We start from the raw sequence: 45334 nt of genomic DNA, 5'->3' as shown, positions 1-45334 counted from the left end.
GCCTCGCCTTCTACGCGCTGACCGATCACGACGCGCTGCCCGGGCCGGAGTGTTTTCCGGCAAACTCCGCCCGGCCCGCCATAACAGCAAAAACCGATACTGCCATACCGCCCGGCCCCGCCTTGCCGCCAGCCCCGCGCGCGATAGCCGGCGTGGAAGTTTCCACTTCCGCCGGCCATATAATCGGGTTGTTTATTGACCGCGCCGTGCGCGAAACCGAACCCGCCGCCGCCCTGAAAGCCATAAAAACGCAGGGGGGAATCACCGTGATCCCTCACCCGCTGCGGCCCGGCTCGGGCCTGAGCGAGCGGCATATCCGCGAGTTCGCCCCGCTCATAGACGCGCTGGAAATTTTCAATCCTTCAAACACGGAATACGGCAACGCCCGCGCGTTCGCGCTGGCGCGGGAACTGGGCAAAACGATGGTGTCCGGCAGCGACGCGCACCGCGCGGCCGACATCGGGCGCGGAGCCTTTTCCGTAACCGCCGCAATCGCAGACCCCCAGCAGCTCAAGACGCTTCTTCTGGCCAACCGCCTCGACCCGGTATTCGAAACCCGCCAGCTGCCGCCAACGGCGGCCCAGCCGGCAAGAATGTGCGCGCTGTGGGCGGAACGGTGCGTGCGCGCGCTGGGCCTGCACCATGTGCGCGCGCTCAAGCGCGTGTTCCATGCTGGCGCCCTGCTGGCGCGAAAACTGACACGGAACTGATTTGGGGCCGGGTGCAAAAGAGCCGGGGCCCGTATCGTTTCCCCGGCGCGCCGTCCTGGACGGCGCGTCCGCGCTTTGCCGGGCATGACCCGCAAGGCGTCTTTCAGCCGTGCCCCCGCTTCCGCGCCGCCATCGGCACGAACCCGCCCCGCAGAACATGACGCCAGAACAACGGGCTTGCCGTTGCCGGCGCGCTATGTCTTTTCGCAACGCACAAAAGCCCGGGATAATATCCCGGGCTTTCAAACAGTCAAAAAGATCTTTTGGCGAAACCCGGCCCGGTTTCTTTTTGCCGCTCCGCATTTGAAAACGTAACGCCGCCGCGTGTTTTTTTCTAACGCACCGGCCCGCATCTGCTGATGCACCCGATCGAATCGAGCGTGCCCGACGCGACACACCTGCTCACGCATTCCTCTTTGGTTTCCGCAACCGGCTCGGCTTGCGGCACGCTTTCCTCGATGCTGATCCCTTCATCAGGCGTGTCATTGCGGACAGCGGGAACCGGCTCCGCGGCAGGTGCCGCATGAATTTCCTGCGCCGGGAGCGGCTGAACGGCGGGCTTTGCGGCAGGCTCCGCCGGACGCGCAATTGCTCCGGCGGCTGCAGGCGGTTCGCCGGACTTGCCGGAAACAGATGCGGCCCCGGCGCCGGACTCCTCCGCATACTCCTCATGCGCGCCGGTTTTTTTAACCGCCGGCCCGAACGCCATGCCGAACGAAAACCTGTGCGCGTTGCCCAGCTCTCCGAACGGCGAGAATGAATAATCTATGACATACCGCTCCACCTTGAAACCCAGCCCGCCGGTGAGCCCGGAGCCGGCGTCCTCGTCGCGCGCGCCGCAATAGCCCAGGCGCAATGCCAGCACATCGCTTTTTCTGACTGACACGCGGTATTCCGCGCCGAATTTCAGAACCAGCCCGGAATCGCGGGCTTTTTCAAGGTCGGCGGAGAACAGCGTATTGGCCCGGTAAGTGTACGCCGCGCCGGCGCGCACGGCAAACGGCAACGGGAACGATTCCTCATAAAGTTTTATGCCCGGCCCGATATTGCGGATCGTCAGACCCAGCCGCAGGTCATCGCTGAACGCGTACAGCGCGCCCGCGTCGAGCGCGCCGCTCATGGCGGAATGCCCGTACAGGCTTTCCCGGATCAGTTTCACGCCCGCGCCAAGCGACAGCCGGCCGTCATGGCGATATGCGTAATTAACGCTGAACGCCATGTCCGACTGCTCGAATTCGCCGCCGGTGTAACTGCCCGCCATGTCCGTTTCAGCTATTGCACCGCTGTGAAAATACACCAGCCCCGCGCCGAACGCGCCGGCGGGGGTGTTGCGCACATAGGAAAGGTTTTCCTGCCGGAACCCGCTGATCCATTCATTATGGGTGAAATACGCCTCATCCTGCCGGCCCAGCTGAACCATGCCGGCTGGATTATAGTTGACGGCATCCGCGTCGTCTGACACGGCGGTATACGCGCCGCCCAGCGCGCTTGACCGCGCGCCGGAGTCGGCCTTGAGGAATTTAGCCGAGCTGGTTCCCTCGCCCGAGCTGAAAGCCGGGGCGCAGAGCAAAGCGCAGACTGCCGTAATCGCGAATATCGCGTTTTTCATAAAATCACCACAGTACGCCCAGCCTGCCGGTGGTCTTGAGTCCGTCGGCCTTCAGCAGATAGATATATACGCCGCTGGCAACCCTGTCGCCGGACGAGTTCAAACCGTTCCACTGCGCCTGCTTGCCGCCCGCAGCCGAAGTCACCACTTCGCCCGACGCTTCGCTCAGGGTGCGCACCAGCGCTCCGTTCTGATCGTATATCCGCACCAGCGCGTTGGCGGCCGACGCGGGAATGCCGCCGATAGTGATATAGGCCGTATGTTTTAAATAGCAGGGGTTGGGATACGCCACTATCCCCGTCGCGGCAACCGCGCCCGGCTTTACCGCCAGCAGCCCGTAAGTCGAGAAGTGGCTGACCGGCGCGCTGACCCGCTTTTCGACCCGGTCCAGATACTGGCCCGGCACAAACTCCCATTTCGCGAGCGCGCGGTCAAGATAAAACAGACGCAGATTCCCGGCAGGCACATCGGTATTGTCCACCACGTCGTCGCCGTCGGAATCGGCGTAAGCCACTGAAACCGTGACAGGCACACTGAACCGCGTTATCGCTTCGCCGGTAACGGTAGCCGTCGCGCTGAACTCCTTGTAAACGGAGGAGCTGATCTCCAGCATCGAGCCGAAATTAACCGCCAGCAGAACCGCCCGGTCAAGCACGGAATCGCCGCTGACGTCGTCAATCCGCACGCTTATACGCCTGTCAGCCGCGCCAACCGGTATGACGACGGCGCAGTTGTCCGGGCCCAGCACCGTGCCGGCCGCAGAGCTTGAAATCGAAGTATCAACCGCGAAACTCGAGCCGGAGCTTATCACGGTTCCGGTATTCCCCGCCGAATCGGTGGCGGAGAAAGCGAACTCCGCCGTGCCGGCCGGGGTTTGGGCGTACACAGCAACCGTGCCGGCCCAGACCGGGCCGGACACATTTGTCAAAGTAACCGTGGAACCGGTTCCGCCGGCGGGCGTAAAAATCAGCGCCGGAGCGGCAACGAGCGGGCTAAGCTCGTCGGCAAGCGTAAGCGTGACGCCGTACCTGCCCGAAGCGAGCGGCAAAGCGGAACTGAGCGCAATGCTCGCCTGCGGCGCGCCGGTGTCTATATTGAACGTAAGCACGGAAACGGACGACACGTTGCCCGCTCCGTCCTGCGCGCTGACATAAAAATGCCAGACGCCATCCGCCAGCGGAGCGGGCGCGCTGTAGGCGGCAGTGGTCACCCGCAAAGCGGACGTCCATACCGCCGCGTCCGAAACGGCCAGCGTGCTTATGACATAACTGTAAAAAGCCAGTCCGCTGCCGCCTTCATCCGTGGCGGTCCAGTTAAACACCGGCGCGGCGGTCGAATACCACGCCGCGGGATCGGGATGGGTCGGGCTGGCAAGCCCCGCAAGCACCGGCGCGATATGCTCGACCGGCCGCACGGCCACCACGTTTGAAGCCGCGCTTTCCATCTGGTTGGGCTCCGCATCCACCGTGCGGACCGTATAATAATAAGTCGCGTTTCTGTCAAGGTTCCAGTGCGTGAAAGTCGTGGTGTCGGTTTGCACTACGAACGCGTCCGCCCAGTCATACGGCGCGACGGAATCAACATATACCCGGTACGCCGCGAAATCGGAGGGGAACGGGTCGGGCTCGCTCCAGGTCAGCATCACCGCCTGTTCCAGCGGCAAAGCCGTCAGATCAAGCGGCGCGGCCGGCGCGGAATCAATGTTGGTTCTGAAAGTTTCGATCGCGCTGTAATTCTCCTGCTGGTCCAGCGCGGCCAGATGAAAATACCAGATGCTGTCGGGCAGCGCCTGCGGCTCGGTATGGCTGACGGCTATGGTGAACGTGCCGCGCGCTATCATGTCATCCAGTTCGGCAGTTTCGCTGTTGTCCAGAATGTAATAGTACCCTTTCAGGCCGGAGCCGCCCGTATCAACCGCCTGCCAGGCGTAATGCGGCGCGCCGGACGAATACCACACCGCCTCGTCCGGATGGGTGGGCGAGATCAGGGCTGTTATTTCCGGCGCAAGCGCGTCAATGGGATAAAGGCTGAGATTCTCCGACAGTCCGCTCAAATTTCCCCGGCTGTCCCGCGACTGTATGCGGTAACGGTACACGTTATAATTGCGCAGGCCCGCATGAATGAAAGACGCGTCCACCGTTTCCGTCGCCACGAACTGATGGGTCCAGTCGGCCGAGGTGCTGTCGCAATACACGATATACGAATTGAAATCAGCGGGGATACGGCTTATTGACCAGGAAAGCTCGATCTCGTTTTGCCCGGCGGTGGCGGACAGCGCTTCCGGCGTGGGCGGCAGAGTGTCAATCTTTACCGGATAGACCGCCGGAACCGACAGATTCCCGGCATTGTCAACCGCCATCGCGTGGAAATACCACTGCCCGTCGTCCAGCCCGTAAATCAGTTGATAATAAGTGGCGCCGAGCAGCGCCCCGCCCACCAGTATCTGAGCCTGCGTAAGCGTGTCGCTCGCGCTCCACATCACATAATACCCTTTCACTCCCGCGCTGCCGTTATCGTAAGCGGAAAATTCCATGAGCGGCGCGGTATCGGTATACCAGACCGAAGAGTTGGGATGAGTAGGCGACACAAGAGAAGCCATGACGGGCGACATCGTGTCAGTCTGCACCAGAAACTGTGTATTGCCGGGCTCGCTTTCCAGCGGAGTTGTGCCGTTATCCACCGCGGTAACGCGGTATTTATAGCTGAGGTGCGAAGTAACCGTGTCCACAAAAACCGTATCCGCCGTAGTGCCGGCGACATAGGCGTTGCCGAAGTCATACGGCGCGCTGGAATCGCAGTAAATCTTGTAATAATCGAAATCTGCGGGGAACGGGCTGGGCGCGGTCCAGTTCAGGATCGCCAGTGCCGGCGCGGTCGTCATCACCAGACCGGTCGGCGGAGCTGGCGGCAGATTCAGTATTATCTTGCGCGTCAGCAGGTCGCCCGCGTTATTCTGATAGTCAACCGGCAGAATATGGAAATACCAGATCCCGTCAGCCACGCCCGCCATGTAACTGGTGGTGTTAAGATAGGTGAACCCGCCGGTCAGCAGCAGCTGCTCCGTGGTCATGGCTTCCAGCTGGTCGAGCATGTAATAATACCCGGCCACGCCCGCGCCGCCGGTATCGGACGCCGTCCATGTGAAAGTGGGTATGTTATTCTGGTACGAAACCGCCGGATACGGATGCGAGGGCGAAACCAAAGTCAGCATGACCGGCGCAACGCTGTCGAGCGGCAGGCCGGACACTATGTCCGAATAAACGCTTTCCAGCGCGTTCGGGCCCTTGTCCACGGCGCTCAGCCTGTAATAATAAGTGTTGGTCGCGAACAGGTTGTTATGCCCGAACGCGGTGGACGTCGTCTGCACCACGATATAGGAATCATCGAAATCGTAAGGAGTGGTGGAATCGCAGTACAGGCGGTAATAATCTATGTCGCCGGGATCAGGGTCCGGCGCGGTCCACGAAATGTTGATGCGGCTGTTCCATTTCTCCAGCGTCACGCCGGTCGGCGGCGCGGGAAAATAGTCCACCCGGAACAGGTAGGCTTCGGCATCCGAAATATTGCCCTGGTTATCAACCGCCATGGCGTAGAAATACCACAGCCCGTCCGGCACGCCGGTCATGATAACCCCGGCGGACGAGGTGTAAACTCCGCCGGACATCACCTCCGCCGCCGTCAGCCCGGCGGTGCTCGAACGCATGTAATAATAGCCGTTGATGCCGCTGCCGCCCGCGTCGGTCGCGCTCCAGTTGAAAATAGGATTGCCGTCCTCGTACCAGATATCCGGATCGGGATGCGAAGCCGACACGATCGCGCCCATGGCAGGCGGCGTTATGTCGAGCGGCGCGTTGTTGGCGGTGTCGGCATAATTGCCGACGTGCCCCTGTCTGTCAACCGCGTACACGCGGTAATGGTAGGGTTTGTAGTTTACCAGCCCGGTGTGCAGGAAGAAAGTGCTGACCGTGCTGGTCGCCAGGAACGCGTCGGCAAAATCGAACGGCGAAACGGAATCGCAGTACAGCCGGTAATGGTCAACATCATATGTATATACGGGCGTGCTCCAGCTCAGCGAAATCGAGTTCTGCGAGGAAACCGCTATCAGGTTCGACGGAGCCGGCGGCGAAGAAACGTCAATCTTGAACGGATAAACCGCCAGCGCGGAATAATCGCCTATCAGGTCCTCGCTGACGATGCTGAATGTCCATTCTCCGTCCGGCAGAGCCGCAGGCGCGGTATAGGCCGTGGCGGTCAAACGCAAGCCGCCCGCCACAACCGCCTCTATTGAAAGCGGATAGGTGGTAAGCGTCACGTAATATGCGCCGACCCCGATCCCGCCGTTGCCCTCCACCGTCCACTGAAACGACGGCACGGACACGCCATACCACGCCGACGTGCTAGGGTGCGTGGGCGACACGATCGAGCTTATGTCAATCGAGCTGACCGGCCGCGCGCCGATCGAACCGGAATATTCGCTTTCCAGCACGTTCGGCGCGCCGTCAACCGTGGCGACGCGGTAATAATAAGTGTTGGCGGCGGCGAGATTTAAATGGGTATAGCTCGTGCCGGAAGTTCGGGCCAGCACGAACCCGTCCCCGAAATCATAGGGGGGCGTGGAATCGCAATAAATCCGGTAATAGTCAAAATCGGTCGGCATGGGAACGGGATCATCCCACATCAGCGTGATTTTCCTGTAGCGCGGAACCAGATTCAGGTTGCGGGGCGCGCCCGGCGTGGAATCAATGCGGGTCGCGTGCCTGAACACGGAAGACAGATTGCCCTCGTTATCCTGCGCGATCAGGAAGAAATACCAGATCCCGTCCGGCAGGGCGGTAAACGAAACCTCGGTTTCCGAAGTATAGGTGCCGGTCGAATAAACTTCCTCCGCCGTCATCGTGTCGGTGGCCGCCAGCACATAATAATAACCGCGCAGCCCGGAATCGCCGAGATCGGACGCCGCCCACGCATATACAGGATCCGGATCCGGATACCAGGTATCCTCGACCGGCAGATTGGTTGCCGTCAGCGTGCTGATCTCCGGCGCCGTTTCATCTATCGGGTAAAGGCTCGCCGTTTCCGAAAGCTGGCTCAGATTGCCCCTGACGTCCTTTATCAGAACGCGGTACCGGTACACGTTGTAGTTTTTCAGATCCGTATGGACGAAAGCCGCATCCGCCGTTTCGGCGGCCGCGAACTGGTGTGTCCAGTCGGCCGACGTGCTGTCGCAGTAAACGATGAAAGAATTGAAATCGGCCGGCATGCGCGCGACTGTCCATGAAAGCGAAATCCGGTTCTGGTTCGCCGTCGCGCTCAGCGTCGCCGGCGCCGGAGGGACCGTATCAATCCGCACGGGAAACACCAGCGGCTCCGACAGATTGCCGATATTGTCAACCGCCATCGCGTGAAAATACCACTGCCCGTCCTCCAGCTCGCCGACCTGCTGGTAATAGGTTGCCTCCGCCAGTGTCGCGCCGGCAAGCAGCTGGCCCTGCGTAAGCGTATCGCTCGCGCTCCACATCACATAATACCCTTTCACGCCGGCAGCCCCCACATCATAGGCGGCAAACTCCAGATGCGGATGATTGTCGGAATACCAGGTCGCCGTGTCGGGATGGGTGGGCGAATCAAGCGAGGTCATCACGGGCGACATCGTGTCGGTCTGCACCAGAAACTGTGTATTGCCGGGCTCGCTTTCCAGCGCAGTGGTGCCGTTATCAACGCTTGTAACACGGTAAATATAGCTGCCGTAACTCGTTATCGTGTCAATAAAAACCGTATGGGTCGTGCTTACGGCGAGATAGCCGTCCGAAAAATCGTAAGGCGCGACGGAATCGCAGTAAACGTTATAATGATCCAGATCTGCCGGCAGCGGGCTGGGAGCCGTCCAGCTCAGCATCACATGCGCCGCCGCCGTATCCATAACCAGATCGGTCGGCGGCGCGGGCGGCATGTTAATGATAATCCCGCGCGTCAGCGGATCGCCCACGTTATTCTGATAGTCAACCGGCAGAATATGGAAGTACCAGATCCCGTCGGCCACACCCGCCATGTAACTGGTGGTGTTAAGGTAGGTGAAATCGCCGGTCAGCAGCAGCTGCTCCGTGGTCACGGCCTCCAGCTGGTCGAGCATGTAATAATAGCCGGCCACGTCGGATCCGCCGGTATCGGACGCCGTCCATGTGAAGGTGGGTATGTTATTCTGGTACGAAGTTTCCGGATACGGATGCGAAGGCGAGGCCAGCGTCAGCATGACCGGCGCAACGCTGTCGAGCGGCAGGCCGGACACTATGCCGGAATAAACGCTTTCCAGCGCGTTGGGCCCCCTGTCCACGGTGGTCAGCCTGTAATAATAGGTATTGGTCGCGAGCAGGTTGTTATGCCCGAACGCGGCGGCTGTCGTCTGCGCCGCGATATAGGAATCCTCAAAATCGTACGGAACGGTTGAATCGCAGTACACGCGGTAATAGTCAATATCGCCGGGGTCCGGATCCGGCGCGGTCCAGGAAAGGTTTATGCGGCCGTTCCATTTCTCCAGCGTAACGTCCGCGGGCGGCGCGGGGAAATAGTCCACCCGGAACTGGTATTGCGAAACACCCGAAATGTTACCCTGATTATCAACAACCAGCGCGTGAAAATACCACAGTCCGTCCGGCACATTGGGCAGTATGACACCCGCGGACGAGGTGTAAACTCCGCCGGTCATCACCTCCTCCGCCGTGAGCTCCGCCGTGCTTGAACGCATGTAATAATAGCCGTTGATACCGCTGCCGCCCTCATCGGTCGCGCTCCAGTTGAAAATCGGATAGCCGTTTTCATACCAGACGTCAGGGTCTGGATGTGAAGCCGACACGATCGCGCCCATGGCAGGCGGCGTTATGTCGAGCGGCGCGTTGTTGGCGGTGTCGGCATAGTTGCCGGTATGCCCCTGTCTGTCAACCGCGTACACGCGGTAATGATAGGGCCGGTAATTGACCAAACCGGTATGAAGAAAAAACGTGTTGACCGTGCTGGTCGCCAGGAACGCGTCGGCGAAATCGAACGGCGAAACGGAATCGCAGTACAGCTGGTAGTGATCCACATCATAGGTATATACGGGCGTGCTCCAGCTCAGCGAAATCGAGTTCTGCGAGGAAACCGCTATCAGATTCGACGGGGCCGGCGGCGAAGAAACGTCAATCTTGAACGGATAAACCGCCAGCGCGGAATAATCGCCCAGCAGATCCTTGCTGACAAGGCTGAAAGTCCATTCTCCGTCCGGCAAAGCCGCAGGCGCTGTGTAACTCGCGGCGGTGAGTTCCAGCCCGCCAGCCACTACGGACGCGGCGGAAAGCGCATAAGTTGTAATCGCCAGATAATACGCCTCGACCCCGATCCCGCCGTTGCCCTCCACCGTCCACTGAAACGACGGCACGGACACGCCATACCACGCCGACGTGCTGGGGTGCGTGGGCGACACGATCGAGCTTATGTCAATCGAGCTGACCGGCCGCGCGCCGATCGAACCGGAATATTCGCTTTCCAGCACGTTCGGCGCCGTGTCCACCATCGTCACCCGGTAATAATAGGTGCTGGCGGCGACGAGATTTAAATGCGCGTAAGCCGTATCGGAGGTTCTGGCGAGGATGAACCCGTCCTCGAAATCATAAGGGGTCGTGGAATCGCAATAAATCCGGTAATAGCTGAAATCGGGCGGCATAACCGCCGGCTCGTCCCACATCAGCGTGATTTTCCTGTAGCGCGGAACCAGATTCAGGTTGCGGGGCGCGCCCGGCGCGTAATCAATGCGGGACTCGCGCCGTGACACCAGCGACAAATTGCCCTGATTATCCTCCGCCACCAGATAAAAATACCAGATCCCGTCGAGCAGAGCCGTAAAAGACGCAGTCGTGTCGGCGGTATAAGTGCCGGTCGAATAAACTTCCTCCGCCGTCATCGCCGTTTGAGCCGAAAGGGTATAGTAATAGCCCCGCAGGCCCGAACCGCCACTGTCGGAAGCGGACCATGTATATACAGGGTCGGGGTCGGGATACCAGGTATCCTCAACCGGCAGGTTGGTGGATGCAAGAGTGCTGATCACGGAAGCGGTGCCGTCTATGGCATAATCATTGAGCACGCCCGAATACTCGCTGGTATGGCTCAGCCTGTCGGTAGCGGTCAGGCGGTAGGCGTAAGGCTGGTAATTCACAAGTCCGCCATGCAGATAGAATGTTGTGGTCACTGTGGCCACAAAAAACTGGTCCGAAAAATCGTACGGCGCGGAAGAGTCGCAGTAGAGCGTATAGCTGGCGATATCATGGGCCATATAAGGCTCGTCCCAGGAAATCATGAGAGAATTCTGACCGGGAACAGAATACAGGCCAGCCGGCGCGACCGGGGTGGACGCATCCACCCTGAAAAAGTACCGCGCGACCGCGCTCGTGGTATTGCCATTGTCCTCCGCCACTATCTGAAACTGCCATTCACCGTCAGCTATGGGCGCGGTTGACGTATAGGCGTAATCGGTTTGTATATAGCCGTTCGCGATCACTTCGTTTTTGTCGGCGGTAAAAGTGGCAAGCAGAATGTAAAAGTTTTTTATGCCCGCCTGTTCCACATCAATGGTAGTCCAGGCAAAGGAAGGCAGATTGCTTGAATACCAGGTACTGCTCGACGGGTGCGTGGCGGAGAAAATACCGCCTATTTCCGTAACTCCCAGCGGACGCGCCCAGGCCGAAGCGGACGGCGTGCTTCGCAACACCAGCGGAGCGGAATCTACAGACCGCACCCGGTAATAATAGGTGGTGAAAACGTCAAGATCCTCATGCTCGTATCTTGTTGCCGTCGTTTCGGCAAGCAGAAACGAATCCGACCAGTCGCCTTTGGTGATGGAATCGCAGTACAGTTCGTAATGGTCGAAGTCTTTCGCCTGAAGAACGGACGGACTCCAGCTGACCGATATTTTCCCGCTGGCCGGCGTTACGATGGGCGTGCTGGGCGGTTCGGGATACCAGTCAATCCGGATTTTCCGCCGCACCGCGTCAGACAGGTTCTGTTCCGTGTCCTGCGCGACCACATAAAAATACCAGTCACCGTCTTCCTGCGGTGTGGTATAGGAATAGGAGGTGACCGTGGATTCCAGCACAATCCCGGAACTCACCACATCTGACGACACCAGCGTGGCCGCAGTAGTGCTTACCAGCGTGACATAGATTTTATACAGGCCCGAGCCGCCCGTGTCGGACGCGGCCCATTGAAAAGACGGCGTATTGTTCACATAGATGATGCTTTCGCTCGGATGCGTTGGCGACACCAGTTCCTGCACCAGCGGCGTTTCCTTGTCAATCGCCTGGCCGATAACAATTCCGGATGTGCTGAATTTGACAAAAGGATCCCGGTCATACGCCAGCACGCGAAACCCGTTGATTTCATATTGCAGCGCCGAATAAGTGCAGGTGGTTCCCGTAGTGGTGCAGACGATATGCTGCACTATCGTGCCGCTGCTGTCCTCCTGAAAATAGGGGGTGAATGAGGACCGGTAGACCACATAATGGTCTATGTCGCGGGCATCCTCGGTCCATGTCAGTTTGACCGCGCGGTTGAGAGATTCTGCCGCAAGCACCGGCGCTTCCGGCACATTGTCGGGCGGACAATAACCGGCATACGCGATGCCGGGTTCTGTGGACCAATTGCCCGCATCATCCTGCACCCACAAGGCCAGATAGTAAGTCACATCCGGCATCAGCCCTTCGTACTGGAACGCATACATCCCGCCCGGCTCGATGCCGTGCAGCGCGCCAGTGGAAACGGCTTCGCTTCTGACCCACTCGGACGGCGTTTTGAAATAAGTGGAAACGCCCAGCGCATACGCGCCAACCGAAATATTGCCATAATCGCCGTCGCCGCCGCCCGCGGTCCAGTCTACATACGAGAGGCCGTCGAAATACTGGCTGTCCACCGGGCTTGCGAAGATATCGGCCGGAGAGCCCGGCGGCGCGTCCCACGGCCGGACAGACGCGCCGTTTGAAAACACATAGTTGCCCGCCGGATTATAGACTTTCACCTTGAAATAATAGCGCGTCGCGTCCGTCAGGCCGCTGATATATTCGGTTTCGGCGGAGGAATCCGCAATTTTTGTCGAGGTCCATACCGAGGAGTTTTCCCAGCTCGCCGCGGAACCGCCCGGCGTCCCGATTGTGGAATACCGGATTTCGTAATACGCCGCGTTGGCCGGCCGGGTCCAGCTCAGCCTGACCACAAACGGAGTGCCGGCAACTTCCTCGGCGGACACATCGGCTACGGCGCCCGGCGGAGTGTTGTAGGAAAGAGTGAAAACGGCGGTTTCAGCCGCGGTAACCGAGTCTATATCAATGGAGCTGGGCAGCCCGGAATAAAGATCGCTGCCGGGCGTGGTGCCCGGCCCGAAATGCGAGCCGGTTCCGTAAAAATCTCCGGAATCCGCCGGCAGGCCCGCCTCGATCGAGCCCAGCCCGTCCGCCTGAACCAGTTTAAGCAGTTTGTTCTCGGTGCCGGTGTTGTCGGAAACGAAGCCGGAACCGGCGGTATCTAGCGCGGAATTCACATGCCAGACCGCGAGCCCGCTGCCCGGCAGGTCAAGATCGTTGCCCAGCCCGTTGCGCCGGTTCTCCACAAGGAAATACTCGCCGAACACGCTCTGCGCGCCGCCGGCTTTCATCAGCTGGACCGCCGAGGACGAAGTTTCCGCCGGCTCCATGCTAACCGCCGAAACGCCGGCGTTGTAACCGGCCGGAGAAATCCAGCCGAGGAGCAGCTTGCTCAAAGCGTTATGGTCCACCCGGGGCGTGTCCGGCAGCAGCGAGTCCATGATATCCATGCCGCCGAGCCCGCCGTCCGGCCCGATGCCGGGCGCGTAATCGTAATAATCCGGCAGGCCGAGCGAATTGCCGGTCAGCCGGATGGCGGTCATCAGATCGAAATCGGTGTCTTCGGCCGCATATTTCTCCCACTGCCAGGAATAATTTCTCACCCGCACGCCGTCGAAGGTTAGCGCGGAATCAACGCAGATGTCGGAATAGCTCCACCAGAAATCGCCCCAGCCGCCGTTATCGCCGGCCCAGATTACTATCAGCTGGTCAATGTAACCGTCGCCGTCGGAATCATACTGCGAAAAATCGGTGAAGCTGTTCATGTCGGTGAGCGCGCGCCCGATGATTTCTTCACGCGAAGCCTTCGTGGTGTCAATTTCGCTGCGCGCGGACAGCACGTTCCACCAGCCCAGAACAAGCGCATCCGACATGTCCAGCTTGCCGTAGGACGAGTTGTAATAATAATTGCGCAGCGAGCCGTACGCCCCGCCGGACGTGCCGGAAATCCTGCCGGCTATTACCGCGGAGGACACGGTATGCTCCGTGCCCTCGAAATCCAGCAGAAGCACCACCGGCCTGACCTGCCCCGACGAGGGCATCCCCTTAAGCGAGGCCGGCAGATTCGTGTTTAAAAGCAAAGTTTTGCCGCCCGGCACCAGCTTGGGAATCAGCGAGGAAGCCACCCTGTTATTACCCAGCGATTCGGCAAACACCAGCCGCCTTTCATAGGACCCGTCCGCCTTGTACTTCTCCAGCTCCCCGGCGGCCGGCGGCGCCATGGCAAACGCGCGGCCGCAGAACAGCAGAACCGCTGTCTGGGCCAGCACGACCGATAAAGCGCGTCTGAACGCGCATCTGTTTTGTTGCGGCGATGGCATCAAATTTATCCTATATTATAACACATCCGGGCCGCCGGGCCCGGACCGCCGGCAACTGCACGTTCCGGCGTCTTTATATAGTATCACGGCAAAAACCGGAAAAAACAACCGCCAAACAGTCACACGCCGGTGTAACAACAGTCACGCCGGCGCGGCCGCGAAGGCACTCCCGGCGCCGCGCGCAGCACCGGCCAGTCTATTTTTTTCTTTTAAAAAGAACCGCGAAAAGAACAGCGCCCGCCAGCACAAGCGCCACGGCCGCCATGGCGCCGCGGCGGAGCGGAGGAGTGTGCGGCAGGTAAACGGGAACGGGCGGCGGCGCGGCCGCCGCCGGCGGAGAGGCTGTGCCGCGCCCGGAAGAAACAGCATGCGCGGCGGAACTCTGTTCCAGTTCCAGCCGCAGCCGCTGCGCGCGCAAAAACGCCTCCGGGGACGGTTTTGCCGAATCCGAACAGGAATCGGCGTTTTCTTCCCCGCACGGCATGGTTGCGGCGGGCGGCGGCGCAAGCAAATCCTGGGCGGACGGCTTCGCGAACGACCGCGACGGCGCGTTCGCCCGCTCCGTCTGCTGCGCGGCCGCCGCCGGCAACCAGATGAAAAACATGCCTGCCATTATTATTTTCCGCATAAAGTGATATTATATTATAGTATCTTAGCAGAGCACTCAACAACTTCAGGCCGGCGCGGCCGGAAACAGCCGCGCCGGACGAAGCCAGCAAGGAGCAGAAAATGAAAAAATTATTCGCGCTTTCAGCCTGCGTGTTAATGGCCGGCGCCTGCACCCAAAAGCAGGAGCCTGTCGCCGCGCCCGCGCCGGAGAAAGTACAGGAATCCACAATGCCTACAAACCCCGAAAAAGCCGTAACGGAACTGGGCCTCAAGCCCGGAGAATACGCCGTGTTCCAGACCGAGAAAGGCCGCATCGTCGCGCAGCTGTTCCGCGACAAGGCCCCGCTGACAGTGGAAAACTTCACCGCGCTCGCCAACGGCGAGAAAGAATGGACCGATCCCGCCACCGGCCAGAAGAAGAAATCCCGTTTTTATGACGGACTGACCTTCATGCGCGTGATCCCCAACTTCATGATCCAGGGCGGCGATCCGCTCAACAACTGCACCGGCGGGCCCGGCTACAAGTTCAAAGACGAGTTCAATAACGGGCTTTCGTTCGACAAGCCCGGCATCCTCGCCATGGCCAACTCCGGGCCCGACACCAACGGCAGCCAGTTTTTCATAACCGACCGGCCCGGCGTTGACGGCTTCCCGGCACACCTCAACAACCGGCACACCATCTTCGGAGAAGTTGTTGACGGGATGGACGTGGTGTCCGCCATCGCCCGCGTGCCCGCGCAGGGCGGCATCGCGGTCAATCCGGTCAAAATCGAAAAAGTTGAAATCGTAAAAATTCCGCAGCCCTGAACGCCGCTGCAAACCGACGGCCCCGGAACCGCAAGGTCCGGGGCCGTTGTGCATGCCTTTCATGAAAACCGCTTGTGTCCGGCCTTTCTTCTTTTTCACGCGCAGCCGCGGGCACCCGCCGCGGGAGGAGCGCCCGTTCAGCCCCGGCGGAAACGGCGGGCCAGCTCCGCTACGGGCTGCACTGTGATGGTGGGCCGCCCATGCGGACAGTTGAGCCCGTTTTCACAACGTTTCAGATCACGCAGCAGCCGCAGCGCTTCGCTTTCGCCCAGCCGGTCATGCGCCTTGACGGCGCGTTTGCAGGCCGTCATGGCGACCAGTTCGCGCCGCACCTTTTCCGCGCATTTTACCGGATCGCCGAGCATTTCTGCGGCCGATTCAATGAATGCGGTTATGCCGGCGTCATCCAGCTCGAAAATACCCGGCGCGGAATGCGCCAGCACGGTTTTCGGGCCTGACCGCTCCAGCTCAAAACCCGCCGTGGCAAGCCAGTCTTTCCACCGCATGAGGTTTTCCACCGCGCTGGCCGGCATTTCTATGTTAACCGCCAGCATCAGCCGCTGCACGGCAAGCCGGCCCCGCTCGAACTGGGCGAGATACTGTTCAAACAGCACGCGTTCCTGCGCGGCATGCTGATCCATGATCATCAGTCCGGCCGCGCATTCAAACAGCAGATAACTCCGGTCCAGCTGGCCAAGAAACCGGTACGGCGGAGCCCACCAGGCGGGGTCGGCGGCGGTTCTGTCCCATTGCGCGTCCGCGCCGGATGCGGCTTTAATAATGTCGTTGGCGGATCCCGATTTTCTGTACGGCTCAAAAAAAGCCGGTTCAAACCCGTTGTCCGAAACTGTTTCGCGGGGCGCGCCCGGCAGTTCCCGCTCCGGCGGTTTCGGCGCGCTCCCGGACTCCGGCCCGGCCTGGCCGCTTCTGTCCGGCCGGCCAGACCTGTCCGGCGGTTTTACAAAATAACCCTCCGGCTCCTCCGGCTCGCGCACCGCCGCCTGCTGAGTTCCTTCCGCCAGCGCGGCGAGCAGCGCTTTGCCCGCGGTCTGGTAGACCGCGGAGAACACCGCGCTTTCATCCCGAAACCGCACCTCTTTTTTCTGCGGATGCACGTTTACGTCAAACGAAGCCGGATCCAGCTCCAGAAAAATCACGCAGGCCGGATGTTTCGCGTTGTCGCGCCGGCCCTCATACGCCTTGTAAAGCGCCTGCGACAGCGTCTTGGCCGACACCGGCCGCCGGTTGACAAAAAAGAACTGCAGATCACGGCGCGCAACCATGCCGCCGGGCGCGCTAAGAAAAACCGTTATCCCGTCCTGCGGAGAACCGGCGTGCAGGAATCCGTCCGCGGCGGAGCCCATGATTTCACGCGCGCGCGCCAGTATCCCCTGCGCCGCGACCGGGCCGGCCGCCAGCGCGTAGACCCGTTTTTTTTCCGCGTAGACATGAAAACTTACGCCGGGATTGGCCAGCGCGCATTCTTCCGCCACCCTCAGCAGGTGCGCCCGCTCGGTGGCGGGGCTTTTGAGAAATTTCAGCCGGGCCGGCGTGTTGAAAAACAGATCCCGCACCGAAACGGCAGTGCCCGGCACCGGCGGCGCGGGCGACTCGGACACGGTCCGTCCGCCCTCCAGTTCCAGCCTGACACCCGCCGCGCCCGGCTCATGCGTGCAGGACGACAGTTCCAGCCGCGACACCGCCGCTATCGAAAACAGCGCCTCGCCCCGGAACCCGAACGTGGCCAGCGAATCCAGATCGGAGAAAGCGGTTATTTTGCTGGTCGTGTGCCGCCGGCAGGCTGCGCGCAGATTCCGGGGCGACATGCCGCAGCCGTCGTCGGTTACGCGCAGCAGCCCGGACCCCGCGCCCTCAAATTCCACACGCACAGTGCGCGCGCCCGCGTCCACCGCGTTTTCCAGCAGCTCCTTAAGCACCGACGCGGGCCGTTCAATCACCTCGCCCGCGGCTATCTTGCTGATATCCTGCGGACTGAGCTGTTTTATCTCCGCCATAAACACGCTCCGTATTGCGCGATCAGTTTTCCAGCTGTTTCTTCCACTGGTGTATCAGCCCCAGCGCCTCAAACGGGCTGAGTTTTTCCGGCACCACCAGCCGCAATTCGTCAAGAACCGGATGGCTGGCGAAAAGCGGCAGCCTGGGCGCCGCTTTCTGCTTTTCCGTAACCAGCTCGCTCCTGGTTTCCAGGGTTTCCAGTATCCGCCCGGCGCGCAGTATGCATGACGCGGGCAGGCCCGCCAGCCCGGCGACGTGAATGCCGTAGGATTTGTCGGCCGGGCCTTTTTCGATTTTATGCAGAAAAATCACCTCGTCGCGCCCGGCGGCGTTCTGCCATTCCCGCACGGCGACGTTATGGTTCGCGACGCCGGGATATTTCTCCTCCAGGTCGGTCAGCTCGAAATAATGCGTGGCGAACAGCACTTTCGGCCCGCCTTCCGGGTTGCGCAGATGCTCGAGCACCGCCCAGGCGATCGAAATGCCGTCGAAAGTGGAGGTGCCGCGCCCGATTTCGTCCAGCAGGATAAGGCTGCGGCGCGAAAACGACGCCAGAATACTGGCGGTTTCCTTCATTTCCACCATGAAAGTGCTTTCGCCGCGCGCGAGCGCGTCATGCGCGCCGATTCGCGTCATGATGCGGTCCACCAGCCCGATGCGCGCGCGTTTCGCCGGCACGAACCCGCCCGCCTGCGCCATGATGACCAGCACCGCGCCCTGCCGCAGGTAAACGCTTTTGCCGCTCATGTTGGGGCCGGTGATGACCATGATCTGGGGATCCCGGTCATTTATATAAAGATTGTTCGGCACGAACGTGCCCGGCGGCAGATTGCGTTCCACCACCGGATGCCGCCCCGCCTCGATTTCGAGATCGCACGACAGATCAACTTCCGGGCACACATAGCCGTTCTCCGCCGCGACAACCGCAAACGCATAATACACGTCCAGTTCCGCCGCGATGCGCGCGAAAACCCTGAGCTCGCGATCCGTACCGGCCAGCTCCTCCCGCAGGCGGACGAACAGTTCGCTCTCCAGCCGCAGAATCCGGTCCTCGGCGCCCAGAATGCGCGCCTCCATGTCCTTTAGCTCTTCGTTAATGTAACGCTCGCAGTTGGCCAGAGTCTGCTTGCGGATATAGTCCTGCGGAGCCTTGTCCTGATTGGCCCGGGTGATTTCGATATAATAGCCGAAAACCGAATTATACCCCACTTTCAGCGAAGGAATTTTGGCGCGTTCCCGCTCGCGCGCCTCAAAATCACGGAGCCGGGCGCCGCCGTCGCGGCGCAGCGCGCGCAGTTCGTCAAGTTCCGGGTGGTACCCGTCGGCCATAACGCCGCCGTCGGATATTTTAGCTGGCGGCGCCTCGACTATCGCACGTTCCAGAAGCAGCGCGGTTTTGGCAAGCGCGGGATACACATCCTCAAACCGGCGCAGCGTTTCCAGGCCCACGCACGAAGACCGCTCGAACCACTTCTTGAATTCTTCCAGCCCCGCAAGCGAACGGCGCAACCCCGCCACGTCGCGCGGCGTGGCAGAAGCGGCCGCCAGCCGCCCCAGCACCCGCTCGATATCGGAAATATTTTCCAGCACCGCCGCCAGTTCAGCGCGCTCCTCCGGTCCCGCCACAAACCCGGCGACGGTTTTCTGGCGTTTCTTTATCGCCGTTATGTCCGCCAGAGGATGCAGAAGCCACTCCCGCAAGGTGCGCGACCCCATCGGCGTAACGCACCGGTCCAGCGCGCCCCACAGGCTCTGCGCGCGCCCGCAGTCGGACGCGACAAGTTCAAGCGTGCGTATCGCATTTTCATCCAGTTCCAGAGTGTCCGCGGTTTCTTTAAAAACCGGCGCAAGCCGGCCTTTGAGATGCGGCTCGTTCTCCTCCACGTAAGCCGCCGCGCCCAGCGCGGCTTTCAGGGCAAGCTGGCGGTTCGCCCATATGTCGCGGGCCGGCCAGCCTTCGCCCGGCGCGAGCTGCGCGGCCGGCCGGTCGTAAACGGTGAGCGCCGCCGTGTGCGGCAGCACGCCCGCCGCGCCCAGTCTGGCGGCGGTTTTGCCGGAAGCGATGATCTCCGCCGGAGCCAGCCGCGCCAGAAACGAAGCCAGCCCGCGGTAGGCGGGATCGTTCATTTTCTGCGTGCCCCAGAACTCGCCGGTCGAAACCTCCACGCAGGCCGCGCCCCAGCCGTTAAGCTCGGTTTCCAGACAGATCATGTAGTTGGCGGTTTTGGCGTCGAGCAGTTCGTCCTCCAGCACGGTGCCGGGCGTTATCAGGCGCACCACTTCGCGGCGCACCAGTTTCCTGCCCTGTCCGGCGTCTTCGGTCTGCTCGCAGACCGCCACTTTGTGCCCGGCCTTGATCAGCTTCGCTATATAGCCGGTCGAACTGTGAAAAGGGATCCCGCACATCGGCTCGCCCTGGCGCGCGGTAAGCACCAGCCCCAGCGCGCGGCTGGCTGTTTTTGCGTCCTCGCCGAACATTTCATAAAAATCACCCAGCCGGAAAAACAGAATGGCGTGGGGATAGGCCGCTTTCACGGCGCGGTACTGCTGCATTAAAGGCGTATCTGTTTTTGTCTGGGTCATGGCAGGATTATTCTAGCAAATTTATATGTTTACATTGCGCGTGCGAAACGCGTGCGCAATCCCCGGCGCAACGGTGTTTAAAACGACCCGGCAGCCCGCGCATTCAGCCGCGCGTCAGAATCCGGGCGGCGGTTGCTTATCCGGCCACGCGCCGGTCAGGCAGGAGGAAAACAGCCGCGCCGCCTCCGACATGCTCTCCAGCCGCACAAACGCGCCGCGGGCGGCGGCCGCGCCGTCAAAACCGCGAATCCAGTAACCGGCCACCTTTCTCGCGCGCACAAGTCCCGCCCGCTCGCCGTAGCGGGCGGCGTTCAGTTCCAGCAGTTCGCAAAACCCCGCCAGCCGTTCTGCGGCGGAAGGTTCGAAAACCGGCCCGCCCTCAAGCTCCGCGGCGAGGCTTCTGAAAATAAACGGATTGCCGACCGCGCCGCGCCCGATCATAACGCCCGCGCAGCCGCACCCGAACATGGCGCGGGCGTGGGCGCAGGTCCGCACTCCGCCGTTGCCGATTACGGGGATTTTCACGGCGGCGCAGACCGCAGCCAGCCCCTCAAGATCAACCGGGCCGGCGTGAAAAGCCGCCGCGGGACGCGCATGAACCGTAACCGCGGACGCGCCGTTTTCTTCGGCTATTCTGGCGAGCCGGGCGCCAATGCGCTCGCCAGCCCGCAGGCCCGTGCGGAATTTTATGGTCACCGGAATGGAAACGGAGCGAACCGCCGCCGCAAGCAGCGCGGCGAACAGGCGTTCGTCGCGCATCAGCGCGCTGCCGCACCCGGCCTTAACAATTTTTTTCACCGGACAGCCGGCATTGATGTCCACAATGTCCGCGCCGCTTTCCTGCGCGGCGCGAGCGGCGGACACGAGGGCCTCCGCGTCGCAGCCGAAAATCTGCAGCGAAACGGGGTGTTCGTCGGGCGGGAAACCCAGCATCGCCTGCGTTCTGGCGTTTTCATGCAGCACGCCGCGCGCCGATACCATCTCGGCGCAGACGAGCCCGGCGCCGCCGCGCAGACAAACGCGCCGGAACGGGGAATCGGTGATCCCCGCCATCGGCGCGAGAGACAGATTGTTTGAAAGTTTAACTCCGCCGACAGACAGCGGGCGCGCAAACGGCGTCATTTCCCGATCTGGCCGGGCTGATAGATCCCATCATGCGTATAGGAATAATCATGCGGGGCGCGATTGCGGATCGCGTTAAGCTCGTTGCCCGGCGCGTCGATCGCCAGCATGATTTTATACTGGAACGCGTCGGCTTTCTTTTCGAAAAATTCTATCGAGTCCAGGTCGCTGTAGTCAACCGGTATGGCGACAGCTTCATCCGCCGAAGGCGCCGCCGGCGCCAGCCCGGCGGGCAGCGTTTTGCGCTTCTGCTCGCGCTGCTGCGCGACATAATTCATCGCCACGAACAGCTGATGGGCGATCGCGCCGGCGCACCAGGTTTCGGACCGGAAAGCCGTCCGCCCGGTCATCACTATCGTGGGCACGCCGTTCTCCATTTTGAAATCGGTCACGTCGCCCATGCGGATAACATACACATACCGTTTGAGGGCAAAAAACACGGTCCTGTCCGCCCGCCAGATCATCTCCAGCGCGCGCTCCACCCGCGGCTTGAAAGTCTTCGCGCGGTTATCAACAATGGTGAAAGCGCCCGTAGAGATTTTTTTGTCGGACTTGGCCTGCAACGCCAGCGGATCCGGCGCTTTCCCGCGGTTATCAAGGAATTTCTTGAGCGCCTGGTCTTTATAAATATCCGTGCTCTTTTCATTCTGCCGCTTGACGACGGACGAAAAAAACATCCAGATGCCAATGACCGCAGCCGCCAGCACCGCCGTAATCTGCAGAAACCTTGTTCTGATACGCCGCCAGCGCCCCGGCTGCGGCGCGGTCAGCGCCTGCGATTCCCGCGCCGGCTGATCCGGCTGATCAGGCTCGGCGGCTTCCGCGGCCGGCTGAGCCTGTTGCGGCTGACGCGGCATATAAAACCGCGCCAGATCCGGCGGCACCTCTTTGCGCGCGGGTTCCGGCGCCTGCCCAGGTTGCCGGTTCTGCGAACCGGCCGGATCAAAAGAATTATTCGGAAACTGGGGGTTGCCGTTTGTCATTTAAACCGCCTCAGGCATCCAGCTGGGTCGCGTATGCCTTGTAAAACGCTTCAAGTTCGGTTTCGAAGTCGGAAAATTCGAACACATGTTTCCGGCAACCCTTGCGCGAGCAGATCTGCACCTGGCCGCCCTGTTTCAGATCGAACGCCACCATGTGCGCGCCACAGACATCGCACTTGCGGGAACTCTTCAGATCTTCCCGGCAATGCGGGCAGCGGAACGCCGCCACCTTGTGCTCTGGCATTTCAAAAGGCATTTCTATGGCGTAACTGCCGTAAAGCGAGCTCAGATAAAGCGCGCCTTTCTTCGTGGAATAGGAGAAATCAACCTTTATGGACGGTTTCCCGTCCAGTTTGTGGCCGCGCTCCATAAGCGAGTGACCGCATTTGGGACATTTGACTGACACCTGAATCATTGATCCTCCCTGAATATACTGAGCTATTTTATTATACAAAATCTTTACCTTTCAACGGCGCTTCGGCCGGCGCGGCCGCCGCGCCGAAGGATTTTGCGCCGGGCCGCCGGGTTTTAGCTATAATCTATATATGCGCCTGCGCGATCCCAAACGCTGGATAGACATGCTTTGCACCGCCGGAATACTCTGTCTTCTGTGGGGCGGGACGGTCTGCGTGCTTTCGCTCCCGCTGCTGGCAAAGCGGATCGCGTTCATTTCTTCGGCTTCCACCTCGGTGGGCCGCAGCATAGATACACGCAGCTATACGCTTTACAAAACCGTTCTGGGTGAATTCGTCAAGCAGCAGGTCTATATCCCGATCGTTGAATTTTCGGCCGGCAACGGGCAAAAATACCGGTTCATTTCTGTTTCAAAATTCTCAAGCATGCCTGACAAAGTCACTTTTCCCGTCTACTACCGGCCGGCCGCGCCGGAAATCTTCATTGAAAAAACGTTTTCGGCGACTCTGCTGTTTCCGCTGAGCTTTTTCGCGGCGGGCGCCGCGCTGATGTTATGCGGGCTCGGCCTGCTGACCAAAGCGCTTAACATGGCAACCCGCATTTCCCGGGTGCCGCGCAGAACGGATTTCCTCAACGCGCCGGAAACCATGTTCATGCAGACCCGCCGGACCAAATAATCAGCTTCCACCCGGGCGGCGCTGACGCCAATTCCGGCCGGCCTGTTTAAAACAGCAGGCAGGCCGCTTCGCGCGGATTTAACGCCGCCGGCCAGATAACCGTCAGTCGGGCTCTGTCTGCGGCTGCTGCTCTATCCAGCGGCCGCCCTCGGGCGCAGTCGCCAGCTGGCGGGTATAAAAACACCAGGCCGCCCGTTCCCGCGCCAGTTCGCGGGTATTGGAAAACTCCACCGCGCGGCCCAGCCCGCCATACCCGCTGCCGCCCGCCATCATATTGTCGGTGGCGGCCAGATGATATGTTTTACAGTCGTCCAGCGGCTTGCCGCCTACCAGCACCCGCGTTATTTTGCCGCCGGCCAGCCCGGCCGGATTATAATAAACGGTAATGCCGGAAATCTGCAGCCGGCCATCCGGGCTGGAAAGCCCGGCTTCCAGCACCGCGCGCAGATCCTCGCCGCGCAATTTGATAAGCATCATCTGGTCGTTATAGGGGTAAATGTCATACAGCACGCGCTCGGTCACCCGGCCGGCCGGCATGGCGTTGCGCAACGCGGAATAATTAAGGAGCGCGGCGTCGGTTTTGAGCCAGCGGCTGAAACAGTCGGTCATCCAGTCGCCCAGCGGAGTTTCGCCGCCGCCGGAATGGGTCAGTTCTTCACGGCTCCGCCCGATCGCGCGGTCAAGCAGCTTGTCAACGCCGGCGCGTATTTCCGCCAGCCGCGCCTTGATTTTTTCATCCTCTCCGTACCGGTCGCTTTCCAGCGGTATCAGCCGGTAGCGGAACCGCGTTATCCGGCCGGTATAGGAATTGATGCCCAGGCTCAGCCGGCCCACCTTGGCAAGCATGGCCCCGGAATGCACTATGTAAGTTTCCCCTATTTTCACCGGGTGTTCCGTTTCGATATGCGAATTGCCGCCTAAAATGACGCTTATCCCCGGCACGCGCGCGGCCAGCGCCGCGTCATCCGCGTTTTCGGACTGGCCGTAGGAATTCAGGCCTATATGCGTAACAGCTATAACAAGTTTGCAGCCTTTTTTGCGCAGTTCGGGAACCACCCGGGCGGCTTCTTCGATTGGATCGGTTATTCGCAGCCCGCCAAGACTGCGCGCCGGAACCGTTTTGTACACGTCCGTGCCCACCAGCCCGAAAATCCCTATTTTCAGGCCGGCGTAATCACGAATCATATACGGGCTTAAAAACTCGACCCGCCGGCCGGTTTTCGCGGAATAGACATTCGCGCCGAGCGCCTGAAACCGGGCCTGTTTAAGCATCTCGGCCAGATCCGACCAGCCCTCCGCAAAATCCATCCCGCCCGGACAGGCGGCCGTATACCCCACATCGTTCATCAGCCATACGGCCGACGTTTTGTGCGAGAACTGCCCTTCCGGCGTGCCCATGAACCAATCGCCTCCGCCCAGCAGCAGATACGGCGCCTTTTCAGCGTCGAGCAGGCTTTTCAGCACCGCATAGCCGCCACCCTGCCTGTCGCCTCCGGGCAGAGTGCGCGGCCAATAGGCGCCATGCACGTCGGCGGTATGGTAAATGACTATTTCAGCGTTATTGCTGCAGCCGGCCGGCAGCAGCGGAACCATAGCCGCCGCCACAAACAGCCACGCTCCGGCACGCAATCCGCCAGCCGCGCGCCGGAACATGGCAACAATTGTTCTTATGACCGTAAGATTCACCTTCTTTCCGCAATCCCCCGCCGGCGCCGCGGCCGGCCCGGTTAATCAACCCGCCTGATCCGTCCAGACTCCGGCTCGCTCACCGGAGTTTCCTTTTTTATACGGTCAATGATGTAATCCCGAATGGAAATGCCGGTATCCACCATATTGCGGCCTTCCTTGAACACCATCCCGCCGCTGCCGCCGCCGGCCAGATAATTATTTGTCGCGACGCGATAAACCGCGCCGGGCCTGAGCGGCGAACCGTTCACGTCAAGCACCAGTTCGTCCACATTGCCGCGCTCGTCGGTGGAGTAAACGACAGTAAGCCCGGACACCTGCATGCCGCTGCCGACATGGCTGAGATTATCCTTCATCACCCGCGCGATCTGCTCGCCGGTCAGTTCCATCGTGACAAGCGTGTTTTCAAACGGGAAAGCCTGATAAACGGACCGGTAAGTTATGGTGCCGGCCATGATATCGGCGCGGATGCCGTGCGAATTATGGAACCCTATTTCCGCGTTGCCCGCATCGCGGATCGCATCGGCCGACCAGTTCCCCAGCGGAGAATCGAACCGGACACCGAGCGAAACCAGATTGTCTTTCGTTTCGCCGATCGGGCGGTCCATTTCCAGGGCTATGCTGTCCTGTATGGGTTTGAGCGCGGCCAGCACTTTCCCGTCCTCCTTCTCCGCCCAGAGCGGTTCAAGCTCCACTTTGCTCACTTTCATCCGGCCGGTGTTGTCGTCAATATCGAGCTCGATCCGGTCCACATAAGACAGGTAATTGTACCCCTCTGCGAACCATGTGCCGGACACGGCATCGTAATAACCGTTTTTCAAGCCCGCGTGAGTATGTCCGCCCAGCACCAGCGCTATGGCGCCGCGGCAAGCGCGCGCGATGGAAAGATTCCCTTCCGTTTCGTCCCATTCGGAAAACTTTATATCCTGCGAATCCACCAGCCGGCCCGTGCACTTGCCGCATACGCCGCCGTGCGTAAGCACTATAATATTTTCCACGCCCTGTTTTTTCAGCTCGGCAACCGCTTTCTTCACTTCTTCCGCGCGGTTGCGGAACTCGATATCCTCCACATTCGCCGGCATGGTGGCTACGGCGGTTTCCTCGATCGTCGCCCCTATGACTCCGATCTTCGCGCCTCCGACATCAAGCACGGTGTAGGGCTTCACATAGGGCACCCTGGTTCCGTCCGCCCGGAGATACATATTGCACGACAGCGCCGGGAATTTCGCTTGCGCCAGCGCTTTTTTCAGCGGTTCCTGCCCGTAATCGAACTCATGGTTGCCCAGCGCGAGCGCGGAATAGCCCAGCAGGTTCATCAGCGTTATCGAAGCCTGTCCGCGGGTCAGGTTTCCCTCGGGCGTGCCCTGGAATATGTCGCCGGAATCAAGAAATATCACCTTATCCTTTTCCTGTCCGGCTTTTGCCGCGAGCGCGGCGAACCCGCCAATCATGCGGCTGGCATTTTTGATGTCCCATCTGGCCGGCCGGGCCGCATACCAGCCGTGCACATCGCCGGTATGGTAAAGCACCACGGTTTTTGCGAACGCGCAATTGCCGGCCAGCAATACCGCCGCGAACAGAACCGGCAGTTTCCTCCATTTACCGTTAATCATCTTTCCTCCCGTCAGTAAAATGCCTGCGTCCGCAAACTGGCGCGCCACAAAGCCAGTATGCCGGCGCGAAACATCAGCCCGGCGTCATGTCCTCGCCCGCCGCGGGCCTTGTCGCGCAAATCCGAGCCGAATTTGCGCGTGTCGAAAATTTCCGCCAGCGCGGGCGTTTCGAGCGCGGCATGCAGTTCCGCGGGATCCGAACCGATCCACTCCTCCCACGGCGCCCAGAACCCGTGCTTGCTGCGCAGCGCGATGTTTTCCGGCACATAGCGGCCGGCCAGCGCGCGCAGAATCCATTTGCTCTTGAACCGCCGGATCTTGAACCCCGGAGGCAGGTTATAGGCAAACTCAATCACCGCCGGGTCAAGGAACGGCACCCGCGCTTCAATGCCGGCGGCCATGGTGGCCTTGTCGGACTTCATCAGCAGGCAGTCGGCCAGCACCGTCCTTAAATCGGACAGCAGGACCCCGTTAAACCCTTCCCCGCAAGCCGCGTCCAGCACATTCATCCAGCCGGTTTCGCATTCCAGCCGCGCCGCAAATTCCGGCGCGAGCAACTCTTTTATCCGCGCGTCGCCGGAATGGACCGCCGCGCGGGTCCACGCCGTTTTGTCCTTAAACGGAACCGCCCTGAAAAACCCGTTTTTGCCCCACCGGCTGAAATACCAGCGCACGGCCTCTTTCACCGGCTCCGGCAGCGAGTTCACGCGATATGACAGAGCGGCAGCCTTGTAGCGGTTGTACCCGCCGAACAGCTCGTCGGCTCCTTCGCCGGACAGAACGGCCTTTACCTCTTTGCGCGCGTAGTCGCTGAGCAGAAGCGTGGGCAGCAGCGCGGAATCTCCGATCGGTTCGTCCATCGCGCGCATCAGTTCCGGTATCCGGGCCAGCACGCCCGCGTCCAGCATAAGCGGATAATGCCGCGAACCGATGTGCCTGGCCACCGCCAGCGCGTGGGCCGACTCGTCCATGCCGCGCCGCGCGCCCGTAAAACCGATCGAAAACGTTTTTACGCGCCCGCCCGCGTGGCGCACCATCATGGCGGCCAGCACGCTCGAATCCACCCCGCCCGACAGGAACGCCCCCACCGGCACGTCGCTTAACAGGTGCCGCTTAACGCTCGCGTTCAAAATTGCATCCAGTCCGTTGACGGCGCCGTCAAAATCCGGCTCCCGGGCATCGTCGCACGGCGTCACGGTATGGTATTTTACGATTTGCGGCGGCTCGATCGCCGAGCCGGGCGCGGGCAGCGCAAACTCCGCGTAATGCCCGGGCGGCAGTTTTTTTATTCCTCTGAAAACAGTGCTTGGCGAATGGACGAACCCGAACCGCAGGTAATCGCCGACGGCGGCATAGTCCCATTCCGCTTTCACCCCGCCTTCAAGCAATGAGCGCAGTTCCGAGGAAAAAACGAATTCGCCGGTCTGAACGCTGTAATAGCAGGGCTTTATGCCCGCATGATCGCGCGAGATTATAACGCGCCGGGCGGTTTCGTCCCAGAACATGAACGCGAACATCCCGCTCAGCCGCCTGATGAACGGCGCGCCGTGGCGCATAAGCCCGCAGAGCAGGGTTTCGGTGTCGGCGTGCGTGCGGAACAGAAAACCCGCCGCTTCCAGTTCCGGCCTCAGCTCCAGATGGTTGTAAATCTCGCCGTTGAAAACAATAGCGTATTTTCCGCAGGGCGAAACCATGGGCTGATGCCCGTTTTCAAGATCAAGAATGGAGAGCCTGCGGAATCCGAGCGCGGCTGGCCCGCTGAAAAACTCGCCATCGTCATCCGGACCGCGGTGGGCCAGCGCGCCGCGCATACGGCACAGACGCGCCTTCACCCGGTCTGGCGAGACGGCAAGATCAGACGAAATAATTCCGCAAATTCCGCACATAACACTGGTCGCTGCGAGTATATGATAACAAATATTCCGCGCGCCGAGGTACTATGGAAACCCCGGCCCCGGATCGGCTCGCTCAAACAGCGCGTCCGTTCAAACCGGTTCGGACATTTAGACAGCAAGACTGAAAATTGTATAATGAGCGGCATGGCACCCCACTCAAGCAACGACATCCGTTTTGCATTCGGCGCGAACTGGCGCCGGTTTATAGAATGTCTTAACCCCGCCCGGATCCGTCAGGCTCAGGCCAGCCTGCTGGAAAAAACCGGGCTGGACTCTTTCGCCGGGAAAACCTTCCTTGATATCGGCTGCGGCAGCGGTTTGTTTTCGCTGGCGGCCCGCAATCTGGGCGCGACGGTGCATTCTTTCGATTACGATCCGCAGTCCGTCGCCTGCGCGCTTGAACTGCGCGGCAGGTTCCGGCCGGATGACAGCAACTGGACAATCGGGCAGGGCTCCGTGCTCGACCGCGGGTACATCGAATCACTCCGCCAGTTTGACATAGTATATTCGTGGGGCGTGCTGCATCATACCGGCGCCATGCGCTCCGCTCTCGAAAACACCGCGGCGGCAGTGAAAAACAACGGCCTGCTTTTTATCGCCATTTACAACGATCAGGGTGCGCGAAGCACCCGGTGGAAAAACTTTAAACGGCTCTATGTCGCCGCGCCGCGCATCGTTCGGCCGGCTCTGGCCGCGCTGGTGGCCGCGCGGTTTCACACGCTGACAGCGATAAAACGGGCGGTCACGCGCACGCTCGCCCCGGAACACGAACGCGGAATGCATGCCTGGCATGATGCCGTTGACTGGGCCGGCGGGTACCCCTTCGAGGTCGCCAAACCGGAAGAGATATTCGACTTTTGCCATGCGCGCGGATTCGCGCTGCGCGCACTGCGCACGGTCGGCGGCGGGCACGGCTGCAACGAATTCGTGTTCATGAAACAGCAGCACTGATTTAACATTATCCGAAAAACCGCGTCCGGCGCTGCTCCGGAAGCGTTCCCCGGCGTTAACCCCCGTAAAACCCGCACGGCATATCGCTCGACTCTCAATTTTACCGGCGCTTTTAGCACGAAACACCAACCGGCTCTATTTGAATCAGACCCCGGCGCAAATGCCGCCCGGCCTGTAAATACCCCGTCCGCCGTCACGCGAACCTGCCGACAACCGTTCCGGCGTCGCCCGCAAACACGGGCGCAGGCGCGAATGGAACAGCTGAACCTTCTCCGGCGGCGCCGGCGGCACGCCGGCAAATGTTTTTTCTTGCCCGGGAACCGGAGCTTTCTTTGCGGCGGACAACCGTCCGCCGCCTGCGCAACCGCGGCGTTGCATAGCCCTGCCGGGCCAATGGCCCATCGGCAATGTTTTCGGAAACAGCGGAATACTGAAAACCCGCGGCGCGATACCTTGCGCCCGGCTTGCGGCGCGGCGGTTTCGCTCGGCACAGCCTGTCGTTTGCCCCGCCCGAGCCGATACACACGTCCTCACACTGCCCGTACAAAATGAAACTCCCCCGGCTGTGCCATTGGCCTGCCGGTTGTTATTACGCTTTACCGGCAAGCCGGGGGGGTTCTTTTGGTCCGGACTCCGTTTGCCCCGCTTGAGCCATGCCGGCAATCATTATGCCGGGCCGGCACCGGGTTTTCATGAGCGGAATTTGTAAAAAGCCGGACGGGGAAAACCCGTCCGGCTTTCAACCGCTCAAACTGCTCCGGAATTAACGCTTCGAATACTGGAACCGTTTTCTCGCTTTCGGCTGACCCGGTTTCTTGCGTTCCACCATTCTGGAATCGCGGGTCAGATACCCGGCTTTTTTCATCGCGCCGTGAATTTCGTCGCTCATGTCGGCCAGCGCGCGGGCGATGGCATGGCGCAGCGCGCCCGCCTGGCTGGAGATGCCGCCGCCGTTGACTTTTGCGTTGTAATCGTATTTTCCGCCTTCTTCAACAAGCGTGATGGGAGCGGACACCGTCTTCTGATAGCGTTCGCAGCCGCGGAAATATTCGGCGAGCGGTTTTTCGTTGACAACCACCGCGCCTTTGCCTTCCTGCAGTTTAACCTGCGCCACGGAGGTTTTCCGGCGGCCGGTTCTGGATTTCATTTCGGTTATATCGGTCATATTGGACATTCCTTTTTACTTCTCCACTTTCTCGCCCATGCGGTGCGCGAAGGGCGTAACATCATTGGCGTACACTTTCAGCCGTTTGAGGCGGGGAGCTCGAAGCTTGTTGGCTTCAAGCATTCTCTTGACCGCCAGTTCGATGACCCTGGTGGAATCTTTCTCCATCTGGCGTCTGAACGGCACGACTTTCGCCCCGTCTCTGTAACCAGTGTGGTGGAAGTAGAACTTGTCCTCTGATTTGTTGCCCGTCACCCGCAGTTTGTCCGCGTTGGTGACGACCACGAAATCGCCGCAGTCCATATGAGGGGTGAAAAATACTTTGTGCTTGCCCACGAGCAGTCCGGCTATTTTGGTGGCGACCCGGCCGAGAGAATCGGAGGAGGCGTCAATAAAATGCCATTTGCGCGAGGCTTCAACTTCATTCACTGAAGGTAAGTAGGTCTTGTGCATAATTTTACGCTTGTCACTTCCTGTTAGTTTTAACGGCTGAGCGGCGCAATATTGTGCCGCGCGCAATGCGCGGGTTTGGCAAACCCCGCGCCCCCCCAAACAACCGGGAGCCTCGGGCCGGCACTGCCGGGCCGCAAACGCTCATTCGGGGCGGAACGAACGCGCGGAACCAAGCAGCGTCAGAACAGCCGCCCTCCGTCTTTTTATATTATAGCACAATACAGCCGGTTATTTGCAATCCGCCCGCCAGGGCAAAAAGTGTGCAAAACAAATACAGGACTCCGTTTTGAGGCGCTCCGTTTTGCCATTTATGACAGCCGGGAGAGGAGTTTATCGAAAACCATTGCCGCTTCCGTCACCTATGTTTCCTCCATCCCCGCCCGCATGTATTTCGTGACTATATTGATTATTTCGCGGTTGCATGACTTGAAAAACCATTTTATCCAATGCCCGTTCCCGAAGAAAAGCGCTGTTTGGAATATGAAATTCCCCAAAGTGATAATCCCTGGAATCCCGGTTATATGTCAATATCCCGGGGTTCCCGGTAAAAACCTAAAAACTGCGCCATTAAAACAGTCCTGCAAAAGTTCCTGCTATCATGCAGTCTGGTCCGTTACGCCGGCGTGACGCCGATGCCCGCTTTGATCTTTTCCAGCCGGTAAACTCCGCAGGAGGCAAGAGTGCAGCCGGCCATGACGCGATCCTTTATGAAAAGCGGCGTGTCCAGATCAAAAAAACTGAACCCGCCGACGCCGGACGCGAGCTGGGCCGAAGCCGTCATCGAAAGCGCGCTTTCCATCATCCCGCCGATCATCAGCTTCAGCCCCGCCGCTTGGGCGAGCCGCGCCAGCTCCATCGAGCCGAGCAACCCGAACTTCATCGTTTTCAGGTTGATCGCGTGCGCGGCTTTTGTGCGGATAACGCGCGCGGCGTCGTCCGGGTTCTGCACCGTTTCGTCGGTGCCCACGCAGCAGCCGATTCCGCCCGCGTACCGGGTGACTTTTGCAAGCCCCTCCCAGTCGCCGCGTCTGACCGGCTGTTCCACAAATGCCGGCACAACCCCGTGCTTTTTCAGCGCGGCAAGAAACGCCAGCGACTGACCGGCGTCAAACCCCTCGTTCGCGTCGAGATAGACGGGACTGCCCCGCCCGGCTTTATGCACGGCCAGCACGCGGTTTATGTCCTCGTCGAAATCGCAGCCCACTTTTATTTTAAAAGCGCGGATTCCGCGCCTGTAAATCGCGGCGGCCGACCTGCCGGCCTCCGCCACCGAACCGATAACCACCGTCATGTCTATCACGGGGTTCGTACGGCCCGGCCCGAAAAAATCGCGCAGCGGCATTTCAAGATGCCGGGCAAGCGCGTCCAGAACCGCCATTTCGGCGGCGGTTGAAGCGGCATGGTTAAGCGGAAACTCCTCGCGCAGCTCGTGCGCCAGCCGCCAGTAATCGGCGCAGCTGCGGCCCGCCAGCCGGGCGGCCATTTTGCGCAGGGCATTTAAGGTGGCCGCGAGCGTTTCGCCGGTGATATGCGGCGCGGGCGCGGCTTCGCCGTGCCCGGAAGTCCCGTCGGCCAGCGTGACGGAAACCAGCGCGTTTTCAAGCCGCGCGTGCGAACCGGTGGCTATGCGGAACGGCTGGTTGAGCGCGGCCGACAGCGGCCGCACGGAAACGGATTGTATTATAGTGTCAGTCATCGCGGCCTGACCCCTGTTTTTTGACGCCGGAAACGCGCCATTCAAGATAGGCCTGCATGAACGGATCAAGCCTGCCGTCCATCACGCCCGCTATATCGGAAGTTTCCTCGCCGGTGCGGGTGTCCTTGACCAGCTGGTACGGCATGAACACATACGAACGGATCTGGTTGCCCCACGCGATCGCGCCTTTTTCGCCGTAATGACGCTCGGCTTCGGAGCGTTTCTTGTCCATCTCCATTTCAAACAGCCGGGCCTTGAGCATCTTCATCGCGGTTTCGCGGTTCTGGTGCTGGGAACGCTCGCTCTGGCAGGCGATCACCACGCCGGACGGAATATGCGTTATCCGCACCGCGGTTTCCACCTTGTTGACGTTCTGTCCGCCCGCGCCGCCGGACCGGTAGGTATCGAGCTTGATGTCGCGGTCCTCTATCTTGATATCAATATCATCCTCCATTTCAGGCAGCACGTCGCACGACGCGAACGAAGTGTGCCGCCGCTTGTTCGCGTCGAACGGGGAAATCCGCACGAGCCGGTGCACTCCCATTTCGCTTTTCAGATAGCCGTAGGCGTACCGGCCCTCCACAAACGCCGTGACGTTGCGCACGCCCGCGCCTTCCCCGGCGAGATGGTCGGTGATCTTGAACCCGAACCCGCGCTGCTCGGCCCAGCGCTGGTACATGCGCAGCAGCATATCCGCCCAGTCGCACGCTTCGGTGCCGCCGGCTCCGGCGTGCACGCTTAAAATAGCGCTGCACCTGTCGCTGGGGCCGGAAAGTTTCAGCTCGAAATCTATCAGTTCGACCGTTTTTTCCAGTTCCTGCGCGGCTTTAAGCGCTTCGGGCAGTTCCGCAATATCGCCCAGTTCGCGGGCCAGCTCGCAATGGGCTGACACATCGCCCAGCCCCGCTTTCACTTTTTCAAACCGGCCGACTTCGCGCTTGAGATCCGCCAGCTCCTTGGAAACCTTGCCCGCGGATCCGGTGTCGTCCCAAAACCCGTCCACGGTGGTTTCAGCCTCTTTCCTTGCGATCTCTTTTTTCTTGCCGGCGATGTCCAGAAGCGACTCAAGATTATCGAGCTTCCTTGCCAGCGCGGCGGTTTTGTTTTCAACATCGGAAAAATCTATATGTTCCTGTGCCATCGGTTGCTCCGTTAGAAGATGATTTTTAAATGAGATGCGGCCCGCCCGGTCACAAAAATCCGTAAACCGCCAGCCCCGCTTCCAGCGTGTTGGCGTGCAGGCGCACGGTGTCGCCCGGATTCCGCGCGTAGCCGCCGCCAAGCGCGACCGCGACCGGAATTCCGCGCTTTAAGCAGGCCGAAAACACCAACTCGTCGCGCCGCCGCAGCTCCTCTGCGGAGAGCGCCAGCCCGCCCAGCCGGTCGTCCCTGAAACAATCGGCTCCGGCGAGATACATCACGAATTCCGGACCGGACTCGAAAACCCGTTCCAGCGCGGGCTCGAGTTTCGCCAGATACTCCGCGCCACCCGTGCCGGGTTCGAGCGGGATATCCAGATCGCCCGGAACCGGCGGCTGTGGGAAAATGTTCCCGTTATGCATGGAAAACGTGAAGACGTCGGGCTCGGCGGAAAAAATCCCGGCGGTTCCGTCGCCCTGATGCGCGTCCAGATCAATCACGGCGGCTTTTCTGATCCCGCCGCGCCGGCGCGCCCAGTTGACCGCCACGGCGATATCGTTTAAAAAACAGTACCCGCCGCCCCGCGAAAAACCCGCGTGGTGGCCGCCGCCCCCGCAATGCAGGCCCAGCCCCGCTTTAAGCGCCAGCCCCGCGGCCAGCACTCCGCCCGTGCAGGCCAGCTGATGCGCGCTTGAAATTTCCGGCGTGAACGGGTGTTCGGCCGCGGCGATCTCTTCAGCGGTGAGCGCGTTGTTCAAAACCCGGTCAGTCCAGTCCGGCGAGTGGGCCAGCAAAAGGGTTTCCCGGTCGGGCAGGTCCGGCTCGATAATCATATCGGCCGAAATAACGCCGCGCGCCGCAAGCTCAAGCGCGGTCTGGTAAAACTTGGCGTTTATGAAATTGTGGCCCGGCACCGCCGCCGTATAACGCGGACTGACGACTATTTTCATTTTTTCGCCGTCCCCAGCCGCCACGCGCCGGCGCACAGCAGAAATGCGCATAACGCGGCAAACCAGTCCCCCGCTTTTGCGTACGGTGTGCGCCGCGCCGCGCGCACGGGCACGATCAGCACATTGCAGGAATCCAGATCCGAAGCGACGACAATGCGCCCCCAGCGGTCAATCCCGCCGGAGATGCCGGTATTGGCCGCGCGCACCAGCGGCACGCCGTTTTCCACCGCGCGCAGCACGTTCGCCGCGAAATGCTGGTACGGCCCGGCGGTTTTCAGATACCAGCCGTCGTTGGTCATGCTGACAAAAACCTGCGCGCCGCGAGCCGCGCGCTCGCGCCATAAATAAGGAAAAATAGCCTCGTAACAGATCCCCGCGCCAATAGCCGCGTGTTCGGTTTTCATCAGCGGCTGGTTCTTTGCGCCCGGCTCGAACTCGCCCAGCTGATTGAGCACGCCGGCGAATCTTCCCAGCAAGCCGCGCAGCGGCACGTATTCGCCGAACGGAACCAGTTTGCGCTTGTCGTACGCGCCGGCCTGCGCGCCGGTTTTGTCAAACAGGAAAGCCGACACCGTCCGCCCGCGCGCGGACGACGGCGCGCCGAGAATCTGCGCGGCCCCGGTTTTCCTGGCGGCGGCCGCAACCAGCCCGCCGTACCGCGCCGTTTCAATATAACCCGGCACCGCGCTTTCCGGCCACAGCACAAATTCAAGCGCCACGGGCCGCGCCCGGCTTAGCAGTTCAATCTGGGCGGAGAGGCGGTTATAGATGAACGCTTCAAACTGCGCGTCCCATTTGCGGTACTGCTCGATATTGGGCTGCAAAACCGCCACATTGTAAATGGGCGCTTCATAAGCCGGATCGCTGTCGGGCAGTGCGGCCGGGGTGGGCACCGAATCACCCTGCGGCGGCGCGTGTTTCAGCCGCGCAACACCGGCGCACCATACCACGACGCCCAGTACCAGAGCGGGCAGAAACGAAACCAGCGCGGCCCTGCGCCACTGGCGGCCCCGCGTAAAAACAAACCCCGCGCCGAACCCGAAAAACGCGAGCAGGAAACTGACGCCGTACACGCCCGTGAAAGCCGCAGTCTGCAAAACCGCCGGGTTTTTGTACTGGGTGTACCCCAGCATGAACCACGGAAACCATACCGCATGCCGAGCCGCCAGCTGCTTGACCCATTCCATGCAGACCCAGCACAGCGCCGCCGCGAGCGCAAACCAGGCGCCGCTGTTTTTAAACCGGTACAGCGCAGCCGAAAAAACCAGCCATTCGATGGCGAGCAACGCGGCAAGACACACAAGCGCCAGCGCGGCAAGCGCCGGATTAAGGCCGCCGGCGACACAGGTCGGCGCCAGCCAGTACAGCAGGCCCGCATAAAAAACAAACCCGCCCAGCCAGCCGTAAAACGCGGCGTTAAGCGCGCCGCGGCAGCGCAGCGCGCCCATGCCGAGAGGCGCGCACATAAGCCAGCCGAACAGGCTGATCCCCGCTTTCGGATACGCCAGAACGCCCAGCGCGGCTGCGGACACCGCGCAGGCGAGCTGCCGCCTGTCTAAATAAAACGCCGGCACCTTGCTGGTGCCGGCGTGCGTTACAGAAGTCATTTCTTCCTGATTCTGCGGCCGCGCCGGGGGCATAAGCCCCGTCAGGCGTTTTTACCGCAGCACTTTTTGAATTTCTTGCCGCTGCCGCATGGGCAGGGATCGTTCCGGCCGATCCGTTTTTTATAATCCACCTGCTCCGGTTCAGGCCGCATCAGCGGCGCCGGCGAATGCCGGGGGCTGAGCGTATTATCTTGCGCCAGCCGGTTTTCGGGCCGGCGCATCGGCGGAGGTTCCACCCGGCGCGGCGGCAGCTGGATCTTGAACAGATAATCCACCACCTGGTCGCGCACCCGGTCAAGCATCGCGCTGTAAAGCGCAAACGACTCTTTCTGGTACTCGATCAGCGGGTCTTTCTGCCCGTAGGCGCGCAGGCCCACGCTCTTTTGCAGGTGGTCCAGTTCGTACAGATGATTCTTCCACGCCTGATCCAGCAGCTGCAGCAGCAGCATCCGCTCGATTTCCTTGAAATCAACTCCCTGCTCGGCAAACGCGGCGATCCGCGCCTGATGCATTTCCGTAACCCGGCCGGTCACCGCTTCGATAAGCGCGGGACGCGACAATTTCATGTTCTCGTCCGAATTCAAGTCCACCGCCAGCCCGAACGTGCGCAGATAAAACGCGCCGAAACTCTCATGATCCCACGCGGCGGCGTATTCGCCCTCCGGCGCCCATTTGGCGAAACTGTCCGCAATCACCTCGCCGAGCATCTGGGAAATCCGTTCCGATTCGTCGTTCCCGTCCAGAATGGAGTTGCGCAGGGCGTAGATGGCAGACCGCTGGCGGTTCATCACCTTGTCGTAATCGAGCAGGCGTTTGCGGATGTCGAAGTTGTGCGACTCGACCCGGCGCTGCGCCGACTCGATCTGCCGCGAGATCAGGCGCGACTCGATCGCCTCGCCCTCCTCCATGCCCGCCCATTCCATAATTCCCGAAATCCGGTCCGAGCCGAACAGCCGCATAAGCTCGTCGTCGAGCGCGAGATAAAACCGCGTGCTGCCGGGATCGCCCTGCCGGGCGCAGCGGCCGCGCAGCTGGTTGTCTATCCGGCGCGACTCGTGCCGTTCGCTGCCCAGCACATGCAGCCCGCCTTCCCTGCCGACGTGCTCCGCCTCGCCTTCCACCTGCGGGTTTCCGCCCAGCACGATATCGGTTCCGCGGCCGGCCATGTTGGTGGCGATCGTCACCGCGCCCTTGCGGCCCGCCTGCGCGATGATTTCGGCCTCCATCTCGTGATACTTGGCGTTCAGCACCTTGTGCGGAATGCCTCTGGCGCGCAGGTGATTGGACAGTTTCTCCGATTTATCAATGGAGCGCGTGCCCACCAGCACCGGCTGGCCGCGTTTCCAGCAATCCTCGATATCGGCGATAATGGCGTTGATTTTTTCGCGCTCGGTGCGGTACACCGCGTCCGGGTGATCCACGCGCACGCAGGGTTTGTTGGTTGGGATCTCGACCACCTCGAGCTTGTAAATCTCCCACAGTTCGTCCGCCTCGGTCATCGCGGTGCCGGTCATGCCGGAAGCTTTGCCGTAGAGCTTGAAGAAATTCTGGAAGGTGATGGTGGCGAGAGTCTGGTTCTCCTCTTTGATGCGGAGGTTCTCCTTGGCTTCCACCGCCTGGTGCAGCCCGTCCGACCAGCGGCGCCCGGGCATCAGCCGGCCGGTGAATTCGTCAACGATGATGATTTCGCCTTCTTTCACCACATACGCGGTGTCGAGCTTGTACAGGTGGTGCGCGCGCAGGGCCTGCGTGATATGGTGGATCCACTCGCCCTGCACATCGTCGTAAATATTCGTAACGCCCAGAAATTTTTCGGCTTTCGCCACGCCTTCGTCGGTAAGCGTAACGGAATGCGCTTTCTCGTCCACTATCGCGTCAAACCCCGTCGTCAGGTCAGCGCCGCTGTATTTGGCTTCCACTTCTTCCTTGTCGGTCACGAACCGCACTTTAAGACTGGGAATGATCCGGTTGACCAGATGGTATTTCTCGGTGCTTTCCTCCGCCGGGCCGGAAATGATAAGCGGGGTGCGCGCCTCGTCCACCAGAATGGAGTCCACTTCGTCTATCACCGCATAGTTGAGCTGGCGCAGAACCCGGTCTTCCCGGCGGATCACCATGTTGTCGCGCAGATAATCGAACCCCACTTCGTTGTTCGTCACATAGGTGATGTCGCGGCGGTAGTTCTCGACGCGTTCATGATTCGGCATGTCGTTTGAAATGCAACCGACAGTCAGGCCCAGAAACCTGTATACCGGCCCCATCCACTGGCTGTCGCGCCGGGCCAGATAATCGTTGACGGTGACGACATGCACGCCCTTGCCCGAAATGGCGTTGAGGTACACGGGCAGTGTGGCCACCAGTGTTTTTCCTTCGCCGGTTCTCATTTCCGCGATCCGCCCGGAATGCAATACCATGCCGCCCATCATCTGCACGTCGTAAGGCCGCAGGCCGATCGCGCGAAACGCCGCTTCCCGCACCGCCGCGAAAGCTTCCGGCAGGATATCGTCCAGCGTTTCGCCGTCTTCAAGGCGCGCGCGGAACTCGTCGGTTTTGGCTTTAAGCTCCTCGTCGGTCAGCGCTTTGAATTCCGGCTCCAGCGCGTTGATGAGATCAATTTTAGGCTGAAATTTTTTCAGGTCCCGTTCGCTCTTGGTACCTATAAAACCTTCGATAATTTTCATCAGCATGGAAAATCCTTGATCGCGGCGCAGCAGACACGCCGGCGGCCCCGTTAAGCGGAGCCTCTATAAACACATTAAACTATTTTACCGCCGCCAATGACAAGCCGGGCGTCCTCATGCCACAGTTCCAGCATCAATAGCGCCCACAGGCGGTACCCGTGGTCGCGTTTGCCGCTCTGGTGCTCGTCCCAGTAGCGTTGCACGGTTTCAGGCCTGAAATAACCCCGGTTCAAGGCTTCGGAACTCAGGCAGTGTTCCTCCCAGAACTTTTTCAGTTCGCCCCGGAACCACGGGCCCAGCGGAATGCCGAACCCCATCTTGCCGCGCCGGGTTATCGCGGGCGGCAGTTTATCCCTGAAAGCCTCTTTAAGCAGCCACTTGCTGCCGGTGACGTTATGCAGTTTGTATTTGCCGGGTATGCGGAAAACCAGCTCCATGAACTTGTGGTCGAGCAGGGGTGACCTGCCCTCCAGCGAATTGGCCATCGTGGCGATATCAATTTTGGTCATCAGGCATTCGGGCAGGTAGGACTTCATGTCCACATACAGCATCCGGTTGATGAAATCGGCCGCCTGCGCGGTCCGGTAAAACCCGTCTATATAGCCCTGCGGGCCGCCGGTTCCGCCGGACAGAAGTGCTTTGAATTTATCGCTGTACAGGCCGGCTTTTTCGTCTTCCGAGAAATAGCAGAGCATTTTCAGGTGCCGCCTTTTGAAATCGGAAAACACGGTCGAACGCAGGAACCGCTTGCCGCGCCAGAAAATGCTTTTGGGCGCGTTATGCTCGGGCAGGAATTCCGCGGCGGCTGCCGCCGCCCGGCGCAAAGGCTGGGGCAGATAATCCCAGTAATGCCCCAGATTCATCGCCAGATAGCGCAGGTAGCCGGCAAAGTTCTCGTCGCCGCCGTCGCCGTTGAGCGCGACGGTGACATGCTTGCGCGTTTCATGCGCCACATAATAAGACGGCAGGGCGGAAGGGTCGGCGTACGGCTCCCCGTAATGCGACACCAGCTTCGGCAGAATGCCCGCCATATCGGGCTTGACGGTGAATTCCCGGTGTTCGCAGCCGTACCTGTCGGCCACCATTCTGGCGTAACGGGTTTCGGTGTACTCGGCGACATCGAACCCGATCGAAAAGGTTTTCACCGGCCGGTCGCTCAGTTCGCTCATGAGCGCTACTATAACCGACGAGTCCACCCCGCCGGACAGAAACGCCCCGAGCGGCACGTCCGCAATCATCCGCAGCCGCACCGACTCACGCAGCTCGCTCACAATCATTTCCTTCAGTTCTTCCGCCGGCGCCTTCAGCGGTTCGGCGTCAAGCGGCAGATCCCAGTAAGGTTCTATAGTCAGCCGGCCGTTTTCGAGCAGCAGCCGGTGCGCGGGCGGCAGTTTTCGCACATGGCGGTAAACGGTCTGGGGGCTCGGTATGTACTGGAGCGAAAGAAACAGGTCAATCGCCCCCGGGTCCGTTTCGCCCGGCACTCCGCCCGCCGCGAACAGCGCTTTAAATTCCGACGCGAACACGAACCGCCCGCCGCAATCGGAATACAGAAACGGTTTTTTGCCGATCCGGTCGCGCGCGGCGAACAGGGTTTTGCGGGTCTTGTCCCAGATGGCGAACGCAAACATCCCGCGCAGGTGGTCAACGCAGTTTTTCCCGTATTGCTCGTACAGGTGCACGATCGCTTCTGTGTCGGTCTGGGTGCGGAATTTGTGGCCCTGTTTAACCAGCGCGTCACGCAGTTCATGGAAATTATATATTTCGCCGTTGAACACGATCCAGAGCGAGCCGTCCTCGTTGGAAAGCGGCTGGTGGCCGGTGGACAGGTCTATGATCGAAAGCCGCCGCATCCCGATGCCGAGTCCGCCGTCGGTGAACGAGCCCGAGTCGTCCGGCCCGCGGTGCAGCATGGCGCGGCCCATCCCGTCGAGCGTTTCCGCGCCGACCGGCTGGCCGGATCCGTAATTGAAAATTCCGTAAATCCCGCACATGGCTAGCTCCCCGCCGCTTCTTTATACAGCCTGATAAGTTTCGGACCCAGCGCGGACATCGGAAACCGCTCTACGGCGACCGTCCGCGCCGCCGCGCCGCCGCGGCGCGCCAGCTCCGGCTCTTTCATAAGCCGGACCAGAATGGCGCGCAGCGCGGCTTCGTCGTCCTGCCTGAACAGGAACCCGTTATGCCCGTCCCGCACGGCGTCCATCGCGCCGGCGAGCGCGGAAGCCACGACCGGCAGCCCGCACGCCATCGCCTCCAGCATCGAATTCGACAGCCCCTCCGACATCGAGGTAAGCACAAACACGTCCGCCGCGCGGTAATAGTCCAGCACGTTGTCGCGCCGGCCGGTCAGGAAAAGAGTTTTATCAAGCGCGCCGTTATCGCGCGCCGCGGACTCTATCAGCGGGCGTTTCTCGCCCTCTCCCACCAGCAGCAGCGCCGGCCTGCAGTCCGGCCCCGCCTCGCTCACCGCCCGGCCCCACGCGCGGGCCAGCCAGTCAAGCCGTTTTTCGGCGGCGAACCGGCCGGTGAAAATAAAAACCGGCCCGGCGGACAGGCCCAGCTCCCGGCGCAGGCGCGCTTTTTCGTCCGGCTCGGCCGGAGTGAAGGCGTCGGTGTCAACCGCGTTGGGAAAATAGAGCGCGGTTTCGGTATCCAGCCCGGCTTTGCGCATGTCGGGCAGAATATCCCTGTTCACTATCAGAAACTGCGGCCTGAACCGCCGCAGCGCCCACAGCTTGAGGCGGCCCTGCACGGTTTTCATCGAAGCGGGAATTTCGCCCACCTCCACCCCGCCGCCTATTTTGGCAAGCACCTTCTTGCCCAGCAGGCGGCCCGCCAGACACGCCGGCAGAACCGGCGACGACGCGAAATGCACATGAATCACCTCATACTCGCCGCTCCGCCGCACCAGCCACCACAACAGCGAAAACATGAACGAAAGCGAATTGATGAAACCGGCCGTGCCCAACGCGGGCAGCCGCAGCACGTCAACCCCGCGCACCTTTTCTTTTTTCAGCGTGCCGGGCAGGCGGCGGGTGAGTATGCGCACCGGCACCCCGTGCGCGGCCAGATAGCGCGCCTGCTCAAGCGCCTGCCGCTCCGCGCCGCCGATATGCGGCCATAAACTCGCGCTCACCACCACGGCGGAGATGTCGCGGTAATCCTGCGCTCCGGCTTCCGCGCTCATTGGGAATCAGCCTCGCGCCCGGAAAGCCGTTTCCACACTCCGCCGAGCGAATGCCCCGTCTGATACAGGAAGATGACACCCAGCAGCGTCATCACGATATAAATGTTTATGTGCATGAACGCGGCGTAGGCAAACGACAGATCCTTGTCCACGCCCCACGCCATCATGATGCGCTGGATCGCCAGCTCGAACGTGCCGAAATAACCCGGCATCGCCGGCACCGACACCGCAATCGCCGACGTGCACAGCACCAGCATCGCGCGCCCGTAGCCGACCGCCGGCTCTATGCCCATCGCTTTCGCACCCCAGTAGTAACCGAACGCGTTCACCGCCCACAGCCCGAACCCCAGAAACAGAATAAGCGCGGCCAGCCGGGGCTTGCGCAGCGCCTCCGCGCCAACCGCGATCCTGCGCGCGAGCCCGCCGAGCCGGGGGAACCGGCCGGCCAGTCCGCGCACCACGGTGTTGCGCTCGATCAGCACGTCCATAAACACCAGCGCGGCAAGCCCCGCAAGCATTGCTCCAAGCAGAACCCACACGGCCGCGCCATAGCGCTGAACCAGTTCAAGGCCCGACGCGAACCGCGCGGCCAGCACAAAAATCACGCCAAGAGAAATTGTGTCGAGAGCGCGTTCGACCACGATAGTCGAAAGCAGCGTCACGAACGGGATTTTCAGCACGCCTGCCCCTATCGTGGTGCGCGCCAGCTCGCCCAGCCGCAGCGGCAGGACGTTGTTCATGGCCAGCCCGATCGTTTCCAGCTTGATCATGGTGAACGCGGGCGCGTCCACCACAGGCGACACCAGCAGTTTCCACCTCAGGCCCCGCACCGCCAGATCGGCCATCACCGCCAGCGCCAGCACCAGCACATGCCACATTTTCACATGGGCATACGCCTGCGCCACCATTTTATAGTCCAGCTGCCGCAAAACCAGAAACAGAAGCCCCGCGCTTAAAAGAAATCCGACCGCAATGGAAAGCTGTTTTTTCATAGTTAGATTATTCCATATTTTAACAGCCGCATACAGCCGCGCGGCGCATTATTTCCCGCCGAGCAGGATCCGGGCGTACCCGCCGCGCGGTTTCAGTCCGCCGAACCGGGCCGCGTTCAGCGCGGCCTTTTTCAGAGCCGCGCGCCCGGCAGGCGCGTCGCCCAGCGCAAGCTCGGTTTTCGCGAGCATGGCGTTCAGCGCGGGCGAGTTGGGCTCCAGCCGCGCGGCGCGGAGCAGGGTGCCGCGCGCGGCGGCGACGTCGCCTGACGCCGCCTCAAAACCCGCCAGCCGGTACAGATACACCGCATTGGTGGGGTACAGCTCCGCCGCGCGTTCCATAAACGCCCGCGCCCGGCACAGGCTGCCGGGCCCTTCCGCCGCGGCAGAAGCAGCGCGCAAAGCCCAAAGCTGCGCGTCATACGGATAGACCACGGCGGCGCGGGCCAGAATGCCGGGATCTTCCGATCCGGCCGCGCGAATACGAAAAACCCCGCACGCCGCACCCGCAACCCACAAAGCGGCGAAAAGGGCAAGAACGGCGCGCGCGGCTTTTCCGGCAGATTCCGGTGCAGCCTGCCCCAGCGGCCCGCACACGCCCAGCAGCAGCATGAACAGCATGAAATTGACCGGCAGGAACAACGTTTCCGAAACCAGCGACGCCGCAAACAGCGCGGCCGCCGCCGCGAGCGTTTTTATCTGCGGCTGCGCCAGCCGGACGGTGCGGAAAAAGGAGCCGGCGATAAAACACAAATAAAAGACCGCGCCGGCCACGCCCGTCTCCGCCGCGACCTGCAGCGGCTGGCAGTGCGCCAGCCCGGTATAGCGTCCGTAATAGACAAACCCGTCAAAAGAAGGAAACTGATGCAGAAGGAAATACCGCTCGAACCGGCCCGGCCCGAGCCCGAACAGCGGGTTGTCTAGCGCCGCCGAAAGCGCGGTTTTCCAGATCTCGGGGCGCGAGAACGCGAACGCGTCGTCCGCCTTGATCAGATAGCCCAGCCAGCCGCCCGGCATAACAACCAAAGCGGCAAGCCCCGCCAGCACAAACCCCGCCAGAACCCGGTACCGCCCGCGTACAGCCAGCACCATCATGACCGCCGCCAGCTCGCCCGCCAGCGCGCCGCGGCTTCGCATCAGCACGATCATCGCCGTCATGAACGCCCAGAAAATCCACATGGCCCGCCTGTACCGGATATCATAGCCGGGATCGCACAGCATCGAAAACGCGGCCGCCGCGCCCGCCGCCACAAGCCCGGCGGTATAGTTGACGCCGGGCGGGAAAAGAAACCCGCAGCTACTGAACGCCTGACCCGTTATCAGCCCCGCGCACAGCACCAGCGCGGCGCAGACAAACGCGGCGCAGACAAGTGTTTTGAAAAACGCCTCGCGGTCAGCCTCGTCAAACGAAACCGCCGCGGAAAAATAAACCAGCCCGCCAGTAACAACAAGCGCGGCCTGCTCGACAGACAGAAACGGCTCCGGCGAAAACAGCGCGGCAAGGCCGGTCCATCCGGCAAACAGCGGAAAAGCCGGCCGCCGCAGAATGGTTTCAAGATCCGGCGTCCGTATCAGTCCGCCAAGCGCGGCACACCACAGCCCGCCGGCCAGCGCATACCACCAGAGAGAGCGCCACGGCAGCCCGCCCATGAACCCGGAAGCTGACACGCTGCCGGAAAACCCTCCGCCGGTGGCGGCAAGCGCAACCCACCAGCAGATAATGAACCAGCCCGGGCCGGAGGTACGGCCCGGCCGGAGCCGCGCCATGCTCCGCATGACGCGTTTTAACGGCGCGGGCCAAACCCGCGCCGTTTCACCCGGTGAACCGTTCCGAAATTCTGTCATCTCGTCCACGTTACATAACCCGCGCGCCGCGCGGCAAGCCCGGCCAGCGCACGGCCGTTGCCGGTCATGCGGTAAATGCCGGCCAGTTCGTCATAAGCGAGAATATGATAGGGGTTCAGTTCCAGTGCGCGCTCATAGGAAACCGCCGCCGCAAGCAGCAGCGGCAGATTATGCTCCCGCTCCGCCTGCGCGCGCCGAGCCCGCGCAATCAGCAGCCGCGGCGCGGGATAGCGCGGCTCGCG

General features: G+C 61.0%; 27 protein-coding genes. 4 read left to right on the top strand and 23 right to left on the bottom strand.

Features of this window, described 5'->3' with window-relative positions:
- The coding region (locus PHW69_02995) for a PHP-associated domain-containing protein (GenBank protein MDD4004155.1) at nucleotides 1–710 on the top strand (710 nt) is incomplete at its 5' end.
- A gap of 334 nt (nucleotides 711–1044) precedes the next feature.
- Here the strand turns inward: PHW69_02995 and PHW69_02990 are convergent.
- The 3 genes from PHW69_02990 to PHW69_02980 all read right to left on the bottom strand — a co-directional run bounded on the left by PHW69_02990 (nucleotide 1045) and on the right by PHW69_02980 (nucleotide 14648).
- The gene (locus PHW69_02990) at nucleotides 1045–2319 is read right to left on the bottom strand and encodes a PorV/PorQ family protein (protein ID MDD4004154.1); all 1275 of its coding nucleotides are present in this window, start codon (nucleotides 2317–2319) and stop codon (nucleotides 1045–1047) included.
- Between the two features lie 4 nt (nucleotides 2320–2323).
- Nucleotides 2324–14020 (bottom strand): FlgD immunoglobulin-like domain containing protein, encoded by an 11697-nt coding sequence (locus PHW69_02985; protein MDD4004153.1) that lies wholly within the window; start codon nucleotides 14018–14020, stop codon nucleotides 2324–2326.
- 196 nt (nucleotides 14021–14216) lie between these two features.
- Nucleotides 14217–14648: a hypothetical protein gene (locus PHW69_02980; protein MDD4004152.1), complete on the bottom strand. Its 432-nt coding sequence runs from the start codon at nucleotides 14646–14648 to the stop codon at nucleotides 14217–14219.
- 101 nt (nucleotides 14649–14749) lie between these two features.
- Between PHW69_02980 and PHW69_02975 the strand changes: the two genes are divergently transcribed.
- Nucleotides 14750–15436 carry a peptidylprolyl isomerase gene (locus PHW69_02975; GenBank protein MDD4004151.1) on the top strand — a complete coding sequence of 229 codons (687 nt, stop codon included), beginning with the start codon at nucleotides 14750–14752 and terminating at the stop codon, nucleotides 15434–15436.
- 137 nt (nucleotides 15437–15573) lie between these two features.
- Here PHW69_02975 and mutL read toward each other — a convergent pair whose 3' ends face one another.
- The 5 genes from mutL to PHW69_02950 form a co-directional block, all read right to left on the bottom strand.
- A complete protein-coding gene (mutL, locus tag PHW69_02970; GenBank protein MDD4004150.1) occupies nucleotides 15574–17451 on the bottom strand; it encodes a DNA mismatch repair endonuclease MutL in 1878 nt (625 codons plus the stop codon).
- 22 nt (nucleotides 17452–17473) lie between these two features.
- Nucleotides 17474–20035, bottom strand: a complete 2562-nt coding sequence (mutS, locus tag PHW69_02965; protein MDD4004149.1) for a DNA mismatch repair protein MutS — start codon at nucleotides 20033–20035, stop codon at nucleotides 17474–17476.
- Between the two features lie 114 nt (nucleotides 20036–20149).
- Nucleotides 20150–21157 carry a tRNA dihydrouridine synthase DusB gene (dusB, locus tag PHW69_02960; protein MDD4004148.1) on the bottom strand — a complete coding sequence of 336 codons (1008 nt, stop codon included), beginning with the start codon at nucleotides 21155–21157 and terminating at the stop codon, nucleotides 20150–20152.
- Nucleotides 21154–22140: a hypothetical protein gene (locus PHW69_02955; protein MDD4004147.1), complete on the bottom strand. Its 987-nt coding sequence runs from the start codon at nucleotides 22138–22140 to the stop codon at nucleotides 21154–21156. Before PHW69_02955 ends, dusB begins: the two co-directional genes overlap by 4 nt.
- Before the next feature lie 10 nt (nucleotides 22141–22150).
- Nucleotides 22151–22555, bottom strand: a complete 405-nt coding sequence (locus PHW69_02950; protein ID MDD4004146.1) for a class I tRNA ligase family protein — start codon at nucleotides 22553–22555, stop codon at nucleotides 22151–22153.
- Nucleotides 22556–22685: 130 nt separating this feature from the next.
- On the opposite strand from PHW69_02950, the gene PHW69_02945 reads away from it, so the two are divergent.
- On the top strand, nucleotides 22686–23231 hold the full coding sequence (locus PHW69_02945) for a hypothetical protein (GenBank protein ID MDD4004145.1): 546 nt from the start codon (nucleotides 22686–22688) through the stop codon (nucleotides 23229–23231).
- A 102-nt stretch (nucleotides 23232–23333) separates the two neighbouring features.
- Here the strand turns inward: PHW69_02945 and PHW69_02940 are convergent, their stop codons facing one another.
- Genes PHW69_02940 through asnB (PHW69_02930) form a run of 3 tightly spaced genes read right to left on the bottom strand, consistent with a single transcriptional unit; the run spans nucleotide 23334 to nucleotide 28416 of the window.
- Nucleotides 23334–24917: a bifunctional UDP-sugar hydrolase/5'-nucleotidase gene (locus PHW69_02940; GenBank protein ID MDD4004144.1), complete on the bottom strand. Its 1584-nt coding sequence runs from the start codon at nucleotides 24915–24917 to the stop codon at nucleotides 23334–23336.
- 41 nt (nucleotides 24918–24958) lie between these two features.
- Nucleotides 24959–26530 (bottom strand): bifunctional UDP-sugar hydrolase/5'-nucleotidase, encoded by a 1572-nt coding sequence (locus PHW69_02935; protein ID MDD4004143.1) that lies wholly within the window; start codon nucleotides 26528–26530, stop codon nucleotides 24959–24961.
- An 11-nt stretch (nucleotides 26531–26541) separates the two neighbouring features.
- Complete coding sequence (asnB, locus tag PHW69_02930) at nucleotides 26542–28416, bottom strand: asparagine synthase (glutamine-hydrolyzing) (protein MDD4004142.1); 1875 nt, start codon at nucleotides 28414–28416, stop codon at nucleotides 26542–26544.
- Nucleotides 28417–28560: 144 nt separating this feature from the next.
- Here asnB (PHW69_02930) and PHW69_02925 point away from each other — a divergent pair, with 144 nt between their 5' ends.
- Nucleotides 28561–29376 carry a class I SAM-dependent methyltransferase gene (locus tag PHW69_02925; GenBank protein MDD4004141.1) on the top strand — a complete coding sequence of 272 codons (816 nt, stop codon included), beginning with the start codon at nucleotides 28561–28563 and terminating at the stop codon, nucleotides 29374–29376.
- Nucleotides 29377–30139: 763 nt separating this feature from the next.
- On the opposite strand, the gene rpsI is transcribed toward PHW69_02925, so the two are convergent.
- The 12 genes from rpsI to PHW69_02865 form a co-directional block, all read right to left on the bottom strand.
- Complete coding sequence (gene rpsI / locus PHW69_02920; GenBank protein ID MDD4004140.1) at nucleotides 30140–30523, bottom strand: 30S ribosomal protein S9; 384 nt, start codon at nucleotides 30521–30523, stop codon at nucleotides 30140–30142.
- Between the two features lie 33 nt (nucleotides 30524–30556).
- Complete coding sequence (rplM, locus tag PHW69_02915; protein MDD4004139.1) at nucleotides 30557–30994, bottom strand: 50S ribosomal protein L13; 438 nt, start codon at nucleotides 30992–30994, stop codon at nucleotides 30557–30559.
- A 613-nt stretch (nucleotides 30995–31607) separates the two neighbouring features.
- Nucleotides 31608–32690 (bottom strand): dipeptide epimerase, encoded by a 1083-nt coding sequence (locus tag PHW69_02910; protein MDD4004138.1) that lies wholly within the window; start codon nucleotides 32688–32690, stop codon nucleotides 31608–31610.
- Complete coding sequence (gene prfB, locus PHW69_02905) at nucleotides 32683–33831, bottom strand: peptide chain release factor 2 (protein ID MDD4004137.1); 1149 nt, start codon at nucleotides 33829–33831, stop codon at nucleotides 32683–32685. The genes PHW69_02910 and prfB overlap by 8 nt, the downstream gene beginning before the upstream one ends.
- Nucleotides 33832–33880: 49 nt before the next feature.
- Nucleotides 33881–34780, bottom strand: a complete 900-nt coding sequence (locus tag PHW69_02900) for a histone deacetylase (GenBank protein ID MDD4004136.1) — start codon at nucleotides 34778–34780, stop codon at nucleotides 33881–33883.
- Nucleotides 34777–36387, bottom strand: a complete 1611-nt coding sequence (gene lnt, locus PHW69_02895; GenBank protein MDD4004135.1) for an apolipoprotein N-acyltransferase — start codon at nucleotides 36385–36387, stop codon at nucleotides 34777–34779. Before lnt ends, PHW69_02900 begins: the two co-directional genes overlap by 4 nt.
- A gap of 41 nt (nucleotides 36388–36428) precedes the next feature.
- Nucleotides 36429–39074, bottom strand: coding sequence for a preprotein translocase subunit SecA (gene secA / locus PHW69_02890; protein ID MDD4004134.1), 2646 nt, complete (start codon nucleotides 39072–39074; stop codon nucleotides 36429–36431).
- A gap of 68 nt (nucleotides 39075–39142) precedes the next feature.
- Nucleotides 39143–41062 (bottom strand): asparagine synthase (glutamine-hydrolyzing), encoded by a 1920-nt coding sequence (gene asnB, locus PHW69_02885; protein ID MDD4004133.1) that lies wholly within the window; start codon nucleotides 41060–41062, stop codon nucleotides 39143–39145.
- A gap of 2 nt (nucleotides 41063–41064) precedes the next feature.
- A complete protein-coding gene (locus PHW69_02880) occupies nucleotides 41065–42258 on the bottom strand; it encodes a glycosyltransferase family 4 protein (protein MDD4004132.1) in 1194 nt (397 codons plus the stop codon).
- Nucleotides 42255–43250, bottom strand: coding sequence for a lysylphosphatidylglycerol synthase transmembrane domain-containing protein (locus PHW69_02875; protein ID MDD4004131.1), 996 nt, complete (start codon nucleotides 43248–43250; stop codon nucleotides 42255–42257). Before PHW69_02875 ends, PHW69_02880 begins: the two co-directional genes overlap by 4 nt.
- A 48-nt stretch (nucleotides 43251–43298) precedes the next feature.
- A complete protein-coding gene (locus PHW69_02870) occupies nucleotides 43299–45092 on the bottom strand; it encodes an O-antigen ligase family protein (protein MDD4004130.1) in 1794 nt (597 codons plus the stop codon).
- Nucleotides 45089–45334: hypothetical protein (locus PHW69_02865; protein ID MDD4004129.1), on the bottom strand; the 246-nt coding region annotated here is incomplete at its 5' end. The genes PHW69_02865 and PHW69_02870, both read right to left, overlap by 4 nt.

It is taken from the genome of Elusimicrobiaceae bacterium, assembly GCA_028700325.1.
Taxonomy (GTDB): domain Bacteria; phylum Elusimicrobiota; class Elusimicrobia; order Elusimicrobiales; family Elusimicrobiaceae; genus JAQVSV01.
This window is presented reverse-complemented; position numbering and strand designations above follow the sequence as displayed.

What these genes read in the sequence shown, in the direction of transcription:
- PHW69_02990 (MDD4004154.1), bottom strand. Translation starts at nt 2,319, where the DNA reads ATGAAAAACGCGATATTCGCGATTACGGCAGTCTGCGCTTTGCTCTGC.
- PHW69_02985 (MDD4004153.1), bottom strand. Translation starts at nt 14,020, where the DNA reads ATGCCATCGCCGCAACAAAACAGATGCGCGTTCAGACGCGCTTTATCG.
- PHW69_02980 (MDD4004152.1), bottom strand. Translation starts at nt 14,648, where the DNA reads ATGCGGAAAATAATAATGGCAGGCATGTTTTTCATCTGGTTGCCGGCG.
- PHW69_02975 (MDD4004151.1), top strand. Translation starts at nt 14,750, where the DNA reads ATGAAAAAATTATTCGCGCTTTCAGCCTGCGTGTTAATGGCCGGCGCC.
- mutL (MDD4004150.1), bottom strand. Translation starts at nt 17,451, where the DNA reads ATGGCGGAGATAAAACAGCTCAGTCCGCAGGATATCAGCAAGATAGCC.
- mutS (MDD4004149.1), bottom strand. Translation starts at nt 20,035, where the DNA reads ATGACCCAGACAAAAACAGATACGCCTTTAATGCAGCAGTACCGCGCC.
- dusB (MDD4004148.1), bottom strand. Translation starts at nt 21,157, where the DNA reads ATGACGCCGTTTGCGCGCCCGCTGTCTGTCGGCGGAGTTAAACTTTCA.
- PHW69_02955 (MDD4004147.1), bottom strand. Translation starts at nt 22,140, where the DNA reads ATGACAAACGGCAACCCCCAGTTTCCGAATAATTCTTTTGATCCGGCC.
- PHW69_02950 (MDD4004146.1), bottom strand. Translation starts at nt 22,555, where the DNA reads ATGATTCAGGTGTCAGTCAAATGTCCCAAATGCGGTCACTCGCTTATG.
- PHW69_02945 (MDD4004145.1), top strand. Translation starts at nt 22,686, where the DNA reads ATGCGCCTGCGCGATCCCAAACGCTGGATAGACATGCTTTGCACCGCC.
- PHW69_02935 (MDD4004143.1), bottom strand. Translation starts at nt 26,530, where the DNA reads ATGATTAACGGTAAATGGAGGAAACTGCCGGTTCTGTTCGCGGCGGTA.
- asnB (MDD4004142.1), bottom strand. Translation starts at nt 28,416, where the DNA reads ATGTGCGGAATTTGCGGAATTATTTCGTCTGATCTTGCCGTCTCGCCA.
- PHW69_02925 (MDD4004141.1), top strand. Translation starts at nt 28,561, where the DNA reads ATGAGCGGCATGGCACCCCACTCAAGCAACGACATCCGTTTTGCATTC.
- rpsI (MDD4004140.1), bottom strand. Translation starts at nt 30,523, where the DNA reads ATGAAATCCAGAACCGGCCGCCGGAAAACCTCCGTGGCGCAGGTTAAA.
- rplM (MDD4004139.1), bottom strand. Translation starts at nt 30,994, where the DNA reads ATGCACAAGACCTACTTACCTTCAGTGAATGAAGTTGAAGCCTCGCGC.
- PHW69_02910 (MDD4004138.1), bottom strand. Translation starts at nt 32,690, where the DNA reads ATGACTGACACTATAATACAATCCGTTTCCGTGCGGCCGCTGTCGGCC.
- prfB (MDD4004137.1), bottom strand. Translation starts at nt 33,831, where the DNA reads ATGGCACAGGAACATATAGATTTTTCCGATGTTGAAAACAAAACCGCC.
- PHW69_02900 (MDD4004136.1), bottom strand. Translation starts at nt 34,780, where the DNA reads ATGAAAATAGTCGTCAGTCCGCGTTATACGGCGGCGGTGCCGGGCCAC.
- lnt (MDD4004135.1), bottom strand. Translation starts at nt 36,387, where the DNA reads ATGACTTCTGTAACGCACGCCGGCACCAGCAAGGTGCCGGCGTTTTAT.
- secA (MDD4004134.1), bottom strand. Translation starts at nt 39,074, where the DNA reads ATGCTGATGAAAATTATCGAAGGTTTTATAGGTACCAAGAGCGAACGG.
- asnB (MDD4004133.1), bottom strand. Translation starts at nt 41,062, where the DNA reads ATGTGCGGGATTTACGGAATTTTCAATTACGGATCCGGCCAGCCGGTC.
- PHW69_02880 (MDD4004132.1), bottom strand. Translation starts at nt 42,258, where the DNA reads ATGAGCGCGGAAGCCGGAGCGCAGGATTACCGCGACATCTCCGCCGTG.
- PHW69_02875 (MDD4004131.1), bottom strand. Translation starts at nt 43,250, where the DNA reads ATGAAAAAACAGCTTTCCATTGCGGTCGGATTTCTTTTAAGCGCGGGG.
- PHW69_02870 (MDD4004130.1), bottom strand. Translation starts at nt 45,092, where the DNA reads ATGACAGAATTTCGGAACGGTTCACCGGGTGAAACGGCGCGGGTTTGG.